Genomic DNA, 55,919 nt, shown 5'->3' with positions numbered 1-55,919 from the left:
GAACCGGGCGGCTACGACAAGGTCGTCTTCCGTGGGCGGAAGGACACCCGCGAGTTCATCGCCTTCTGGCTCGCCGAGGGCCGGGTGCTGGCCGGCATGAACGTCAACGTCTGGGACGTCACCGACCCGATCCGCGCCCTCGTGACCTCCCGGCGACCGGTCGACGCGGCGAGGCTCGCCGACCCCGACATCCCGCTGGGCGACCTCCTCGACCACCCTGCCACGGCCGGGTGAGTTTCCCGGGGAAGGCGGTTCGAAGGTGACAGCCAGGCATCCCGTATCCGGCCGTACACCTGAGGTCGTCCCGGACGCGACGCAGCCGGTACGGGCGGACGGGTACGCGCAGTTGCGGGACTATGCCGTGATCGGGGACGGGCGATGCGCCGCGCTCGTCGCCCGCGACGGCTCCGTGGACTGGCTGGCCTGGCCGGACCTGGACTCGCCGAGCCTGTTCGCCGCCGTGCTCGACCCGGTCCGCGGCGGCCGGTTCCTTCTCCGGCCCGACGTGCCGTACACCGCGAGCCGCCGCTACCTCCCCGGCACCAACGTGCTGGAGACGACGTTCACCACCGCGCACGGCACCGTCCGGCTGACCGATGCGCGTCCCTCCCCGACGGCACTTCCCTGGCACCCGGACGGGAACTGGTCCGGCGGATCGAGGGCCTCGCCGGCAGTGTCCCCATGCGCTGGAAGGTCGAGCCGCGCTTCGGCTACGGCGCCCGGGCGCCACACCTGACCCACCGTGCCGGCGTCCCCGTGGCCACATCCGGCCCCGATGCCGTCGCCGTCTGCGCCTGGAACGCGGGAAAGCCGCAGCTCACCGGCGATGCCGTCGCATCCGGCTTCCGTACCGAGGCCGGTACCCGCGCCGTCATCGCCCTGGCCTACGCGCATCAGGAACCCCTGGTCCTGCCCCCGCGCGGAGTGCGAGGCCCGCCTCGACCGCACCACCGCCACCTGGCGCCGCTGGAGCGAGGACCGCACCTACGCCGGACCCTGGCGCGAGGCGGTCCTGCGCAGTGCCCTTGCCCTCAGGCTGCTGGTGTTCGCCCCCTCGGGCGCGGTCGCCGCGACCGTGACCACCTCGCTGCCCGAGGAGCTGGGCGGGGAGCGGAATTGGGACTACCGCTTCAGCTGGATCCGGGATTCCGCCTTCACGCTGGACGCCTTCCTCCGGCTGGGCTGTGTGCCGGAGGCCACCAGCTACTTCTGGTGGCTCATGCACGCCTCCCAACTCACCCACCCCCGTCTCCATGTGCTGTACCGCCTCAACGGCGGCACCCGCGCACCTGAGCACATCGTGCCCCTGTCGGGCTACCGGAGCTCGGTGCCCGTGCGGGCAGGCAACGCCGCCGCCGGCCAACTCCAGCTCGACACCTACGGGGAACTGCTGCAGACCGCCTGGCTGTACACCACGGCAGGCAACCGGCTCGACGCCGACATCGCTCGCCGGCTGGCCGAGACCGCCGACTTCGTCTGCAGCACATCGCAGCTGCCGGACGCGGGCATCTGGGAGGTGCGCAGCACACCCGAGCACTTCACCCAGTCCAAGATGATGTGCTGGATCGCCCTCGACCGCGCTCTTCGCCTCGCGGCACGCCATCTGATCCCCGACCGGCACGCGTCCCGCTGGCGGCGCGAACGACAGGCCGTCGCCGACTTCGTCGACAACCGCTGCTTCGACCCGCGCCGGAACAACTATGTGCGTTCCACGGACGACCCTCGCACGTATGCGACTGTCGCCGCCGTCCAGAATTCCCTGCGGGACGGCCCCTACGTCAGCCCGCATCGACCTGCCGTTCCTGCTCGGCACCGCCTTCAGCAGCAACCGGACCCGCGCCAAGGCCCTCGGGTACGGCGCGCACTTCGTCAACGGCCAGATCTTCGCCCTGATCTACTACGCGGTCTTCGTCGCCATCGGCCACGCCAGTTGGTGGCTGGGATGTCTCCTCGGCCTCGTCCACGGTCTGTTCGCCGCGACCGCCCTGGTCAACATCCTTCTGCCCCTCGTCCACCCGCGCATGGGGACACCCGAAACCAGCGCTCCCCGCGTCGCGCTGCTGGAGCCACCCGGCTTCCTCATGCTCAACTACGGCCGCGGCACGCCCACCGTCACCCTCGCCGCGCACCTCGGCTACGGCGCCATCGTGGGAGGCTTCCTCACCTGACCACGCCGAGCGCCCGAGCCGGCACGGGGCAGGGCCCGTGGCCCCCGGGCAGGGTCCGGTCAGGTCGCGGTCAGTCCGAGCTCCTCGGCGAGCCGGCCCCGGTGCCACGACGGTGACCCGAACAGCTGGGCCGAACCGTGGGCGCGCTTGAAGTAGCGGTGGGCGTCGTGCTCCCAGGTGATGCCGATGCCGCCGTGCAACTGGATCGTCTCGCCCGCCACCGCAGAAAACGCCTCGGAGCAGGCGGATTTGGCGACGGCCGCGCAACGCGTCAGCTCCGACGAGCCGGCGTCGGCGGCGAAAGCCGCCCGGAGGGCGGCCGACCGTGCCGCTTCCACCAGCACGTACGCGTCCGCCAGCCGGTGCTTGAGCGCCTGGAAGGAGCCGATCGGCCGGCCGAACTGGACGCGTTCCCGGGCGTAGGCCACCGTGAGCTCCAGGCAGCGTTCGGCCGCGCCGGTCTGCTCCGCGGCGAGCGCCGTGCAGGCCAGGTCCAGTACGCGCCCCAGTATCCGGCCGCCGTCGCCCTCCGCGCCGATGAGCCTGCCCTCGGCCCCGTCGAGCACGATGCGTGCCTGCGCCCGGGTCCGGTCCATGGTGACCGCCGCTTCACGGCGCAGACCCGCGTCGTCGACGGGCACCTGGAACAGGGAGACCCCGACCGCCGTCCGCGCCGCCACGAGCAGCACATCGGCCTCGGTGCCGTGCAGCACGAACTCCTTGGCCCCGGTGAGCCGCCAGGCGCCGCCCGCGCCACGGGCGGCTTCGGCCCGGACGGCCGCCGGGTTCCAGGAACCGCGCTCCGCCCAGGCGAGGGCCCCCACCGTCCGGCCCTCGGCGAGTCCCGGCAGCAGCCGCGCGCATGCCTCCGCGTCCCCGGAGGCGAGCAGCGCCTGCACCGTGAGCACCACGGAGCCGAGGTAGGGGACGGGGCTGAGGTTCCGGCCCAACTCCTCCATGACGACGTGGACCTCACGTGCACCGCAGCCCGCTCCGCCGTACTCCTCGGGGACGGAGAGCCCGGCGACGCCGATCTGCCCGGTCAACGGCAGCCAGGCCGCCGCGCCCTCGTGCCGCGCGAGCGACGCCCGCACGGCGTCCCGCAGTTCGTTCTGTTCTTCCGTCGGCCTCACCCTGCGGGCTCCCTTCTGTGCCGCTCGGTCCGGGCCGGGTTCAAGGGGCCAGCACGCGGGCGCGGCAGGCGGCCGGTGTGCCCCAGGCGGACCGCAGCGGGCGGGCCTTGCGGATCCACAGGGAGAGGTCGAGCTCCTCCGTGTAGCCGAGGGCGCCGTGGATCTGCAGGGCGGTACGGGCAGCGGAGTAGGCCGCCTCGCACGCCGTGACCTTCGCCGCCGCGACCTCGCGGCCGGACGCCGGATCGTGCGCGGCCAGGGCCACGGCCGCGGCATGGATCAGCGGCTGGGCGAACTCCAGAGCGATCAACGTGTCGGCCAGCCGGTGCTTGACCGCCTGGAACGAGCCGATCGCCACCCCGAACTGGGTGCGCGTCCGGGCGTGTTCGACGGTTCGTGCGAGCAGGGTGCGGCCCAGACCGAGGGCCTGGGCAGCCGTCACCAGAGCGGCGACGTCGGCGGCGTGCGCGGCCGCGGCGGCCACTTCAGGGCCCCGCGCCAGGACGGTTCCGCCGAGCGGGCGGGCCGGCTTGCGCGCCGGGTCGGCGGACGGCTGGACGGGCCCGGCCGCTGCTGCCAGGCGTACCGCGTCGCCTTCTACGACGAAGACGGCGTCGGCGGCGTGGGCGTCCAGGGCGTACGGGCTGCTCTCGGAGAGCAGACACAGCGAGGCGGCCGTCTTGCCGGAAGCGATGGCAGGCAGCCACGCGGCGGCTGCCGCGTCGTCTCCCAGGCGGTCGAGGAATGCCGCCACGGCCACCGTCTCCACCAGCGGGCCCGGCACCGCGTGGCGGCCCAGTTCCGTGAAGGCGACGGCGAGTTCGACGGGCAGTGGACCGAGGCCGTCGTGCTGCTCCGGCACGGCGAGGGCGAAGACGCCGGCCTCCGCGAGCCGGGACCAGAGCGCGCGGCCGGGTGCGGTGTCCCCGACGGCCCAGGCCCGTACGACGGCTGGGGTGCCGGCCGCCGTGAGCATGCCGTCCAGGGAGCGGGCGAACGCCTGCTGCTCGCCGTCGAGCAGGAACCGCATCACCGGCGTCCCTTCGGCAGGCCGAGCAGCCGCTCGGCGATGATGTCGCGCTGGATCTCGTTGGTGCCGGCGTAGACGGGGCCGGCGAGGGAGAAGGTGTACCCCTCGGCCCAGCTCCCGTGCGCGGGCGCTTCCCCTGCCGTGTCCGACAGTTCGCCGTACGGGCCCAGCAGGTCCAGCGCGGTCTCGTGGAGGGCGATGTCCAGCTCCGACCAGAAGACCTTGTTGAGGCTCGACTCGGCGCCGATCGCCCCTCCGGCCGCGAGCCGCGAGGCAGCCGCGTAGGTGTACAGCCGGTACGCGCGGGCGCCGACGACCGCGTCCGCGACCCGGTCGCGCAGGGCGGTGTCGCCCGGGTCCGCGCCCGAGCGCCACAGCGCCACCAGGCGGTCGGCCGCCGCGGTGAACCGTCCGGGGCTGCGCAGTGTCAGCCCGCGTTCGTTGCCCGCGGTGCTCATGGCGACCCGCCACCCCTGGCCCGGCTCGCCGATCACGTCCCGGTCCGGGACGAAGACGTTGTCGAGGAAGAGTTCGGCGAACGCGGGCTTGCCGTCGAGCCGGCCGATGGGGCGCACGGTCACCCCTTCCGCGTCCAGCGGGAACATGAGGTACGTCAGGCCGTGGTGCGGCCGGGTCGCCGCCTTCGTGCCGCCGTGGTCGCCGCGGAAGAGGCCGAACGCGCGGTCGGCGAAGGCAGCCCGCGACGACCAGGTCTTCTGGCCGCTCAAGAGCCAGCCGCCGTCGGCCCGTACGGCCGTGGAGCGCAGGCTTGCGAGGTCCGAGCCGGAGTCCGGCTCGGACCAGGCCTGGGCCCAGATCACCTCGCCGCTCGCCATCGGCGGCAGGATCCGTGCCAGTTGCTCGGCCGTGCCGTGCTCGAAGAGGGTGGGGGCGAGGAGATTGATGCCGTTCTGGCTGACCCGGCCGGGTGCGCCGGCGGCGTAGTACTCCTCCTCGAAGATCAGCCACTCGAGGATCGAGGCGCCCCGGCCGCCGTACTCTTCGGGCCAGGAGACCACCGACCAGCGGTCCGCGGACAGTGTCCGCTCCCATTCCCGGTGGGCCGAGAAACCCGCGGCGGTCTCCAGGGAGGGCAGCGGTGCGGCCGGGACACGGGCGGCGAGCCATGCGCGAGCCTCGGCGCGGAACGCCTCCTCCTCCGCGGTGAGATCGAGGTCCATCAGGAGGAGGCCTCCTTCATCGCGCGGACGTCCATGCCGGCGAGCGGGTCGTTCGCGGTCTCGGCGTTGTGCGCGTGTGCCAGGTGGTGCAGCCCGAAGACCGAGTCCAGTCCGGCGTGCAACCCCTGAAGATCCTCGGCCTGGTTGACGGCCCGCTTGGCCAGCGCCAGCCCCAGGCGCGGCATGTCGGCGATCCGCGTCGCCAACTCCATGGTGCGGTCGGCCAGTTCGGCGCGGGGCACGACCCGGTTGACCATCCCGACCTCGTACGCTCGCTGCGCGCTCATCCGGTCGCCGGTGTAGAGGAACTCCTTGGCGACGCGCGGCGGCATCACCCATGGGTGGGCGAAGTACTCCACGCCGGGTATGCCCATTCGCACCACCGGGTCGGCGAAGAAGGCGTCCTCCGAGGCGATGATCAGGTCACAGACCCAGGCCAGCATCAGGCCGCCCGCGACGCACGCGCCCTGCACGGAGGCGATCAACGGCTTGGGCAGTTCGCGCCAGCGGCGGCACATGCCCAGGTAGACCTCGGACTCGCGGGCGTAGCGGCTCTCCGCTCCCTGCTTGTCCGAGTGGTCCCACCAAAGACCCGCCTTACGGTCGAACGGCAGGTGCGCGTCCCGCTCCGGGGTGCCGATGTCATGGCCGGCCGAGAAGTGCTTCCCCGCTCCCGCGAGGACCACGACCTTCACCTCGTTGTCGTCGGCCGCGCGGTAGAGGGCGCGGTCCAGGGCGTAGGTCATCGCGGAGTTCTGGGCGTTCCGGTAATCGGGCCGGTCCATGGTGACCACGACGACGGCGCCGTGGCGTTCGTACCGGACGGGCTCAGCGGGTTCGGTGCGGGCAGCGGACATCCGCCCCCTCCTTCCCTAACAAGTGTTTGGTAGGTTAACGTACGAGCCATCGGCCGTCGAGAAGTCGGGCCGCCCCTTCGCCGCGAGCCGTCCGGAGCCGCCCATGAGCAGCGTCGAGGAGTTCCGCACCGCTTTCCGCGACTGGCTGCGAGCCGACCTCACGGGGGAGTTCGCGCGCCTGCGGGGGCGCGGCGGCCCAGGCCGGGAGCACGAGGCATTCGACGAACGCCGCGCCTGGGAGCGGCACATGGCCGCCGCGGGCTGGACCTGCGTCGGCTGGCCGAAGGAGTACGGCGGCCGGGGCGCCACCCTCGAGCAGCAGGTCGCCTTCCACGAGGAGTACGCCCTCGCGGACGCCCCCGCCCGCGTGGGCCACATCGGGGAGCAACTGCTCGGCCCGACCCTGATCGCCTTCGGTACGCCCGGGCAGCGCGAGCGTTTCCTTCCCCGGATCGTCGCGGTCGAGGAGTTGTGGTGCCAGGGGTACAGCGAGCCGGAGGCCGGGTCGGACCTGGGAGGCGTGCGGACGCGGGCCGAGCTCGACGGCGAGGAGTGGACGGTCACCGGCCAGAAGACCTGGACCTCACTCGCGCACCGGTCCGACTGGTGCTTCGTCGTCGCCCGCACCGAACCCGGCTCCACCCGCCACCAGGGCCTGTCCTACCTGCTGGTGCCGCTGGACCAGCCGGGAGTGGAGGTGCGGCCGATCACGCAACTGACCGGCACCTGCGAGTTCAACGAGGTCTTCTTCGACAGTGCCCGCACACCCGCGGCGAACATCGTCGGAACCCCTGGCGAGGGCTGGAAGGTCGCCGTGGCCACGCTCGGCTTCGAACGCGGTGTGTCCACCCTCGGCCAGCAGGTCGGCTTCCGCCGGGAACTGGAGGCCGTCATCGACCTGGCCAGGCGCAACGGCGCGGCGGAGGACCCGCTGATCCGCGACCGGATCGCCCGGGCCTGGATCGGCCTGGAGATCATCCGGGGCAACGCACTCCGGATGCTCGACGGCGTATCGGCCGGCGCACCGGGCCCCGAGGCGTCCGTCGGCAAGATCTTCTGGGCGACCTGGCACCGGGAACTGGGCGAGCTCGCCATGGACGTCCACGGAGCCGAGGGAATGCTGGCGGCCGGCGAGCCGTACGACCTCGACGACTTCCAGCGGCTGTTCCTCTTCTCCCGCGCCGACACCATCTACGCCGGATCGAACGAGATCCAGCGCAACATCATCGCCGAGCGGGTGCTCGGCCTGCCCAAGGAGGCTCGCCCATGACCTCGGCCCCGCCGCCGTACGTGCCGGGCCACCATCTGCTCGCCGGGCGTACCGCCGTCGTCACCGCCGCAGCGGGCGCCGGCATCGGCGGCGCGACCGTCAGGCGGCTCCTGGAGGAGGGGGCGAGCGTCGTCGTCTCCGACGCGCACGCCCGCAGGCTGAAGGAGTCCGCGGCGGAGCTGACCGCCCGATTCGGTGCGGACCGCGTGACGTCACTGCCCTGCGACGTGACCGACGAGGCCCAGGTCACGGCACTCTTCGACCTCGCGGAGGAGCGGCACGGTCGCCTCGACATCGTGGTCAACAACGCCGGGCTCGGTGGCACGGCCGATCTCGTCGACATGCCCGACGAGCAGTGGGAGGGGATCCTCGACGTCACCTTGAACGGCACCTTCCGTTGCACCCGCGCCGCTCTGCGCCGCATGAAGGCCGCGGGCAGCGGAGGCGTCATCGTCAACAACGCCTCGGTGATCGGCTGGCGGGCGCAGAAGGGCCAGTCGCACTACGCCGCTGCCAAGGCCGGCGTCATGGCGCTCACCCGCTGCGCCGCGCTGGAGGCCGCCGAGTACGGCGTACGCGTCAACGCCGTCTCGCCCAGCCTCGCCATGCATCCGCACCTGGTGAGGGTCACAACCCCCGGACTGCTGGAGGCACTGACCTCCCGCGAGGCGTTCGGCCGCCACGCCGAGCCGTGGGAAGTGGCCAACGTCATCGTGTTCCTGGCAAGCGGCTACTCCTCGTACATGACCGGGGAGATCCTGGCCGTCAGCAGCCAGCACCCATGAGGCGAGAATGGCCGTGTGCCGAAAAGCAGCAGTAGGAAGACCACCATGAGCCCGTCGCCCGACCGGCGCGAGGAGCTCCTCGCCACCGCGGCCGAGGTGTTCGCCGCACAGGGGTACAACGCCACCACGGTCCGCAAGATCGCGGACGCGGCGGGGATGCTCGCGGGCAGCCTCTACTACCACTTCGACTCCAAGGAGTCGATGCTCGACGAGATCCTCTCCACCTTCCTGGACGACCTGTGGGCCCGGTACGACGCCGTCCTCGCGGCCGGACTCGGACCCAGGGAGACGATCGAGGCCCTCGTCACCGAGTCCTTCCGGGAGATCGACCGGCACCGTGCCGCGGTCGCCATCTACCAGAAGGAGTCCAAGCACCTCCGGACCCAGCCGCGCTTCGGCTATCTCACCGAATCGCAGCAGAAGTTCGAGAAGGCGTGGCTCGGGACGCTGGAGCGCGGCGTCGCCGACCGTGTCTTCCGCGCCGACCTCGACGTCCGGCTCACCTACCGCTTCGTGCGCGACACCGTATGGGTCGCCGCGTCCTGGTACCGGCCGGAGGGACAGCACAGCCCGGAGGAGATCGCCCGCCAGTACCTGTCGATGGTGCTGGAGGGGATCGCCCTCCGCGCATGACACCGCAGACATCGGAGAAGGAGTGGCCATGGCCGAGGCATACATCGTCGAAGCGGTCCGTACCCCCGTCGGGAGGCGGAACGGCGGGCTGTCCGCCGTCCACCCGGCGGACCTCGGCGCACACGTCCTCAAGGCGCTGATGGCACGCTCGGGCGCCGATCCGGCGGCCGTCGAGGACGTCGTCCTCGGCTGCCTGGACACCGTCGGCCCCCAGGCCGGCGACATAGCCCGCACCTGCTGGCTGGCCGCCGGACTGCCGGAGGAGGTGCCCGGTGTGACGGTGGACCGGCAGTGCGGCTCCTCGCAGCAGGCCGTGCACTTCGCGGCCCAGGCGGTGCTGTCGGGCACCCAGGACCTGGTGGTCGCGGGCGGCGTGCAGAACATGTCGATGATCCCGATCGCCTTCGCGACCCGCCAGGCCGCCGAGCCGCTCGGCCTGACCCAGGGCCCCTTCGCCGGCTCCGAGGGCTGGCGGGCCCGCTACGGCGACCGGCCGGTCAACCAGTTCGCGGGCGCCGAGACGATCGCCGCCAAGTGGGGCATCTCCCGTCGGGACATGGAGGAGTTCGCGCTGCGCTCCCACCAGCGGGCGATCCGCGCCATCGACGAGGGCCGCTTCGAGCGCGAGCTCGTCCCGTACGGCGATGTCACCACGGACGAGGGTCCGCGCCGCGACACCGGCCTGGAGAAGATGGCCGGCCTGAAGCCGGTGATCGTCGGCGGCAGCATCACCGCGGCCTGCTCCTCCCAGGTCTCCGACGGCGCGTCCGCCATGCTGCTCGCGAGCGAGCGTGCCGTACGGGAGCACGGGCTGACCCCGCGCGCCCGCATCCACCACCTCTCGGTGCGCGGCGAGGACCCGATCCGCATGCTGACCGCGCCGATCCCGGCCACGGCGTACGCACTGAAGAAGGCCGGGATGACCCTCGACGACATCGACCTGGTCGAGATCAACGAGGCGTTCGCGTCCGTGGTGCTGGCGTGGCTGAAGGAGACCGGGGCCGACCCATCGCGCGTCAACGTCAACGGCGGGGCCATCGCCCTCGGCCACCCGCTCGGCGCCACCGGCACCAAGCTGATGACCACCCTGCTGCACGAACTGGAGCGCACGGGCGGCCGCTACGGCCTCCAGACGATGTGCGAGGGCGGCGGCCAGGCGAACGTCACGATCATCGAACGGCTGTAGCGCAGAGACCGAAGTACGAGGGCGGGGACCAGGACGACGTCGCCGTCATCGAGCGCTTCCGACGCGCGACGTCCTCGCAACCCGGCCTCCGCTGCTAGGCTGTGAGTGACGTAGATCGTCTATCGAGGAGTAGCAGACGTGGCGGGTGAAGACGACATCTCCGGGTGAGATCCGGATCTGACGGCCACCGGCCGGCGCTCAGAAGCGCTGCCGACGTGGTCCGTTTCGTCGTTCCCTTTTTCCCACGTCTGCCCAGGGCAGAGGTCCAAGCTCTGCCCTCAGTTCCCTCGAGGTCGCTTCCATGTCCGACGCAGCCATCGTCTGCTCGAACCTCTCCTTCGCCTGGCCCGACGACACCCCGGTCTTCCACGACCTGTCCTTCACCGTCACCACCGGCCGCACGGGCCTGGTCGCCCCCAACGGCTCCGGAAAGAGCACCCTGCTCCGACTGATCGCCGGCGAACTGAAACCCACCACCGGCTCGGTGTCCGTCGGCGGCACACTCGGCCACCTCCCGCAGAGCCTCCCTCTGACCGGCAACCTCACGGTCGCCGAGGTGCTCGGCGTGGCCGCCGTGATCCGTGCCCTGGACGCCGTGGAGTCCGGGGACGTCAGCGAGGAGCACTTCACCACCATCGGCGACGACTGGGACATCGAGGAACGCACCCGCGCCCAACTCGACCGCCTGGGCCTCGCCGAGCTCACGCTGGACCGCAGCCTGAGCACGCTCAGCGGCGGCCAGGTCGTCTCGCTCGGCCTCGCCGCCCAGCTGCTGAGGCGCCCCGACGTGCTGCTGCTCGACGAGCCCACCAACAACCTCGACCTGCACGCCCGGCACAAGCTCTACGACGTGCTGTCCGACTTCAACGGGTGCCTGCTGCTGGTCAGTCACGACCGCGCACTGCTCGACCGAATGGAACGCATCGCCGAGCTCGGCAGCCACGAACTGCGTTCCTACGGCGGCAACTTCACCGCGTACGAGGAGGCCGTACGCGCCGAGCAGGAGGTCGCGGAGAAGAACGTCCGCAACGCCGAACAGGAGCTGAAGCGGGAGAAGCGGGAGATGCAGCAGGCCCGCGAGCGTGCCGAGCGCCGCTTGAGTAACGCCTCCCGGAACCTCAAGAACGCCGGCCTGCCCAAGATCTTCGCCGGCAACATGAAGCGGGGCGCGCAGGAGTCCGCGGGCCGGGCCGGTCAAATGCACGCCTCACGGGTCGGCGAGGCCAGGGCCCGCCTCGACGAGGCCGGACGCGCACTGCGCGACGAGCAGCGCATCACCCTGGACCTGCCCGACACCCGGGTACCCGCCGGCCGCAACCTCTTCCTCGGCGAGGGGATGCAGGTGCGCCTCGGGGACAAGGCCGTGTTCGCCGCGGGCGGTGTCGACCTGACCGTCCGGGGCCCCGAGCGCATCGCACTGACCGGCCCCAACGGCGCCGGAAAGACCACCCTGATGCGGCTGATCAGTGGCGAACTCGCCCCGTACAGCGGGGAGATCAAGCGCAACGACGGCCGGATCGCCTATCTCTCGCAGCGCCTGGACCTGCTGGACCCGGACCGCACCGTGGCGGAGAACTTCGCCGCGTTCGCCCCCGAGCGGCCCGAGGCGGAGCGGATGAACCTGCTCGCCCGCTTCCTGTTCCGGGGCACGCGGGCGCACCTGCCCGCCGGCGTACTCTCCGGCGGCGAACGGCTGCGCGCCACCCTGGCCTGCGTCCTGTGCGCCGAACCGGCCCCGCATCTGCTGCTGCTGGACGAGCCGACCAACAACCTCGACCTGGTCAGCGTGGGCCAGCTGGAGAGCGCCCTCAACTCCTACAAGGGCGCCTTCATGGTGGTCAGCCACGACGAGCGGTTCCTCGCCGAGATCGGCGTGAACCGCCGGCTGCGGCTGGCGGACGGAATGCTCACGGAGACGGGAGTTCCGGCGGTGTGATCCACCGCCGTGTGCACCGGCCCGCGTCCGAGGCTGCGCCCCGCGGGCCGAAACACCGATCACGCCGGACGGTTCCCCATGCCCCAACACGCTCTGCTCGCCCACAACGTCGTCCGTAACCTGGGCGGCCGTCGCGTCCTCGACGGAATCTCCCTGACCGCCGCCCCGGGCCGCCGCATCGGCCTGATCGGGGAGAACGGCGTCGGCAAGTCCACGCTGCTGCGCGTGCTCGCCGGCGTCGACGAACCCGACGCGGGAAGCGTCACCCGCCTGCCCGGCCTCGGCTTCCTCCACCAGGAGATGCCGTACGACGCCGACTCGACCATCGCCGCGGTGCTGGACGAGGCGCTGCGCGAAGCCCGCGAGGACCTCGCCGAGCTGGACCGGCTCGGCGAGGAGCTCGCCCGTGTCCCTGAGGACGACCCCGGCCATCAGGAGCTCCTCGACGCATACGGACGGCGACTGGAGCAGGCCCAGGACCGGGAGGCCTGGGACGCCGACCGCCGTGCGGCCCTGGTGCTGGACGGCCTGGGCCTCGGCGCGTTCGGGCACGACCGCACGCTCGGTTCGCTCTCCGGCGGGCAGCGCGGACGGCTGGCCCTGACCGCCCTGCTCGTCCGGCGGCCCCCGGCGCTGCTGCTGGACGAGCCGACCAACCACCTCGACGACGGGGCCGCCGCCTTCCTCGAGGACCAGATCCGCGGCCTGCCGGGAACCGTGGTCGTCGCCGCCCACGACCGGGCGTTCCTCGACGCCGTCTGCACGGACCTGATCGATCTCGACCCGGCGGTGGACGGACCGGTCCGCTACGGCGGCAACTACAGCGCCTACCTGGCGGAGAAGCGCGCCGAGCAGGAGCGCTGGCAGCGCCGGTACGCGGAGGAACAGGAGGAACTGGCGGAGCTGCGGCACGCGGCGCGGGTGACCACACACCGGGTCGCACCGGACCGGGGCCGCACCGACAACGAGAAGATGGGCTACGGCCACCGGGCCGGCCGGGTGCAGAACCAGATCTCCCGCCGGGTCCGCAACGCCGGCCGGCGGCTGGAGGAACTGGAGCGCATGCAGGTCGCCGAGCCACCGCGCCCGCTGCGGTTCGCGGTCGCGGCACCGGCCACGCCCGCCGAGGAAGGCCCGGAGCCCCTGGTGTCCCTGCTCGACGTGCGGGTGCCCGGCCGGCTCGCGCTGGACGGCCTGGAGGTGTCGGCGACGGAAAGGCTGCTGATCACGGGCGGCAACGGGGCGGGCAAGTCGACGCTGCTCGCCGTGCTCGCCGGACGTCTCCCGGCCGAGGGCGAGGTGCACCGGCGGCGCAGGCTGACGACGGGGCTCCTCACCCAGGACACCGTGTTCGAGCGGCCCGACCGCACGGTCCGGGACACCTACGAGCTGGCGCTGGGCGCGCGGCGGGCCGAGAAGGTGCCGCTGGGCTCGCTCGGCCTGATGCGCGAGGCGGACCTCGACAAGCCGGTCGGGCAGCTGTCGGTGGGGCAGCGCCGACGGCTCGCGCTGGCCCTCCTGGTGGCCCGCCCGCCGCAGCTGCTGCTGCTCGACGAGCCGACCAACCACCTCTCCCCACGGCTGTGCGACGAACTGCAGGCCGCCCTGGGTCCGGGCCCCGGCGCGATCGTCGTGGCGAGCCACGACCGCTGGCTGCGGCGACGGTGGCAGGGCCGCGAACTCCGCCTGGAACCGGCACCCGCCGCCGCGGACACGGTCCAGGGCGGCGCTGTCGCTCCGGGCCGGAGACGCGGAGGACAGCGTGGCCCGGTCGGCGAATCGGCGTGAGAAGAACCCGTTCATGGGCGGTCGGAAGGGGCTGTCCGTCCCGGTCCCGTCAGCCGCGCTCCGTCCGCCCCACACCCGCGCCCGTGCCCGCGAGCGGCAGGGAGCGGAGGACGGCGTGCGCCTCGGCCATCACGGACTCCACGAGCTCGGCGCAGGACGGCAGGTCGTCGATCAGCCCCGCGACCTGGCCGGCCGCCATCACACCGGCGTCGGCGCGACCTTCGACCATCGAGGCCTTCAGCATCATGGGGGTGTTGGCGGCCAGCAGTACCTGGCTCCAGGACAGCTCCTTGCCGTGTCTCATCGCCAGGCCGTCGCGCACCATGCGCGCCCAGCCCATGCCGCACTCGCGCCGGAAGGCCGCGGCGTGGCGGGCCGCCCGCAGCAGCGAGGCGGCCCGGCCCGATCGTTCCAGCGCGTCGACCAGTTCGGTGCGCAGCATCCGGTGGGGCAGGCCGTCCAACTTCGTGGTGACGGTGACGTCCTCGACGGTCGCGGCCAGGTACCTGGCCTTGACCGCGTCGGGGACGGTGCTGTCGGAGGTCAGCAGGAAACGGGTGCCCATGGCGATTCCGGCGGCGCCGAATGCCAGCGCCGCGACGAGACCGCGCCCGTCACGGAAGCCGCCGGCGGCGATCACCGGGATGTCGACGGCGTCCACGACCTGGGGGAGCAGAACGGTGGTGGCGACGTTTCCGGTGTGCCCGCCGCCCTCGCCGCCCTGCACCACCACCGCGTCGGCGCCCCACGCGGCGACCTTCTCGGCGTGCCGCCGGGCGCCGACGGACGGGATGACGACGACCCCCGCGTCCTTCAGCCGCGCGATCAGCTCCCGCGAGGGCGCGAGCGCGAACGAGGCGACCTTGACGCCCTCCTCGACGATGATCCGTACCCGCTCGGCCGCGTCCGCCGCGTCCGCCCGCAGGTTGACCCCGAACGGGGCGTCCGTACGGGACTTGACCTCGCGCACGGCCGAGCGGAGCCGGTCCGCGCTCATGGTGGCGGAGGCGAGGATCCCCAGTGCACCGGCGTCGGCGGCGGCCGAGACCAGACGGGGGCCGGCCACCCAGCCCATGCCCGTCTGCACGACGGGGTGCCGGACACCGGCCAGTTCGGTGAGCGCGGTTCTGATCGTGGCGTCGCTCATGCGGCCGGCACCTCCCGGTCGCGCAGCGCCGCCGGGTCGACGACCTCCCGGATCAGCCGCAGCTCCTCGGCGGTGGGCTCGCGCGTGTACGGAACGCCGTCGGGGACGGTGAGCGCGAAGCCGGTGGCCCGGGCGACCTGCTCGACCGTGACGCCGGGGTGCAGCGAACGCAGGCGCATCGTCCGGTCCGGGGTCTCGAAGTCGAACACACCCAGGTCGGTGATGACGTCAGGCACGCGGTGGAACCGGGTCGCGGAGGGGCCGGCCGCTGCGGCCCGGTCGTAGCCGACCCCGGACACCATGTCGACCCGCTCGACGAAGACCCGGGGGGAGTGCCGGGCCACCCAGTAACTCGTCGGGTTGTTCAGGGTGTTGACGGGGGCGCCCCGCACGCCCAGCAGCTGCCTCTTCGGCCGGGCCCAGTCGCCGATGCAGGAGATGTTCTGGTTGCCGTGCCGGTCGAGCTGGCTCGCGCCCATCATCACGTGCCGTCGCCCGGTGGCGACCAGGGCCAGGTGCTGCCGGTAGGGCAACCAGCCCTCCACCACCTGTGCTCCGGCGCCGACCGCCGGTACGTCGCCGATCAGCAGGGCTTCCCCGTCCGTCAGCAGCAGATCGGGGGAGAAGGTGAGCTTCGCGAGACGGGCGCCGATCGTGGGGACGGTGCCCATCGGGGCGGCCAGGACCTCGCCCGCGCTCCGCCATGCCTCGGCGCACGCCACCACGCAGTACTCGGCCCGCGTCGCCGTCGTGGTGCCCCCGCTCATGCTTCCTCCTCGTGGAACGCCGCCACCGCGGCCCGGTACGCGTCCTCGTCGCCCGACAGGAACCGCTCGCCGAAGGCACGCCAGGCCTCGGGGTCGCGCGCCGCCCCGGCGTAGGCGCGCTGGAACGCCTCGTCCCGGTCGTGGTCGGGGGCGCAGGAGGTGAAGTGCGCTCCGTTCGGGGCCTCGACGACGCCGTTCACGAACGCGCGCTTGACCAGCAGGGACTGCGGACCGGAGTCCTTGAGCAAGTCGGCCGTCTCCACGATGCGCTCGCAGGAGACGTACGCCGCGTCGGCGGCCTCGCAGAACAGATCGTCGAAGTACGGGTCCGGGCCCAGGTACTGGGCGTTGCCCTGCGCATCGGCCCGGTTGAGGTGGACGAGCGCGGCGTCCAGCCGCAGCGCCGGGACCGCGACCAGCTCCTCGCCGTCCTCGTACGGGGAGGTGACCGTGCGCAGCGACGGGTTGACGTTCATCACGTCGGAGGCGAGACCGGCCCGGACCGGCATGAAGGGCAGCCGCTGAGCGGCGGCGGTGAGGCCCCACATGACCATGGCCTCGTCCAGCTCCACCATCTCGAACGCGGCGCGCTGCCGGGCCGCCCCGAAGTGCGGTTCGAGGGGGATGGAGTCGAGAGTGGCGAATGCCGCGACCAGCTTGCGGATCTTCCCGGCTGCGGCGAGCAACCCGACGTCGGGGCCGCCGTAGGACACGACGGTCAGATCGGTGACGTCCGAGCGCAGCAGCGCGCGCACCAGAGCCATCGGCTTGCGCCGCGAGCCCCAGCCGCCGATGCCGATCGTCATCCCGCTCTCGAGACGGCCGGCCACCTCCTCGGCGGTCATCGTCTTGTCGCTCACCGTTCCTCCTCCTTGGACGAGACGAACGCTTCGCGGTGCCGGTCGGCGACGCCGCCGAGGTTGGCCTCGAAGGTGAAGCCCTGTTCGAAGCGGTAGCTGCGGCGGACGTCCACCGGATCGATCCCGTTGATCGCGGCCTTCGCGAGGCGGATCAAGGAGCCGTCCTTGGCGGCGATCTCCCGGGCCAGTTCGAGCACGGCGTGGTGGAGACGCTCGCGCGGGACGACCCGCCACACCGAGCCGTGCCGGTGCAGCTCCTGGGCGGTGACGGTGCGCGAGGTGTAGTACAGCGCCCGCATCAGGTGCTGGGGGACCAGCCGGGCGAGGTGGGTCGCCGCGCCGAGCGCGCCCCGGTCCAGTTCGGGCAGTCCGAACGTCGCGTCGTCGGCGGCGACGATGGCGTCGGCGTTGCCGACGAGGCCGATGCCGCCGCCCAGGCAGAACCCGTGCACGGCGGCGACGACCGGTACCTCGCAGTCGTAGACCGCGGCGAATGCCTCGTAGCAGCCGCGGTTGGCGCCGATCAGGGCGTCGTACCCGGCCGAACGCTGCATCTCCTTGATGTCCACGCCCGCGTTGAAACCGCGGCCCGCGGCCGTCAGCACCACGCAGCGCACCGTGGGGTCGGCCCCGGCGGCGCGCACCTCGGCGGCCAGGTCGTACCAGCCCTGTACGGGAAGGGCGTTGACCGGGGGGAAGTCCACGGTGATGACGGCGACGCCCTCTTGCGCGGCGGAGGTGGAGACACCCATGGGCACATCAGCTACCTTCCCACCAAACGTTTGTTAGGCGAAGGTAGCAGTGGATCCCTCGCTATGGGAGGTCTCAATTGGCAGCCATCACCGACCTGTCCGGTTCCGTCGCCGTCGTCACCGGCGGAACCCGGGGCGTCGGCGCGGGCATCACGCGCGCCCTGCTCGAAGCCGGCGCCCAGGTCGTGACCTGCGCACGACGGGCTCCGGAGAGACCTGTCGAGGCAGCCGGGCGCACCGCCCGCTTCCTCCCGGTCGACCTCCGCGACCCGGAGGGAATCGGCAGATTCTTCGAACGGGTGCGGAGCGACTACGGGCGGCTGGACACCCTGGTCAACAACGCCGGGGGGACGCCGTTCCGGATGCTCGACGAAAGCGGAGCCGAACACCACGCCCGGATCGTCGAGTTGAACCTCGTCGCGCCGCTGACCGCCTCACTCGCCGCCTACAAGTTGATGCACCGTCAGAGTGGTGGCGGGTCGATCGTGATGGTCGGCAGCGTCAGCGGCACCCGACCGTCCCCGGGGACCGCCGCGTACGGAGCCGCCAAAGCGGGCCTGGAGAACCTCGCCCGCTCCATGGCCGTCGAATGGGCGCCCCGGGTCCGGGTCAACACGCTCGTCCTCGGCATGGTCCGCACCGAACGGGCCCATCTGCACTACGGGGACGAGGCCGGCATCGCCGCCGTCGGCCGCACCGTGCCGCTCGGCCGGCTCGCCGACCCCGCCGAGATCGGCGACGCCTGCGTCTTCCTCGCCTCCGACCGCGCCGCCTACATCAGCGGCGCCGCCCTGCACGTCCACGGCGGAGGGGAACGCCCCGCGTTCCTCGACGCCGCCACAGTCAACAACTGACGCCGGCCAGGGGCGAGGCGTGCGTCGCGCGACCGCGGTCGCCGTCGTCGCTGTCGCTGTCGTGGAGCCCGGGCACCTGGCCCGGGCGGCCGCAGCTGGACAAGCTCACCGAAAGGACACAGCCATGACCACCGGAATCTGCGCGGGGCGCGTCGCCGTCGTCACGGGAGCCGGCCGCGGGCTCGGCCGTGCGCACGCCCTCGCCTTCGCCGCCGAGGGGGCGAAAGTCGTCGTCAACGACCTCGGCGTCGGCCTCGACGGCACGGGACGGGCCTCCGGCCCCGCCCAGCACGTCGTCGACGAGATCCGCGCACTCGGCGGGGAGGCGGTCGCCCATGACGGGGACATCGCCACCTCCGACGGCGCGGCCTCGCTCATCGCCACTGCTCTGGACGCCTTCGGCCGCCTCGACACCCTCGTCAACAACGCCGGGTTCCTGCGCGACCGCATGCTCGTCAACCTGGACGAGGACGACTGGGACGCCGTCATGCGCGTCCACCTCAAGGGCCACTTCCTGCCGCTCAAGCACGCCGCGGCGCACTGGCGCGCCGAGACGAAGGCCGGCCGCACACCCGAGGCCCGCGTGATCAACACCAGCTCCGGGGCCGGCCTGCTCGGCAGCGTCGGCCAGGGCAACTATGCCGCCGCCAAGGCCGGGATCGTCGGCCTGACGCTCGTCGCCTCGGCGGAGACGGCGCGCTACGGCGTCCAGGTCAACGCGATCGCCCCGGCCGCCCGCACCCGGATGACCGAGCAGACCTTCGCCGACACCATGGCCGCCCCCGAGGACGGCACGTTCGACGCCATGGCCCCGGAGAACGTCTCCCCGCTCGTCGTCTGGCTGGGCTCCTCCGCCTCCGCGGGGGTGACCGGCCGGGTCTTCGAGGCCGAGGCCGGCCGGATCACCGTCATGGAGGGCTGGCGGCCGGGTCCCACCGCGGACAACGGCGCCCGCCGGACCCCGGCCGAGGCGGGCCGGACCGCCCTGAAACTGCTGGCCGCCGCCGTGGCCCCCCAACCGGTGTACGGGGCGCGGTAGCCGCCGCCGTACCCGCCGGGTGTGCCGTACGCGGCTGCCCGCCGTACTCCGGGGCCTTCCGCCCCCGACTACGCCGTTTCGTTTGGATCAACGGGCAGACCAGAGGAAGATGCCCGCGACGTGCAGCCCGGCCAGGTAGGTACGGGCGTCTCCTGCCCGATCGGCGTGGCGAAAGCCGACGGCTGACACTCCAAGCCCCCGGGCTGACGCCCGGTCCCTCGCTCCGGCCGCGTTCCTCATGTGCGGGGGACGCAGTGGTACGTGCAGGTGCCGAGGGCGTCGAATTCCGCCTGCTCGCCGGGCAGACAGCAGATGCCGTGGTCGCAGTGGGTCCCCTGAGGGCAGGGGACGCCGTTCTCGCAGCACTTGCCAGGGGGGCAGCAGGCCTCGGACGCGCACGACCAGCCCGCCGGGCAGCACTTCTCCACGTACACGACCGTCGGCTCGCCCCCGGGCTCGCCACCCGGCTCACCGCCCGGGGGGCCCTCGGTCCGAACCTTGCACGCGACCTGGCCCTCCGGGCAGCAGCCGGTGGACAGCACGCGGTCGGCCGGGCAGCATCGCTGCTGCCTGCACAGCTCATCGCCGCTGCAGCAGTGTTCACCGCACACACGGGGGCCGGGCGCACAGCACCCTTCCCACTTACACACCTCGTTGCCGCGGCAGCAGCCCCCGCGGCACAGCCGGGTCACCAGACACGGCCCGTCGTTGCTGCAGGCCATTCCCGACGGCAGTGTGAGGCACTGGCCACCGCAGCACGTCTGTCCGGGCGGGCAGCACGCGTTCTCGTAGTGGTGCGTCTGCGGGTTGATCCGTCGGCAGCACTCATGCGTTTCTGGGCAGCAGACGGCGCGCAGGCCGACGTGGAAGCACAGCTTCTCCCCCGACGGACAATATTCGTGGATCGGGATGACCTCGCAGGTGACATTGCACGTCGGCCGGCACTCGATCTTCGCCAGCGCGGCCGAGAGGCCCGCTTCGATACTCGCCGCGACGCAGTCCCTCATGCATCTGTCGATGCACGAGGCAGCCTGCCGGACCACATCCGGCGAACTCTCCGCTCCACCGCCCACGGACCGGTACGACCGACTTGTCTCGTACAGCGAGAACGCCGCCGTGGCGGTGGGTCCTGGCATCTCGCCTCACTCCTCAACGCGGCTTTCTTCTCCCGTAGAAGACCAGTCGACGATTCAGCGCGGCAGCGCGCTGTTCACACCCTCGGCAGGGCCGAGGCATCGCCATGTGAGTGACCCGCTTGACCATGTCACCCAGACCGACCTCGTCATCGACGAACCCTGGCAGACGTACTCGCAGTGGCTTCTGTGCCGCGTCACGCGGGCGCGTTTCATCGTCAGTCACTTCCTGCCTCCGGAGAGGTGGGGTGCCTTTTTCTCAGAATATCGCTCCGCGACCTGCCCGGCGAGGCATACAACTCCCTGTGAACAGTCAACAATTGACAGTTCACTCGAAATTCGGGAGGTTGCGATTACCTTCCCGCCGCAGGACCATATAAACGAGATGGACCTCCGACGCAAGAAGGGCAGCGGACATGGCGACGCTGACTATAAATCACGTGCACTGCCTCGAAACGACCGATGGCTCGGGCGCCGATGACCTGTACATCAACATCGACGGCAACCGTGTCTTCGGCGTTCAGCAGATCGACTCGGACGAAGACCCTGACGTCAACGTCTCGCGGAACTTCGCCACCAAGACGAAGGTCAGTCTGTGGGAGTACGACAGCGTCTCCGCCGACGACCTCATCGGCAGCTTCTTCGCCCATTCGAGCCAGGCCGGCGAGGGAGAACACGCGCAGGCCCTGACAGGAGACGGCTCGCGCTACGACGTCTATTACACGGTCACCTCGTGACTGGAATCTATTACACGGTCACCTCGTGACTGGAAGGGGTGGGGCCCACGAGGTTCGGTCAAGCGAACGGCTCCGGACGGACGGTCCGGAGCCGTTCGCTTGACCATCCCTCACACCCTCACACGCACTCGATCTTGCCGGACTGGGCGTTGAACTTGGCCCGCTGGCCGTACGAGCAGCAGAGACCCTCGTCGCAGTACTTCCCCTGCTGGCAGTCGGCTGTCGTCTTGCAGCACTGGCCCGGCGGGCAGCAGTCCTCGGTGGAGGAGGAACACGACCATCCTGGAGGACAGCACTTCTCCACGACGTACGACTCGGGCTCGAAGTCCGGCTGGGGCGGAGGAAAGACACGCACCTTGCACGCGACCGTTCCTTCGGGACAGCAACCCGTCGACATGTACCTGCTCTTGGGACAGCATTTATGGCCCACACACTCATCGCCGGAGCAGCAACGCATCCCACCGCACATCACACCCGGAGCGCAGCACGCCCCGTTCACGCACGGATACCCTGGCGGACAGCATCCTCCGTTGCAGACGCGGTCAGGTGGACACGTGCCGTCATCGGTGCACACCACCCCGTGCCCGGGCGTGAAGCACTCGCCGTCGCAGCAGGACTGACCCATCGGACAGCACTTGCCGTTGCAGCAGGCCATTCCGGGTGGACAGCAATTGATGATCTGGCGGTAGGACGGATACTCGTAACCGTTGCAGCACGTATGACTTGACGGGCAGCATCGCCGCTGCGGACCGAACAGGCATACCTGCTCGCCCGCGCAAGGGTCCGGCCCGTGGCAGTCCTGTTCACAGCCCGGCCTGCATTCCCGATCAAGGAGCTCACCCGGAACGTTTCCGCCTTCCGCCTTGCACTTACGCACGCATTCCTCGACGCAGTCGTCGGCCAGGGTGACCTCGCGGGCCGGACCGCCGCGACCGACGACCGAACGGTAGAACTGGCGCGTCCCGTACAGCGAAGCCTCTGCCGTGGCGCTTGGCACTGGCATCACGCCCACACCTCCCGGCCTTGTCACCGGTCGTAGTACGGAGACAGCTTGGTCACCAGGAACGGGAACTCCTCCGTGACATCGACCCGGACGAAGAACTTCTCCGTCACGTCGGTCGTCCGGTTGGTGTAGGAGAACAGCACGTCCTGGATGTTCCGGCTGCCGCTGAGGCGTGAGAGGCGCGTTTCGATTCCCGTGAGCGACAGTCCCGAGACGAAGGAGTCCGCGGTCTTCGCATAGATCGCCGCGTATCTCACAGCCACGTAGTTGAGGGCGCGGTGCGCGTCGGACGCGCCGGCGTTGTCGGCGATCTGCATGACGCTTTCGAAGAGTTCCCGGGAGGCCGACCGGAACGCATCGTCATCGATCGCGTCCGGCTTGGGCAGGCCGTTGATGAGCGATTCCGCGTCGAAGGCGTAGATCTGATCGAAGGCCACCACAGGAAGCATCAGACCGTTGCACAGGTCGGGCGGAGCGAAAGGCCCGCGCAGGCCGATCACCACATGGAGATCGCTCGCCCTGGGTGCCGCCCCCAAGGCATCCACGAGCAGGCTGTAGTCCACGGGGTCGCGCGGCCGCACGATGTAGGTCTCGATCCCCTGAATCACCAGCACGAAGCACAGCTGCTTCGCCAGATAGCGGTTCTGGGGTTCCGACAGGACAGCGTGCAGAGCCTGTCTGTCCGTCATGTTGGTCGTCTCGGCCCGCCCCGTCGCCTGGGCGAACTCCTTCTCCACTCCAAGGCTCGGCAGACGTGGGTCGATCCGGCCGACCGCATAGACGAACGGCGGGTACGGCTCGGTGCCATGGCCCGCCGCCGCGTCGACCGGGGAGACCCCGTGCCCGCAGCCACCGCCGCACCCACAGGACGGTTTTCCCACGGGCGGCGCCTGCTGTGCAGGGGCCGACGCCGTGATGACCTCACCGCGAGCAGGAGGGTCGGCCGCGGGTACGGGCTCGATGACTTCCGACTCCTGAGGGGACACCGTGGGCTCTTCCATGAGATCACCGTTCCTTCCCTGATCAGCGCCGTGCTGTGAGCAACAACTCGAACGCCCGCCAGGCGTTCATCACCGGTGGCAGGACAGAGGTCCTGCGGGACGAGAAAGCCGTCACCGCGCGAGCCAGTTCTCCGGGCGCGGTGTCCGGCAGTTCGGACCAGAGGAGGGCGATCGCCCCCGTGACGATCGCCGCCGCGGCACTGGTTCCGCCGAACGGCCGCAGATCCCCGTGCGCTCCCAGACTGACCAGGCCGTCCGCCACCGCCCCCACCCCACCCCTGCCGATCGACGGACCGATGGTGGACATCCACCCCGGCTGTCCGTGCCGGTTGTAGGCCACGACCGGAATGACCGCGCGATGTCGGGTGACGACGTTGCCGTCCACCGCACCCTCGTTGCCGGCTGCGGCCACCACGATCACACCCCTGCGGGATGCGTGGTCGAGGGCCTGCTGTACGGCCCGATGACCGTCATGCCGGCCCGATGCCAGGGACAGGCTCATGTTCACCAGGCGCACGCCCGCATCTGTGAGGTCCACGAGGGCTTCTGCCAGGTCCTCCGGTGCCGCACCGCCCGAGGAGCGAGCCGCCGGAGAGGAGAATACGGAACGGGTCACGAGCGTGACACCGGGGCAGATGCCCGGCGCGCGCGACGCGCGATGCGCGACGAGAACTCCGGCCGTGGACGTGGCATGGAGCGCGGCAGCATCGTCCGCGTCCATGTCCGCCACATCCTGTTCGCGGAGAGACTCGATGTGCGCACCGGCGAATTCCTGGTGATCGACGATGACCGGACCATCGACGAGGCCGACCAGCAGGTCCGTTCTTCCCGCAGTTCTGGCCATCAGGCCGGAAAGACCCGTCAAAAAGAGAGGAGATTTCGAGGATGGATGAGCGTCAGGAATCACAGGGTCCACCACCCGCCCGTATGCCCAGCTCTCGCCACCAGAATACTCCGCACGGACACGGCCTGCGCGCCATCGAAAGGCACCGATTGTTGGCAATTCACCTTTGTCGCGTCAGTGCGTCGATCCGCATCGAGGGCGCGTGGCAAGGAATTTCAGCACGTGCAGATTCGTGAGCATGCATCAACTCCGTGTGCCCCGGCCCCGACGACGGGCGCGCTCGGGCCCCGTCCTTGCTGATCTGGGCGGGACCCGCACCGGGTTCTTCGTGCCCCGGGGCACGGCGGAGCGCTGGGTCGGCACCGGAACACGCCCGGCCGGCCCGGGAACATGGATCGTCGTCCCCTGTCCCGGACGTGCAGCAGGCGGAATGCGGTGGCTCGTACCGCCCGACGGTACGGGGACCCTCAACGACCCCGTCCTGCTCGAACTGGTCCTGCACGAGGCCGCTGCCCGCCTGGCGGAGAGAAACCCCCGATCCTGAACCGCTTCCGCTCGTCCGCCGGCGCCGTCACGCCTCGGGCTGCGCGTCCGGTCAGGGCGCGCGCGACGCCGGCACCGACTCAGAACCCGGCGCGCCGGGTGCGGCCGTCACGATCGAGCGCCGGACGGATCCCTACCGAAAGAAGCCAACCTCCCAGAACGGGTAAAATTATCCTAAAGGGCCAAAGTTGATTGGAGTGCCGCTCGCTTCCCCGCCATGACGCGGCCAAGGGGCAACGGATCGTCCATTTGCACACCCGCAATCGTCAGGAGGGCTGCTGATGGAGCTGTGGCTCATCTGGTTGATCATCGCAGCGGTGTTGGCGGTGGCGGAGATCTTCACACTCACCGCAGCCCTCGGAATGCTGGGTGGAGCGGCCCTGGCCACGGCGGGATTCGCTGCCGTCGGACTTCCGCTGCCGTGGCAGTTCCTGGTGTTCACCGCTGTCGCCACGGTCAGCCTGCTGTTCGTGCGCCCCCTCGCGTTGCGTCACGTGCGTCGGCCGCAGGCGGCTCGGTTCGGCGTGGATGCCCTGGTCGGTAGTGCCGCTTATGTGGTCTCGGAGGTGACGGCCCTGGGCGGCAGGGTGCGCATCGGCGGCGAGGAGTGGACGGCCCGCCCCTATGACGAGACGCTGGTGATCCCTTCCGGAACGACCGTCGACGTCATCGAGATCAGCGGCGCTACCGCGCTCGTCCACCCCCGGGAGTGAACCATGGAAGTCTCGGCGCTCCTCGTCGCCGGCCTGCTCGTCGCGCTCTTCGCCGTCTTCACCGTGGTGCGGGCGGTGCGCATCGTGCCCCAGGCGCGCGCACGCAATGTCGAACGGCTCGGCCGCTACCACCGCACCCTGCAACCCGGTCTCAACGTCGTCGTCCCCTACATCGACCGCGTCCATCCACCGATCGACCTGCGGGAACAGGTGGTGTCCTTCAGACCGCAACCGGTGATCACCGAGGACAACCTGGTCGTCGAGATCGACACCGTCATCTACTTCCAGGTCACCGACCCACGGGCGGCTGCCTATGAGATCGCCAACTTCCTTCAGGCGGTCGAGCAGCTCACCGTCACCACTCTGCGCAACGTGGTCGGGTCGATGGACCTGGAGAAGACCCTCACCTCGCGTGACACCATCAACAGCCAGCTTCGTGGCGTGCTGGACGAGGCCACCGGCAAGTGGGGGCTGAGGGTCAACCGGGTGGAGATCAAGGCCATCGACCCCCCGCAGTCCATCAAGGACGCCATGGAGAAGCAGATGCGCGCCGAGCGCGACAAGCGGGCCGCGATCCTCGGCGCAGAAGGACAGCGCCAGGCACAGATCCTCACCGCTGAGGGCGACAAGCAGTCCGCCGTCCTTCGCGCGGAGGGCAACCGTACCGCCGAGATCCTCAAGGCCGAGGGCCAGTCGCGAGCCATCGACGAGGTGTTCCAGGCTGTGCATCGCAACGATCCCGACCCCAAACTGCTGGCCTACCAGTACCTCCAGACGCTGCCCCAGCTCGCCCAGGGCCAGGGCAGCACCTTCTGGATGATTCCCAGCGAGGTCACCTCCGCGCTCCACGGTGTGTCCCGTGCTTTCGGCGAAGCGCTGCCCCAGTCGCCGGCGACCCGGGAGAAGACGTCCGACGACGAGGCCGCCGGCGATGCCGCCGCCGACGACGCGGCACGGGCAGCGGAGGCTGCTGCCGAGGCCCTCGCCGACGCGGCGAAGGCGGATGGCGCTTCCGAAGGCCTCCGCCCACCCGGCCCTCGCTGACGGCCGGCAGCACCCGCTCGAACGGGTCCGCGATCAGGGCCCCCGGGCCGTCCACGCGTGGCCGGCCTTCGGCAGTCGGTCCACGGCGTCACGGCCGAGGCGGCCGCCAGTCCGGGCAGCCGCAGGAGAGCGCTCGCCCGACGTGCGGTGCGTCCGTCAGCCGCCGTCATGGTCGCGGGCGCGCTCGTAGATGTCGGGAATGGCGTTGGCGTTCTCGTCCCGGTTCTCCGCCTCCCAGAGACTGCGGTAGGTGCCGTTGCGGCGTTTGAGGAACAGCCCGCACTGCCGGCGGCGATCAACGAACCGACGAGGACGGCAGCCTTGATGTGATCGGTGACCGCCGGTTCGTCGAAGGCGAGATCACTGATCAGCAGGGCGACGGTGAAGCCGATGCCGGCCAGGACCGCGAGCGCGAATGCGTCGGCCCAGGCCAGGTCCGGGTCGAGACGGACCCGTGTGAAGCGCGCCGCCCGGTAGGTACCGGCCAAGACGCCGACCGTCTTGCCCACGACCAGACCGAGCAGCACACCGAGCCGCTCAGGACTCGCGCGTCATGCGCGGAGAGCCACAGCCTCTCGGCACCGCCTGCGTATCAGTCGGGGGGACGGCATCGGCACATCGCCGAGCTGCACGTCCAAGCTCCCGCTCATGAGCGATGATCACGACGCAGAGCCGGTCTTTGTCCGCTCCAAGTGGGGGACGAGTCGCTATGTCTACAACGCGAACAATCCCGTCGGGATGGCGCTCATCATCGCGTCACTGCTCTTCGCAGCCGGCGGAATGTATGCGCTCCACGACAGTTCGTCCTGGAGCGAAGGGGAACTCCACGACGCGGTCCACGCGGGCATGTACCGCATCGCCGAGGGCTTTGCACCGGCCCACGGGCGACTGCCCCCGCCGTGGCAGGTCCTTCGGCGGAGCCCGTGGTTCGGCACGGACGGAACGCTCTGAACCTCCACACCACAGCCCGGGCGGCCGCCCACGCTCCGTCACCGTCACCGTCCACCGCACGCGCTGACCAGCCTGCGGAGACCGAGTCGGTGGGGGAGGACCGGGCGCGTTGCGCTTCCACGGGACTTCAGAACCAAGTGCCTTGCTTCCAGAGCGACTTCCCTACGCGTCGACCGCCGGTACGACGAACGGCTCGACCCCACCGGCGCCGCACAGTACGCCACCGGGCCGGCGAAGTCGCCCGTCGACCCGACGGGCGCTGCCCGAACGCCGGTGCAGGCGCGGCGGGTTGCGGTGGCGCTCAACCGCGACCGCAACGTCCCGACCGGCACCTGCCGCCGGCCGTTGCCGCGCCTTCGGAACCGCCCAGGGCACACCGCCGGCGAGCAGCCCCCGGAACAACTCCAGGAGGCCCCACCCGTAAGCGCCGGAGTGCCCATGAGAACCCGGAACTCGATGCGACCGGCCTCTGAAGAGCGCGGCTCCCTCTTTCGGGCCACGCCGGAAGGCCGACGCGGACAGCAAGTGATCGGCTGACTCCAGCGCCAGTGCACCGAACGAGTGCTCCCCGGCGCAGACGGAGGAGTACCCGATGTTCAGGCTGTGTTTCCGAGACAAAGATCCCGCTCCGGGCCGCGGGCGGACGCGTGTCCTCCAGGTGGGTGCGCTGCTGCTGGCGGCACTGGCGCCCGCCCTTCCGGCTTCCGCTGCCCAAACCTCTCCCGCCGCCTCCCTGTCCGGCCAAGCTCCCCACGCCGTCGTGAGCACGCCGCCGGGCGAGGCCGAGGACCGGCTCGGCACCCCCGTGGCCACGCCTCTCGGGGAGTTCGGTGGAATCCGCTACGTCCAGTACGACGGTGTGTTCGAGGGCGAGACCTCGACCGGGCGGTTCCGCGTGCCCTACCGGATCAGCGCTCCGGCCGACCCCCACCACAACAACGGCACCGCTCTCGTCGAGCCGCCGCACTTCGTGGTCGGACTCGGCATGCTCGACGTCTACCTGCGCAGGGACTTCCTCTTCCGGCAGGGATTCGTGCACGCCGGCGTCGGCTGGAGCACACTCGGCAACCGCATCCTCGACCCGTCGGTGCCCGGCACATTCATCGACGGCGGATTCGAAGAGGAGGGCGCGAGGGTCGACGACGAGATCATCGCGGACTTCTCGAAGGCGCTCTCCTCCCGCGCCTCCGACGCGCGCCCGCTGGTCGGAACAGTGCACCGGCGCTACGGCACCGGCTTCTCCGACAGCTCGTACCCGCTCCTTCGCCTCGTCGGTTCCGGTGACGCCACGGGCGCGTTCGACATGGTGCTGCCCGTCACCACGGAAGGCTTCGACCCCCAGGCCGACATCGCCGCGGGCCGCTACAAAGGCAAGGTCCTCATCGTGAACTCGGAGGCCGACGATTCGACGAACCTGACCGACCGCGGCGTCGCCTCCAAGCGGTACCGCTTCTACGTCGTCGCGGGGAGCCCGCACATTCCGGATCCGCTGGACGCGCCGCTGAACGTGCCGTTCCCGGTCAGGGGATCGACACCGGCCGGCTTCGTGCCCGCGCTGCGCGCACACTTCCTCCAGGGCCACGCCTGGGTACGCAAGGGATCACCGCCGCCGACGAGCACCCAGCTGCGCACGGAGGGCGGCAGCATCGTCCGGGACGCCAACGGCAACGCCATCACCGAGGACCGCACCGGCCGGCGCGTGCCCCGGCTGCCGTTCGTCGAACTCGGCGAAGCCCGCTACATCGCCGGCTTCATCGGCAGCTACGACAACGTGCGCACGGTGCAGCAACTCGGCTTCAGCAGCCACCGCGCCTACCTCAGAGCCTTCGCCGACAAACTCCGTGACTACCGGAGAGCCGGCTTCATCCTGCCGGAGGACGCCGACGACATGCGCCGCCGTGCACAGCTGTGCCCTCCGTCGACGTTCACCGAGACCTACCGCGACCACTACGCCCGGTTCATGGCGATCCAACCCTGCACCGCCCGCTGAACCCCACCGGCCCTCACCCGGCCGTCAACACGGTGCGGACACCGGCTGCCCGCCCGGTGCCGAGAACCGTCACAGGAAGCCACAGGCCGGATCTCGCGTGGATGCGCGATCCGGCCTGCCGGTGTCCACGCGCCGAACCCGCCGCCGGCCCGGGAGCCGGTGAGGCAAGGAGAAGCCTCAGCGGCCTGGTCCCGGGGCCTGCCCTGTCCCCGTTCCGGCGTCCCGCTATAACGTGTCAGGCCCTGCTGCCGGACCTGTTGCCAATCGGGACAGGAGAGTCCGGCGCGTATGTCGTTCGCGGATTGTGAGGGTGAGACCGGATGAGGGCTTCGACCAGGGCGTGGGGTGCTCTGCTGGCGTTAGCGTGTCTTGTCGGTACGACGGCCTGCTCGCAGGAAGCACCTTCCGACGGCGGGGGCGCCGACGCCCGCGAGAGCGGAACCGACGGCGGGAAGCCGAAAGGCGTCGGGGACGAGTTCCCGGACAAGAACGTCATCATCAGCGCCGGCTGCACGCCGGGCACGAAGGGTGAGGACGCCTGGTACGGCGGGGTCGTCACGGTCGACGCCTGGGAGCCCGGCAGCTGGAAGCACGTGGCCCACACCGAGTTCCGGCTGCCGGACACGGCTCTGGTCGGCATGACGGACAACACCGCCGTCGAAGGTCTGTGCCTTCCTGCGGAGACCGGCGAGGTGCCCAGCATGAGGTCGCTGTTCGACCGGGACTTCACGAAGATCGCGGTGGTGACCGAGGATCCGCAGACCGGGGAGACCCACGTCGGATACGTCGACCGGGCGGGAAGGTTCACCGACCTGACGGGAGAGGCGGATTTCGGTGAGGACCCGACCGAGCGGAGCGCGGCCTTCTCGCCGGAGGGGGACCACGTCTGGCTGACCTACGAGGGCGACAGCGGAAGCGTCGTCGCGAGCCGGTCGGTCGACGGCGACCACGAGCTGGTCGACCACGGGCGGACCAAGGATGCCATTGCCAGGGATCTCACCCTGGTGGGCACGCCGAGCAAGGTGGTCGTGGGCGGTCACGTCACGCTCTCCCCGGACGGAAAGCACATGACGACCGGCAGCGCCGTCGTACGGGTGCCCCAAGAGGACGTGATCGACGCGGTCGCGGCTGCGGAGGGGGGCGACGTCATCGCCGGCAGCGGCTGCCAGGCAGTGGGCTGGATCGACAACGACACCGTGCTGTGCGACGAGGCGACCAACTACAGCACGGCGCAGCTGGGGCCCGAGGCGCGGCACGGAAAGCCCATCCTGCCCGAAAGCTCCACCAACCTCTTCACGATGGCTTCCTCCCCCGACGGCAAGCAGATCAGCTTCATCTCCGAGGACGGCGACCGCTACGAGCACTGGATCGCCGCCACCACGCAGGGCTCCACCCCCCAGAAGGTCGAGCCGGGCGGTGACTTCGCCGCGCTCGGGAGCACGCCAGTCTTCATCGACTGGCGCTGATCCCGTCCACCGACGGCGCTCGGCTCCGCCCGGTTCCCCACTCGGGACCGGGGGCTCAGCAGCCGACGCGATGAACGGCGTGTCGTCGCGCGGTGCCTCGAAGAACGGATAATCGGTTGCCTGCTGGCGATGGCGGTGGATGCAATGTCCGGCATGATCAGGAAGGTGGGCCCGCGACGGCGGGATGAGACGGACCCGTACCACCGGGCCCCGCCGGCCGGCGGTCCGGGCAACCTGCGACCGAGTCGTCACGCGGGAGACGCCCACGCATGAACACGTCACCATGGTCCAACGGCGCGGCCCGGACCGACGGTTCACCAGTGCGGATCGGCGTTCTCGTCCCGCTGACCCGGCCCGGCTGGGTCGAGGCAGGCCGGCACCTGCTGACCGGACTCGAGCTGGCCGTACGCGACGTCAATGACGCCGGCGGGATCCTCGGGAGACCACTCGAGCCGGTGGTCCGTGACACCGCGGCCGATCCACGGAGGGCCGCGGCGGCCGTGGACGAACTGGCGCGCCTGGGCGTCGCGGCCGTGGCGGGGGAGTACCACAGCGTCGCCGCTCGCGCCGCTGCCGCAAGGGCCGACGCCCTCGGCCTGCCGTTCCTCTGCTCGTCAGCGGTTCTCGACACTCTCACCGAACAGCCGACGGAATGGGTCGCGCGCCTCTGCCCTGCGCAGTCCCACGGCTGGCAGATCTACGCGGACTTCCTCCTCGGCGCGGGCCACAGCCGAATCGCCGTAGCAGCTCAACCGAATGTCTACTGGGCATCCGGGGCCCGTATTCTCCGGGACCACCTCGCTCCGCGCGGCGGCACCGTCGTCGAACTCGACATGGGCACGCTCTCCCCGACCGCCATCTGCGACGAACTCGTCGACACCGGCGCGACAGCCCTCCTTCTCCTTGTCGGCCATCCCGAGCCTGCGGTGTCGATCGTCAAGTCGGTCCGCAGCGACCAGCGTCTCGCCGAGATCATGATCGGTGCTCCGGCCGGACAACCGGAGTTCGCGGAATGGGTGGCCTTGCTGGGCGACGACAGCGCCGGGATCCCGTTCTTGCGTTACCTACCCGAGCGTCTTGGCCCCCTCGGCGCACGAGTCGGGGCGGCCCTCCGTGAGCGGCTGGGCGCAGCGCCCTCCTTCGTCGCGTTCGAGGGCTACGACACGGTCGCCGTCCTCGCGGACGTGATGCGTTCGCACGGCGTGGACCGGGCGCGCATCGCCGAATCCTGGCCGCGCGTTGCCGTCGAGGGCACCCGCGGGCGGATCCGGTTCTCCCGCACGCAGGGCGTCACCGTTTGGCAATGGGCTTGGCCGCCGGTCCAGGTCGTCGACCGGGATCCGGCGGCACCCGATCGCCTTCGGATCCTTCACGCCGGCTGAGAGAGCGCGGAGCCCGACTGCTCGGATCCGTCCGGTGTGAAGCGGTCGACCTGTCCACGTGTCGACACGGGCACTCGGCGTCGCGGCGGAACTCCTGGCCGCGTCTCGGTCGAGGCGTCGGCGAAGGGGTGGTCGCGGCTTGCCCGCCGGTCTCTTTCCCGGCGACGGTCCGGCTCGCTGGTCCCGGCGGCGGCTCGGTACTGCCGCCACCGGAGAGTGAGCGAGCCCGCCCGGCTCGTCCCTTGTGGCTGGGCGTTCGTGTGGCGTCCGGAGAAATTGCATACCAAAGAGAGGGGGATGTGAAGGGCTGAGGCACCCTCCCTTGTGAGAGCTGGCAGATTTGGTATACAAAATTGGCTGGTTGCACTCACTCGACCTGCGGAGCTGTCATGTGTCTTGAGCCTGCCCCTCCACCCCCCACTCGTCTCACGCGGCGCGGCGTGCTCGCCGGTGCCGCGGCTCTCGCGGGAGCAGCGGCAGTTCTCTCCACGGCGTCACCTGCCGCTGCGCGCCAGAAGGACCAGGCGCACGGGACGACCCCGAACGGCGACCTGGTGATCGAGGGCGGCACGCTGCTCGACCCGGCCACGGGCGAGGTCACCGAGGACGCGGTCGTCCTGATCCGCTCGGGCAAGGTGGACCGGGCGGGCCCGCGCCGCAAGGTAGCCGTCCCCGCAGGGCTGCCCCGACTGAGCGCCGAAGGTCACTGGGTGCTGCCCGGTCTGGTCGACGCCCACATCCACCTGAGCACCGTCGCCGAGGCGCGTGAGGCGGTGACCAAGGGAGCCACCAGCGCGCGGAGTGGGTCCACCACCTTTTACCAGGACATCGCCGTCCGCGATCTCGCCTCTCGACTGCCGTCCCAGGCACCCCGGCTGAGGGCCGCCGGGCTGTTCGTGACACCCGACATGGGCGACTCGGTGCTCGCCGACCCCGATCTGGCCCCTCTCGTCGGCCTCAAGGACGGAGTGCGTACCGCCGAGGCTCTCAGGCGTGTGGTCGAGGTGAACGTCGTCCGGGGCGCCGATGTGATCAAGACGCGTGTCAACGAGCGCGCCGGGCTGCCCGACCAGGACCCGCTGACCCAGGTGTACTCCTACGAGCAACTGGCCGAGGTCGTGAGGGCAGCCCGCCGCCGCGGCAAGGGCGTGCTCTGCCACAGCTACAGCGAGCAGGGCTGCCACGACGCGGTCCGGGCCGGAGTCCGGTCGCTCGAGCACGGGGTCTTCGTCCAGGAGCGCACCCTGCACGAGATGCGGAGCAGGGGAACGTACTTCACGCCCACCCTGACCGCCATCGCTGGGCTGGCCGAGTCGGCCGACCCGGTACTGGCCGAGAGGGGCCGCACCTATCTGCCCGTCCTCATGGACGCCGTCCGGGCCGCGCACGAGACGGGAGTTCCCCTGGCCGCGGGTACGGATTCGTCCGGCGGCGAGGTGACTCCCGTCGGACGTGAGATCGAACTCATGCACGCCGCCGGGCTGTCGCCGCTGGACGCGATCCGCACGGCCACCGTCAACGCGGCACGGTTGCTCGGAGTCTCCGGCCTCGTGGGCCGGTTGGCCCCAGGCTGCGCGGGCGACGTCCTCGTCGTCGACTCCGATCCACTGAGCGATCTGTCGGCGCTGTCCCGGCCGGTCGGCGTCGTACGGGCCGGCCGGATCTGCTGAACGGTCCGGCAGCACCCACGGCGCAGCGCGGTCCGCGCCCCAGCGGGCCCCTTCCCCTTCCCCATGAAGGAGTACCCATGACAACCGCCCCCTCTTCGCCGTCCCGGCGCGCCATGCTCGCGGCCGCCGCCACCGTGGCCGCCACCGGCACGGTGCTGTCCGCGGCGGGCGCTGCACCGGCCGCAGCCGACGCCGGGAAGCGTCCCCGCAAGGCAGTGGTCTTCCGGAACGTGCGGCCCTTCGGGGCCCGCCGGCCCGTGGACCTCACGGTCGTCGACGGCCGTATCAGCGGCGGTTCCGCCCCGAGTGGCGCCCAAGTGATCGACGGTGGCGGCCGCATCGCCCTGCCGTCCCTCGTCGACGCGCACATCCACCCGGACAAGACGTCATGGGGCGGCCCCTGGGTGTCGCGCAGGCCCGCGAACACCATCGCGGACTTCGTCGTGCAGGACGTCGAGCTGTTCAACAGTCAGAGCCGGAGCATCGGTGAACGGGCCTACGGGCTCATGGCGCACGCCGTGACGCGGGGGACCCGCGCGATGCGCGCGCACGCCGACGTCGCTCCCGCCTACGGACTGGCCGGCCTGGAGGGCATCGCCGCCGCGCGCGAGCGGCTCAAGCACGCGCTCGACGTGCAGATCGTCGCCTTCCCGCAGCACGGTGTCGCCCGCACGCCCGGAACGGCCACCTTGTTGGAAGAGGCCGCGCGCAGCGGCGCCGCGGACTTCATCGGCGGCATCGACCCGATCAGTTTCGACCACGCCCTGAAGGAACAGCTCGACCTGGTCTTCGGGCTGGCGGACCGTTACGGCGTGGGCGTGGACATCCACCTTCACGACACCGACGACAAGGGCGTCACGGTGCTGCGTGGCATCATCGAACGCACGAGGACCCTGTCCCTCCAGGGCAGAGTCACCGTCAGCCATGTCTTCTGCCTGCCGGGGCTGCCCGACGCCGAACTGGCGTCACTGGCCGAGGAGTTGGGAGACCTCGACATCTCCCTGACCACCGTGGCGCCCAGCCGCGACCTCGTCCTGCCCATCGCCCGGCTGCGCGAGCACGGCGTCAAGGTGGGGCTGGGTTCGGACGGAGTCCGCGACGCCTGGAGTCCCTTCGGTAACGCGGACATGATGCATCGCGCGCACATCCTCGGCTGGGTGACGGACATGCGTCTCGATGAGGAGCTGTCCTCCTGCTACGACGCCGCCACCCACGGGGGCTCCGACGTCATGGGCCTGGCCCGGGCCGGCCTCACGCCCGGCAGCCCGGCCGACTTCGTCCTCGTGCAGGGCGAGTGCGTGCCGCAGGTCGTGGTCGACATGCCGCAGCGGGACATGGTGGTGCACGGCGGGACCGTCGTGGCCCGCGAGGGCCGGCTCGTCTAGACGACAACCGTCCCGTATCCACCCGTGCGGGAGGGCCCGTCAGCGGTCGTGGAGAGCGCCGTCCGGCCGGAGCGCCCGGGCCGGACGATGCTTCCGCATGCCCGCGTCAGGGCCCGTCCCGAACCGCTGAAGTCCCCGCAGGCCGACTGACAAGGGCCTGTCGTCCCCGGCCGGGCGCACCATCCGGTCCCCGCCGTGCCGCTGCCGCGCGTGCCGAAGGCACCGTTCGCTAAGGTCACTGTGCCGCGGATCCCGTGGCCAGCGGTGACGGATTCAGGTGCACCGCGGGAGTCGACCAGTGAAGAAGGACGGGGATGACCGCGTCAGGGGACTTCGCACCCGAGTCGAAGCGGGTGACGCAGCAGTTGCGGGACGAGATCCTCGACGGAGTGCGGCGACCGGGCAGCCGGCTGGTCGAGAGGGAGTTGGCCGAGGCCCTGGGCGTGAGCCGTCTTCCCGTGCGGGAGGCCCTGCAGGCGCTCGTGGCCGAGGGCCTGGTGACGCCGCGGCCACGGTCCTGGGCGGTCGTACGGGAGTTCACCCCCAGCGACATCGCCGACCTCGACGAGGTGCGGTCGGCTCTGGAGGGCCTGTCGTTCCGGCTGGCCGCCCAACGGCACACGCGCGCCGGCCTGCAGAAGCTGCGGGCCGACCTGGACGCGGAACTCGAAGCCGCTCGCGCCGGTGACGCGGTGCGCGCCCGGCGCGCGGCGGCGGACTTCCACCAGACGGTCGCCTCGCTGGCCGCCAACGAACTGCTGACCGAACTCGAACGCGGCCTGCGCAGCAGGTTGCGTTGGCTGCTGGGCCAGCACGACGACCTGCTGGCCATCGCGCGGGAACACGAGGAGCTCTACGACGCCATCGCCGAACGCGACGTGCCGCGGGTCGAGGCCCTGGTGGCGCAGCACCTGGTGAGCAGCCGGACCGCGGCCATGGAACACCGGAAGCAGAACAGGTCCGGATAGGACCCACCGCACTCGTCCGTTGCCGGGGCCCCGCTAGGCAGGCCTCCTGACCAGCCCCGTCAACAGGGCCCGGCGAGGAGTCCGGCCAACCGGTCGCGCGCGTGCCCGCCCGGGTCGGTTCTCTGCCGGGCATGGTGTCGCCGCCCCCGTCGGGCCTCGCAGGGTCAACCGATCGGATGACCCGGACATCCGCCGCTCGGCGCGCCGCCTCCAGCCGGTCCGTCGAGGGGCGGGACCGGTCCAGGGCCCAGGATCGATGCAGAGCGGGACGGCGGGACGGCAGCCCGCCCCGGGCGGGCCGCCGTCCCGAAACGCGCACCGTCACCTGGAAGGACCGTCGCCGTGCCACTGCCCCCCGCCGTCAACGTCGCCGCCGCCCGGATGCACGCGACCCGGATCCACCTCGCCGCGGTCACCGCGGCCGGGATGTCCAGGACCCGATCGACCCTGGCCGGACTGCCCCTGACGGGGGTGCCGACCGCCACCCGGAGAGCCGCCATGAACCCGCACAACCGCGCCCTGCTCGACGCCGCCGCGTTCGGTGACGTCGACGCCGTACGGGCCGCCCTCGCCGCAGGCGCCGAGACCGAGGCCCGCGACCCGCACCAGCGCACGCCGCTGCTGCTCGCCGCGCTGCATGACCACGTCGCCGCCGCCGAGGCACTCGTCGCCGCGGGCGCCGACCCGGACGCCCAGGACGACCGCGACGACAGCCCGTGGCTGGTCACCGGCGTCACCGGCAGCGTCGCCATGATGCGGGCGCTGCTCCCGGCCCATCCCGACCTGAAGGTCACCAACCGCTTCGGCGGCATCTCTCTCATCCCCGCCGCCGAGCGCGGCCACGTCGACTACGTACGGGTGCTGCTGCGCGAGACCGACATCGACGTCGACCACGTCAACCGGCTCGGCTGGACCGCCCTCCTCGAGGCCGTGATCCTCGGCGACGGCGGCCGCGCGCACCAGGAGATCGTGGAACTGCTCATCACGGCCGGCGCCACCCCAAATCTGCCCGACGGCGACGGCAGCACCGCCCTGGAGCACGCGGAGCGCCGCGGTTTCCAGGACATCGCGGGTCTGCTGAGGGCCGTACGGTGAGGCGCCCCACGGCCCTGGGGCGTCGCGCCACGGGACGCGCCGCCCGCGGCGGCGCCCTGGCGCTCGCATCCGCCGCCCTGCTCGCCGGCTGTGCGACCGCCACAGAGCCCCCGGCCGGGGCGGCCACGCAGAAGAGTTCGGCGTCGGCGCCCGCGACGCCCGGTCCCGAGCCGACCGGCAGAACCCCCGAAGGCACCCTGCTGGTCGCCGACTACGGTGCCGACACCGTCACGTTCGTCGACCCGGACCAGGGCCCGGTCGACTCGGTGAAGGTCGGCGAGGCACCCTATGGCCTGGTCGTCGGCGAGGACGGCCGCGCCTGGGTCGCCACCGCCGAGGGCGTCGCCGTCGTCGACACGCACCGGCGCGAGCGCCTGGACCTGATCCCGTACGAGACGAAGAACCTCGGCCCGGTCACCGACGGCGAATACCGCGGCGGCGGCATGGGCATCGCCCTCGCCCCCGACGGCAAGCACGTCTACGTCGGTGTCAACGTGCCCTCCGGCAACGGCACTCTGGAGACCATCGACACCAGCACCCGTGAAGTCACGGACACGACCGAGGTGGGCCGGCGCCCGTTCGACGTGGACGTCTCACGCGACGGCCGCGAGGTCTACGCGACCGGCCACGACTCCTTCGACGTCACGGTCGTCGACGCGCGCTCGCACGACACCCGCCGCATCGAGGTCGCCCCGTACGGCACCGAGGGCGGGCTCGGCTCCTGGCTGAAGCCGCACTACGCGGCCGTGCGCCCTTCGGACGGCAAGCTGCTGCTGCCGTTCGAAGGCGAGAGGCTCGTCGTGCTCGACCCGGAAACCGGCCGCTCGACCATCGAACCGATGACGGCCAACACCCACCAGCACGGCGTCACCGTCACGGCCAGCGGCACGCTCCTGGCCGTCGGCACGGGTCCGATCGACCCCTCCGAGGACGGGGGCCCGTCACTGACCGTCCGTACGAAGGACGACAAGGAGAAGGTGATTCCACTGGAGGGTCCGCACGAGTACGTCGCCGTGTCCGCGGACGAGCGCACCGCCTACGTCACCGGCGGCTTCACCCGCGACGGCTACTGGAACGGCATGACCGTCGTCGACCTCGACACCGGCGACACCCGCCGACTGGCCGCCGGGGAAAGGCCGTTGGGCATCGTCGTTCTCTAGTGCCGTCACCGGAGGGGATTCCGGTGGCCGGGTTCGCCCCTGCCCGGCGGCGCGCAGGGAGCCCCCACCCCGGCCGGGTGACCGTGCACCGTGTCAGCAGCGTCGACAGCCTTCCGGGCCTAAGCTGCAGGCATGTTGTTGGAGCATCGCGGCAAGAGTCCTGTGGTTCCCGAGTCCGCCTATGTCGCCCCCTCGGCAGTGCTCTGCGGTGCGGTCGTCCTGGGCGAGCACACACGTGTTCTGCACGGTGCGGTGCTCACTGCCGAGGACGGTGAAGTGCGCACGGGGGCGAACGTGGTCGTCATGGAGAACGCCCTCGTCCGTGGCCGCGAAAAGCATCCGGCGGTTCTGGGCGACGCGGTACTGATCGGACCCCACGCACACATCAACGGGGCGACCGTCGAGGACGAGGTCTTCGTGGCGACCGGCGTGTCGATGTTCCCCGGCGCTGTGGCAGGGGCCCGCTCCGAGCTGCGGATCAACAGTGTGCTGCACGTCAACTCGAGGCTGCGCCCCGGCACCGTCGTGCCGATCGGCTGGATCGCCGTCGGGGATCCGGCCGAGTCGTTCTCACCCGACCGGCACGCCGAGATCTGGGAGATCCAGCGCGACCTCGACTTCGAGGGCACCGTGTACGGCGTCCCGAGCGACACTCCGATGCGCACCATCATGGCCCGTCAGGCGGCCTACTACGCGGCTCACACGAACGACCGGCTCCTCGAGAACTGACTTGGTCCTCACGACTCCCCGTTGGTTGTCCGCCGACGCCGCCGGCGGACAACCAAGGTCAAGAGGCACGACGTCGCCGCCCGTTCCCCGAAGCAGGGTGCGCTACTGGTCCGTGAGGGCAGAGAAGGGCCCGCGGACTCCCTCGCGGAGGCCGAGCGGGCAACGCGCGTCTGCGTCCTGCCTGGTACCGCTTCTACAGTGCTCCCTATGCCGATATCCGTTCACGCCCTCGCCCACCGGCCGTTGACCGCAGCGGCGGTCGCCGAACTCGTCGCCCTACCGGCCGTGCCGACACCCGCCGACGACGAAGCACTCGACGCCGAGATGCGGCAGCGAGGGTGGAGCTGGGAGCACGAGCTGGTCTGCGACTCCATCCGCACCAGTCACGCACACGTCCTGTGCACCGACACCTACGTCCCGTTCGGCCATCCAGACGCCCGGCACTTCCTCGTCTTCGGCGAGCTCTACCCGGTGGACGCCGAAGACGAGAACATGACCAACGGCCCATGGCTGTACCGCCTCATGGACCGCTGGCAGCAGTTGCCCGGCTGGAACGGCCGCCGACCTTGCACGACCGAGGACTGCGAGGCAATCCTGGCTCAGGCGACGCAGGCGGTGACCGAACACGTCGGCACAGCCCCTGAGCGGACGATCCTGTCAGCCGCGGCCGTGCTGGAGTCCGCGCCCGCACTCACCCACCGCGTCTGGCGTACACCTACCCACGCTCTGGTTCTGGGGCCGGCGTCCGACAACGGGCCCTACGGCTACCTCACCCACCTCCAGCTGTCCTACACCCCTCTCACCTGTGCGTCCGAGCTGCCCCCTGAAGGGGACGACGACGGCTTGGCCAAATGGATCAGCGCGCACGTCGACTGGTAGGTGCCGGAGACGAGAGGGGTAGCGTCTGACCGCCGGCCAGGGCAACTCCTTTCGGGAGCACACCGGTTCGCCGCGGGCACGGGGAGGTTCGGAACAGTCGTTGCTGATCAGCCCGCATTCGTGGATGGGGGCTGTGCGGGGCGGGACGGCTGATCAAAACAGGGCCATCTCGTCGTCGGGCGCCGGTGCGGGCACGTCGATCTCGATCTCGAGCTGCACGCTGGGAAGCGGCAGATCCACGATGGTCAGCGAATCGGCGCAGGACACCAGGACACCTTCAGCGTCGCGGCGCGCGCCGGGTGCGTCATGCCGCCACAACCGGCCTTTCGACATCCGGCCGGCGACGGGCCCGGCCGCGATCGCACGGCCGCAACGCGGGCACTCCACACGGGGCAACTTCTTCACGAGGCCAGTGTGGTCGAACCCTGCCACGCGTGCACAGCCGACCGCTTCGTGAACTCCACGACGGCACCGGCCCGGTCGGCACCCGCGACGGCGAGAAAGCAGGTATCAGCGGGCCGCGTGGCAGCTCGTCGAGGCGCTCGCCAAGGGCGTGGGCCGGAGCCGCCCGGTCGGCCGTGGCCCCGCCCGCCGTCCACCGGACAGGTTTCGGCAGTCGCCTGATCACGCGCGCTCCACCAACCGCGCGGCCACGGACCGCGCCGTGTCCAGCGCAGTGCCGCGGTCCGCGCCGTGCTGGCCGAGGACGACGCGTGTGCTCAACCCGTCCAGCAGGGCGAGGAGTTCGGACGCCCTGGCCGCCGCATCGAGGCCCGTGGCGAAGCGGCCCTGCCGTACCCCCTTGGCGAGGAGCGATTCGAGGTCCTCCTGCCAGCTCCGGTCGATCTCGGCCTGGGCCTCGCGCAGCTGCTCGTTCGACGCCGTACGCGCCCACAGCTCGATCCACAGGGTCCAGCGAGGATCGCGCGGCCCGCGGGGGAGATACAGCTCCAGGAAGAGGTCGAGCTTGCGCTCGGCGGTGACCCGCCGGGCGAGGAGTGCCCGGCGCTCCTCCGTGAGTGCGTTCTCGCTCCAGCGCAGTGCCTCCAGGAGCAGACGGTCCTTGCTTCCGAAGTAGTACAGGATGTGGCCGCCGCTGGTGCCGAGCCGCTTGGCGAGCCCCGACATGGTGAGTGCGGCCAGGCCGTCCTCGGCGATCGCCGCCATGGCTTCCTCCAGCATCCGCTCCCGGGCGAAGTGCCCGTCGCGCCGTCGCGCCGTCGCTGCCACGCCGCGCCTCCTCCTCCGTTTGCCTGGTGACGACCTTAGAGCCTCGATCCGCCGCCGGTTTCCCCGGAGGTCTTGACGGCCGCGCCCGCAAGAAGCATCTTGAATGCCGTTCTAACTTATTGAACGCCGTTCAAGGTATCGGGTTCTTCCTGACCGCACATGATGAGGGGCGGGTCGCATGACTCAGCACGAAACGAGGACGGGCTCTCCCAGCAGCACGATCGCCGCCGACCAGGTGTTTCAGGTCGAGAAGCACGGCATCGACCCGATCCCCGACGAGGAACGCCACGGCAGCGCCAAGGACCTGTTCTGGCTGTGGTTCGGCTCCAACCTCACGTTCACCTATGTCATCAACGGAGCCCTGGCCGTCGCCTTCGGCCTGTCCTTCTGGCAGGCGACCGCCGTCGTCGTCCTCGGCGGTCTGTCGTTCTTCGCCATCAGCGCCGCCGGACTGAGCGGGGTCCGCACCGGCACCGCCACCCTGGTCATCTCCCGCGCTGCGTTCGGAGTGCGCGGCAACTGGCCCGCCGGGATGCTCAACTGGGTGGTCAGCATCGGCTACACCATCGTCAACACCGTCGTGGGCACGCTCGCCCTGGAGGCATTGTTCACCGACCTGGGGTGGCGCTCGGGGGACGCGGGGCGGGCCGTCGCCCTGCTCGTCACGCTCGCCCTGACCTTCGCCGTCGCGCTGTGGGGCCATGCCACCGTGCAGTTCGCCGAGCGCTGGATCGCGTACGTCCTCGCCTTCGGCTTCGGCGTGCTCCTCGTGTTCCTGCTGCCCGGCGCCGACACGGGAGCCGCCGCTGCCGCGCCCGGCGTCTCCGGGTGGAGCCTGGCGTTCGTCGTCATGCTGGCCGGGCCCTTCAGCTACGTCCCGATGCCCGCCGACTACACCCGCTACCTGCCGAGGACGACCTCGCTGCGCTCGCTCACCTGGTACGGCGCGCTGGGTGGATCCGTCTCCTCGATGGCCCTGGGCGTCGCGGGGGTGGCCGCGGCGACACAGACCGACATGACCGACGCCGTGGCGGGCACGGAAGGGCTGCTGCCGGGCTGGTTCCAGCCGCTCTTCCTGGCCCTCGTCCTCGGCGGTTCGGTCACCAACTCGATCATCACGCTCTACTCGTCGAGCCTGAACCTGCAGGTACTGGGCGTCCCGTGGAGCCGGTCCAAGGCCATCGTCATCAGCGCGGCCGTCACCGCGGTCGGCTCGCTCTACGCCCTCTTCCTCACCGATTTCACCACCTCCCTCCTCTCCTTCCTCTCTCTGCTGATCATCGTGTTCGCACCGTGGGCCGGAGTGTTCCTCACCGACATGCTCATGCGCCGCTGCCGCTACGACGCACCGGCTCTGCACGCCGGACGGGAAAGCGGCTACTGGCACCGGTTCGGCTACCACCCCGCCGGAATGACCGCCCTGCTCGCCGGCATGGCCTTCGCCGCGCTCACCTGCGACTCCGAGCTGTGGACCGGCCCGCTGGTGGCCCCACTGGGCGGCGCCGACCTGACTCTGCTCGGCTCCGTCGTCTCGGCACTCGTCTACCTGCTGCTCGCCCGATCCACCGTCGCACCGCACACCCCGGACTCGTGAACGGCACCCCGCGGCGCCCACCGGCCCCGCACGCCGCCCGCAGCACCCGAACCAACGGCACCACTCCAGGAGTTCCCGCACATGTCCCTCGCCGACCGCCCCGCCGACCTCGTCCTGCGCAACGCCCGCATCCACACCGTCGACCCGGCGCTCCCCGAGGCCGGGGCCATGGCCGTGGCCGACGGCCGGATCGTCCGGCTCGGCGCCGACGACGACGCGCACGCGTGGACGGGGCCGGACACCCGGGTGATCGATGCGGCGGGGAAGCTGGTCCTTCCCGGGTTCATCGACGCCCACAACCACGTCCGGCTCGGGTCCGACGACGCCTGCGTACAGCTTTCCGGCGCCCGTACGCTCGACGAGGTCCATGCCCGCATCCGCACTTGGCACACGGCCCGCCCCGACGCCGAGTGGATCGAGGCGGAGGCCTTCGACTACTCGGCGATCCCGGACGGACGCATGCCGACCGCCGCCGACCTCGACCCCATCACCGGGAACGTGCCGGCCTTCGTCCTCAGCTACGACGTACACACCGCCTGGGTGAACACCGCGGCCATGCGCAGACTGGGCATCGACCGGGACCACACCAGCCTGCCGTTCGGCGAAGCCGCGACCGACCCCGCCACCGGTGAACCCACCGGCTTCATCCGGGACTTCGCCGTCAAGGGACTCTCCCGGGACGGGCACCGCGCCCTGCAACGGCTCGGACTGCCGTGGGCCTCGCCCGACCGTCAGTACGCACGGCTCACCCGGTCACTCGACGACGCCATCCGCTTCGGCATCACCACCGTGGTCGAACCGCAGAACTCGCTCGACGACATCACCCTGTTCGCCCGCGCCCGTGCCGAAGGCCGGCTCAGGTCACGGATCGTCGCGGCCCTGTTCCACCCGCGTGGCACCACGGAAGCCGACCTCGACGACTTCGCCGCCGCCGCCGGCCGGTACGCCGACGACCGGCTGCGCGTCGGACCGCTCAAGCTCTACATCGACGACGTCGTAGAACCCCGTACGGCAGCCCTCCTCGAACCGTACGCGGGCTGTCGCCACCACCGCGGTGACACCTTCTACCCGCCGGAGGAGTTCGCCGACCTGCTGGCCGGGCTGGACGCCCGCGGCTTCCAGTGCTTCGTCCACGCGACCGGCGATCGTGGCATCCGCACCGTCCTCGACGCCGTCGAGCACGCCCGCGCGGTCAACGGGCCACGCGACGCCCGCCACCAGGTCGTCCACGTCGAGTGCCTCGACCCCGACGACACTCCGCGTTTCGCCGCGCTGGGCGTGGTCGCCTGCATGCAGCCCCGCCACTGCGCCCCCGAGGTCGCGGGCCCCGGCAAGGACTGGGCCGAGAACGTCGGCCACGACCGGTGGCACAAGGCCTGGCCGATGCGCAGCCTGCACGAGGCCGGGGCCGTACTCGCTCTGTCCAGCGACTGGAACGTGGCCGAGATGGACCCGATGATCGGCATCTACACCGCCGTCACGCGGCGCTCCCTGGACGGCGGCGAACCCTGGATGCCGCAGGAGACGATCAGCGTGGAGGCCGCGGTCCACGGATACTCGATGGGCTCCGCGTACGCCAACTTCCTCGAGGCCGACCGAGGTTCGCTGACGATCGGCAAGGCAGCCGACTTCGTGGTCCTGTCCCGGGACATCCTGCGCTCGGCACCGGAGGACATTCCCGGCACCGTCGCGGAGACGGTCGTGGTCGGGGGCCGCATCGAGCACGGCGGCTGAAGCTCGGCGGGGCGGCGCGTCCCGGGCCGGGCGAGACGTGGTCCGGAGCCGGAACAACGACCTGCGGACGAGGCCCGTGAATAGGGCGGCGACCGCACTGTCCTGGGGAGCCGCTGTCCGCGCGTGCCGCACGCGCGGGAGCTCCCGTCAAGCGGAAGACGGTCAGGGCACCCGCCGCCGTGTGCGCACTGCCGCTGCAGGGCCGGCCGGGCACGTCGTAGGCTCGCGATCATGTGGACACGAATCGACGGACTGCGGGTGCTCGATCTCGGCACGCCCGGCGAAATGCGCGACCGGCTCAACGCGTTGGTGCTCTCCGGGGCGAAGCGGGCGACGGCGGGACTCCTGGAGCCCGACTACCGTGCGGAGGGCGAGGAGCCGGAGTACGCGGGCGAGCGTCTGGTGCTCATCGGCAACGCCGAGGAGCGCATCGCGGAAGTGGTCGTCGAGTCGGTCGAGATCGTCCCGTTCCGTTCGGTGACATGGGACTTCGCGCAGGCCGAGGGCGAAGGCTTCACGAGCCTCGCGCACTGGCGCGAGGCGCACGCCGACTTCTGGCAGAGCGCGGCGCACACGGTGACCGACGACACGCAGGTCGTCTGCGTCCGCTTCGCCCTCGCGCCCTCGGCTCTCTGAGCCGGGGGTCCCCGGCGCCGGGACCAGCCGTGGAGTGCCATGCGCGCACTCCTCGGCGATGCGGACGGCGGGAAGCGTGTGCCCGGTGCCGTCCGGCCGTGCCGGTCCGGCGCGCAGACGTATGCCGCGGGACGTGGTGTCGTTGCCGGTGCGGCGGGGAGGCTCGTGCTTATCTATGGGGGACACAAGCGGTGACCCAGCCTGGCGGGCCACCACGATGCGGTCCTGGGTCCTCTTCTCCCCAGGACCGTTCGTCGTTTCAGGCACGCGCGGTTGTGGTCGCTGCGGGCACTGGACCCGGCCGGAGGTGAGACCCGTTCCGCTCGTGCAGTCCGCCCGGCAGCAGTGGCGGGCCGTGCACGCACGCCACCCCGTCACCCCCGTCCGCGCCGGAGCCCGCGTCGAACGCGGTCGGCTCGTCGAACGCTCCGAAGCGGGCGGCGCGAACGGTTGCCCATCGGCCCGCTGCGAAATCCGCTGGCGGGCCCTGCGGCCGGTGGCGAAGATCGCGGTATGCATGTCTTCCTGGAAACCGAACGGCTCGTGCTGCGCGCGTTCACCGACGACGACGGCGATCACCTCTTCGCGCTGGACAACGACCCCGAGGTCGTGCGCTTCATCACCGGCGGCAAGCCGACCAGCCGGGAGACGATCCGGACGCGAACCCTGCCACGGCTCATGCACGACTACCCGTGCTCCGGTACCCGCGGCTACTGGGCCGCTGAGGAGAAGACCACCGGATTCTTTCTGGGCTGGTTCGAGTTCCGGCCGCTGGACGAGCACAGCGCCGCCGTGGTCGAGCTCGGCTACCGGCTGAACAAGGCCGCCTGGGGCAAGGGATACGCCACAGAGGGAGCGCGGGCCCTGATCAGCAAGGGGTTCACCGATCTCGGGGTGGAACGGGTCACCGCGAACACCATGGCGGTCAACACCCGGTCCCGTCGGGTGATGGAGAAGGCAGGCCTGACATTCCTGCGGCACTTCACCGGGGACTGGCCCGAGGCGATCGAAGGATCCGAGCACGGCGAAGTCGAGTACGACCTCACCCGGACCTGCTGGGAGCAGCGCCGGTAGCACTCAACTGCCGTACTGGACGTCACATTCCGGCAGGGGCCCGGCTCCAGGGTTTCGTTTCGCTGAGCAACGCGTCGACGACGTCTGCCAGTTGCCTGGTGCGATTCAGCACCGCGCACTGGCGACGGGCCGACGTTCCATGGCGCTGCGCCTGTTCCAAGAGCGCCACCACTTCATCCCAGTCGCCCGATTCCTCGAGGGCGTCACGCAGGTATTCGAGCAGTCGCGTCAACAGCACCGCCGACGGCACGCTCTCCCCTCGGGTCGCGTCGACCAGTTTGCCTTCGAGCCCACTGCGCGCCGCCCGCCATGCCGCGGCACGCAGCAACTCGGGATGCAGAGAAGGCAGCGGCTGACCGCGTTTTATCTCACTGATGCACGTGAGCACCAACGCCCGGCACAATCCCGCCTGCAGGACCGTCTCGTCAACAGTGGTGCAGGCATCCGCTATCCGGAACTCCAGCGTCTTGTATCTGACGCCCAGACGGGCGTCCCAATACACGTGGCCTTCGTCAAGGATCGCCCCTGTGTCAATAAGCCGCCGAACTGTGGCCGTGTACTCTTCGTAAGATTCGTGAACCACAGGAGAGCCCGCCACCGGAAATCCTCCCCACAGCAGACTTCGAGAACTGTGATAGCCCGTATCAGCTCGCTCGTAGAAGGGCGAACTGGCCGATAGCGCGAGCAGGACCGACAGCCACGGCCGGACCCGATTCAGCACCTGGACGGCGAGGTCCCGGTCCTCGATGCCGATGTGGACGTGACAGCCGCAGGTGATCCGCCTTTGCACCACCTCGCGATAGTGCTCGGAGATTTCCTTGTAACGAGGCTTGGCGACGATACGAGCAGTACGCCAGTCGGCAAGCGGCATGGTCCCGGAGGAAAGGACGGCCAGCCCGTGATGCGATGCCGCCCGGGTCAGTGTGCATCGCAGTTCGTTCAACTCGGTGCGCAGCTTTCCCAGACTGTCGCAGACCCCGGTCCGGCTCTCCACGACAGCTGACTGAAACTCGTGATCGAACCCCTGAATTACACCGTCTTCGTGTGAGCTGTTCTGCTGCGGCGAGAAATCGGGAAGACCGTCAGGGGCAAGGTCTCGCCCTACAGGATCAACAACGAAGAATTCTTCTTCGACCCCAATTGTCAGCATCCCTCTACTCTACCGGTGGGGGCAACAGCGCAATTGAGCCATGCATGGCAGCCGATTGTGCCGGCGATCCCGGACACACCGGCCCGGGCTCGGGATCAGGCGTTCACGCGCTCCAGCGGCACACTTCGAGGAGCAGGGGGCGCATGCGAACACCACACGCGTGGCGCGATTGCTGCCGCGTGAGTCTCCAACTCGTCATGAAGTACTGGACAGTTGTCGCACGGACTCACATGATCCAGAGCGGTCGAGCACAACATGTCCAGGACACCAATCTCGCCTCCATCGGAAGGTGGCGCCCGTGAAGTTCAGCTACGCCATGCTCCCCGACCACCCGCTCACCGAGTCACTGGAGTCCATCCGGCTCGCCGATGAACTCGGCTTCCACGCCTGTTACGCCGCCGACGAGACCTGGCACAAGGACCTGTGGCTGCTGTTCGCCGCCGCAGCCGGGCAGACCAGCCGAATCCGGCTCGGCCCGAGCGTCTCCCCGGTGACGCTGCGCGAGCCGACGCTGATCGCGCAGGCCCTCGCGACACTGGACGAACTGACCGACGGACGCGCCGAAGGCGTCCTGTCCAGCGGCAACTTCGGCCTCCTCGCCCAGTACCGCATCGACTGGGCCCGCACCAAGCCCCTGTCCCGCGTCAAGGAAGCGCTTCATGTGATGCGCACCTTCCTCGACGAGGGCGCCATCACCTACGACGGCGAGTTCTTCTCCTACGACGGCCTGTTCACGTTCGCCCGTCCCGTGCAGGAGCGCCTGCCGCTCAAGCTCGGCACGATGCGCGGCCCGAAGTCCTTCGAAGCGGCCGGCGAGCTGTCCGCCGGCTGCCACCACGCCCTTAGCTACACCCGCGAGGCCTACGACTACGCCGTACGGCACATCCGGGCCGGCGCGGAACGCGCGGGCAAGGACTGGCGCACCCTGGACATCGGCGCCTGGGTGGTCTTCGCGACGGGTCCGGACCCGGCGGTCGCCAAGGAGGCCGCACGCAGCATGGTCGGCATCTACGCCTCCTCCATGCCGGAGGAGCAGTTGCGCCGCAACGGCGTGGACCCGGCGGAGCTGAAGCCGGTGATCGACGCGATCGCCGCGGGTGACCTGGCCCGTGGCATCGAGCTGACGTCGCCGGAGGTCGCCGAGCGGTTGTCCGTGTCGGGGACGCCCGAGGAGTGCCTGGAGAGGATCCGGCGGGACATCGCGCCGAGCGGTGTGAACCACATGATCTGCGCGATCACGGACCGCGCTCTGGTGAAGTCGTTCACGGGCCGCGACCTCACGGGCGCGGCGGACGTGAACACGCAGCTGCGCCTGATCAGCGAGCGCATCATGCCGGCGTTCGCCTGACCCGGTCCGCTCACTGGTCCTGGCCGGTCCGTCCTCGGCCAGGGGAGGAATCGTACGAGCTGTGCGGGGAGCTTCGCCGCGTGGGCCCGGGAGGCCTGATGGCCGTCGAATCGTCGCTCGCCGGCTTCGCCAGGGACAGAGGTTTCCCACCGTAGTTGGGGAGACCGGCGCATGGTCCGACCTGGCGCGCTGCCTGCGTCGTAGTCCGGTGAGGGAGGAGAATGAGCGGCATGACCATGGTGAAAGACATCGATCTCCGCGGCATGCAGCACTGTGAGACGACGGCGCTGGGCGTTCTGCTGCGGCACGAGGGAATCGACCTGTCCGAGCCCATGCTGTTCGGGCTCGGCTCCGGGCTGTCCTTCATCTACTGGGACAGCAAAGGCATGGACTTTCCCTTCCTGGGAGGCCGGGTGAAGCCGTTCGAGCTCACCAGGAACCTCGCCGCCGTACTCGGGCTCGAACTGCTGCTCGAGGAGACCACCTCCCCGCGCAAGGCGTGGCGGAACGTGACGGCGCCCATCGACGCCGGCCGGCCGGTCGGCCTTCAGCTGGACAGCTACCACCTGGACTACTTCAGCACCAAGGTGCACTTCGGCGGGCACGTCGTGGCCATGTACGGCTACGACGAGCAGGACGCCTACCTGGTGGACACCGCCCCGCAGGGCGGAGCCGTCTCTACCAGCCTCGACGCCCTGGCCAGGGCCCGGGCCGAACGCGGCCCCATGACCGCCAAGCACCGCTCGTTCACCGTCACAGCGGCCGGCAGCCTGACGCCACCGCGGGACCGGATCATCCCCGCGATCAGGTCCTGCGCCGACGCCTTCCTGAACCCGCCCATCGCGAACCTGGGCCACCGGGGCATCGAGAAGACCGCCAAGCAGGTGCCGAAGTGGCTGGAGCGCAGCGGCAATCCGCGGGAGGATCTGCCACGCGCTGCCGTCCTCATGGAGAGGGCGGGCACCGGCGGCGCCCTGTTCCGCAATCTCTACCGGGACTTCCTCGCCGAGTGTGCCCACCTGATCGACAGCGACCATCTGCGCACCGGCCACAGCCTGTACACCGAGGCCGCTGCCCTCTGGACCCAGGTGGCCGCGCTCGTCACGGCAGCAGGCGAATCCGGCGACGCGAAGAACCTCGTGCAGGCCGGCGCAATCCTCCACGAGCTCTCGCGCATCGAACGCGATGCGATGCGGGCACTCAGCATGCTCTAGGGGGCTAAGTCGCTGAGCACGAGGAACGTGTGCAGCCGAGTTGGGAGAGCATCGGTTCACCGTGGAGGCGCCGGATGGCGGCGAGTCTTGAGAACGCCCCGTCGGCGTGTCGGGAACGCCCGGCGTTCGAGCATGTCCGTCAGGTGAAATGGAGGGGCGTTTGGCGTCTCAGGACGGACATCAGGGTGGGGGTGTGTGGGGTGGGGACGATCCTCAAAGGCGTGGGCCGCGTTCGGTGGCACGAGCTGAAGCATGCGTACGGGTCAGCAGAAGACGTTCCGGGCCGACTGTCGCGGGTGGCGTGGGGTGACACCCGGACGAGTGCTTCAGCCTTGAGTGACCTTGGTCTGTGGCTCGGTGAGCTGGCTGTCTTCGACGCGACGGTCGAGGCCGTGCCGTTTCTGTGGGATCTGGCGGTGACCGACACCGTCACCAGCAGGACCGGCGTGATCGAGCTACTGCAGACGATCCTCGAACACGCCAATCCACCCCAGATCGAAGTCCAGCAGGCCGCTCACCGAGCCGTTCTGGGCGGCAGGAACCTGGCGGACGCGCTGGTCCGTGATGAGGATCCCGGCGTGCGGGCAGCGGCTCGCGAGCTGGTGGCCGCGATCGACAGCCACGTCTGTGAGTCCTGTCGTCCGGTGTGACAGGGAGCCTGCCGTGGCCGAGGCATACCTCAGCATCGCGGCCTCGGCGCGAGTGGCCTGCTCGGTGAGTCCTCGCCGGCGGGGAAGAGACATGGAGTTCTGGTTCTCAAGACTCAGCGACAGCGGTCTCCCGTGGAACCGGGCGTTCTCACCGCTGAGCGACAGGCGGTCTCCAAACTCATCTACAAAGCCAACCCGCCCGCCGGCACGTGGCGTTGAGACGTCAAAAAACCGGTGGAGCAACGCCGTTGTGCGCCACTACCGTGCTGCCGGACCGAGTCGCCCGAGCAAGGACGTGCCGTTGTACACCGTGTGAGACCTCCCGAGAGCTGATTTGTCGCGCGTCGCGCATCTGCGCCGCGCTCCTTTTTGCTGCGGACTTCTCACTGGAAACGGTGTACCTCTGTGCTCAACAACTGGGTGGTCATGCCCACCTGCCTGCCGCTCGTTCTCCGCCGCTGCCACGCGTGCGCGTCCGAGCGCTTCAGGACGACCGGTAAATTTCGCGTCAATGCAAACCACAAGCTCATCGACGCCTGGCTCCTCGCGCTCTGTACCGGGTGCGGGGAAACTTCCAAACTGACCGTCCTGGAGCGGATGAACGTACGCTCCGTCCGGCCTGAGCTACTGGACCGGCTGCATGACAACGACCCTGGCCTGGCAGCTGAGCTGCTCCAGGATCCGTTCATGCGGCGCCGTAATCGCATCGCCCTCGACTGGGACAACGCCTGGCGCCTCGACACCGGCGGGTCGGATCACCTGGACCGCGAGGTGATCGACGTCTCGGTCCGTTTCACGGCGCGGATCCCTGTCCGGCCGGTGCGACTGATCGCTGAAGGCTGTGGCCTTTCGCGGGCCGAGGTCGAGAGACTGATCACGGACGGGAAGTGCGTTTCCGCGGTCCGGCTGAGCGGCAAGCTCTCCGGCGACTTCACCTTCACGCTCAAGCGCTGAGCCCTGCTCAGGCCCGGGGGCCTGTCCGGCGGTCTCAGCCGGACAGGCCCTGGTGCGGAAGCGGTGGCGACGCTGGTTGCCAGGTTCGTTCGAGTTCCGTCCGACGGAAGGCACAGGTGACAGCGGGGCCTTCTGTCTATTCGTGATCCGGATTCGGTTCGGCAGTGCCGGCTGAGGGTGTTGTGGGTTTGGTGTGGAGCACTTCGCGGGCCTGTTCCGCGGCGCGGATGGTGCTCTCGGAGACGAAGTCGAGGAAGCGGGCGATGTTCTCGAGGCGGACACCGGCCGGGGTGTGGGGGCCGAGGATGCCGGCGCCCTGTTGTGCGGTGCGGACTATCTGGTTCATGGACCGGGCGCTGGCGAGCATCGACTGGTACATGATGTCGTCGTCGATGACATAGCGTTCGCGGCGGCGTTCGTCGCGCTCCCTTCGGACCATGCCCTGGCTATCGAGGAACGCGATCGCCTTGGAGACGGACGCGGGGCTGACGTCGAGGCGTCGGACGAGTTCGGATGCGGTGAGGCTGCCGGTGTCGGTGAGGCTGAGGGCGGTCATGACCCGGGCCATCATCTTGGGCATGCCCGACTGCATCATGACGGTGGTGAACGTCTCCTCGTAGGCGCGGACCGCTTCGGCGTCGCGTCCGTGGGCCTGCGGGGGAGCCTCCGCGCCTCGGGGAGCGGCCTGCCGGCGGCGGTGGGCGCGGTGTTCGGTGGCGCGGTGGGCGAGGTCGGCGCGGTAGGCGGTTGGGCCGCCGTTCCGCATGACTTCACGTGTGATCGTCGAGGTCGGGCGGTCGAGACGTCTGGCGATCTCCGCGTAGGCGAGGCCGTCGGCCAGCCCCAGCGCGATCTGCTGACGTTCCTGCTGGGTGAGCCTGCCTCCCGGCATTGCGGCCTCCTTCGTGCTCATCAGGCCCACAGCATAGCGTTCATCGCCAATCCATTGCAACGACCGACTGGCTGACGTTGCGTTACTTTCAGGGCCGTTGCAACGATTAATCGTCTCTCACCTGCAGTAATAGCTCTCGCGTGCAACGAATCTGTTGCCGGAGCTGTGAATGCAACGTAGCTTTCTGGCATCGGAAACAACGAGTCCAAGGAGAGCACGATGCAGAAGTTCGACACCCCCGCCCCGGTCTCCGCCGTCCTCGACATCCCCGCGGGACGCATCCGGTTCATCGCCGCCGACCGCGCCGACACCACCGTCGAGGTACTGCCGGCCAACGCCTCGAACAGCCGCGACGTGAAGGCGGCACAGCGGGTCACCGTCTCCTACGGCGACGGCGTCCTGCGCATCGAGGCCCCTGAGCCGAAGAACCGGATCCTCGGCAGCAGCTCCGGATCCGTCGAGGTGACCGTCCAACTGCCCGCCGACTCCCGCATCGAGGCCAAGGCGGCCAGCGCCGAGTTCCGCGGCGTCGGCCGGCTCGGCGACGTCACCTTCGACGGTGCCCAGGCCTCGGTCAAGCTCGACGAGGCCGGCAGCGCCCGCCTCACCACCCTCGACGGCGACATCTCCGTCGGCCGCCTGGGCGGCCCTGCCGAGATCAGCACCATGAAGGGCAACCTCCGCATCACCGAGGCCACGCACGGCACCCTCGTGCTGCGCACCGAGTCCGGCGACGTGACCGTCGGCGCCGCCCGCGGAGTCTCCGCCTCCCTGGACGCCGGCACCTCCCACGGCCGGATCCACAACGCGCTCAAGAACACCGAAGGCGCAGCCGGCCTGAACATCCACGCCACCACCGCCTACGGCGACATCACCGCCCGCAGCCTCTGACCCACAGCCTCTGACCCAAATCCTCTGAGGAGCACGCAACATGACCAGCTTGGCCATCGCGGCGAACGGGCTGCGCAAGTCCTACGGCGACAAGGTCGTCCTCGACGGTGTCGACCTGACCGTCCCCGAAGGAACGGTCTTCTCCCTGCTGGGCCCGAACGGTGCCGGCAAGACCACCGCCGTGAAGATCCTGTCCACCCTGATCACCGCGGACGCCGGCGAGATCCGCGTCGGCGGCCACGACCTCGCCACCGACCCGCAGGCCATCCGTGCCAAGATCGGCGTCACCGGCCAGTTCTCCGCCGTCGACGGCCTGATCACCGGCGAGGAGAACATGCTCCTCATGGCGGACCTGCACCACCTGCCCAAGCGTGAGGGGCGGCGGGTCGCGGCCGAACTGCTGGAACGCTTCGACCTGGTCGACGCCGCGAAGAAGCCCGCCTCCACCTACTCCGGCGGCATGAAGCGCCGCCTCGACATCGCCATGACCCTCGTCGGCGACCCGCGAATCATCTTCCTCGACGAGCCCACCACCGGCCTCGACCCCCGCAGCCGCCACAACATGTGGCAGATCATCCGCGAGCTCGTCACAGACGGCGTCACCGTCTTCCTCACCACCCAGTACCTCGAGGAGGCCGACCAACTCGCCGACCGCATCGCGGTACTCAACGACGGGAAGATCGCCGCCGACGGCACCGCCGAGGAGCTCAAGCGGCTCATCCCCGGCGGCCACGTGCGGCTTCGGTTCTCCGACCCGTCCGCGTACCGGAACGCCGCCTCCGCGCTGGGCGAGGTCGCCCGGGACGACGAGGCCCTGGCGCTGCAGATACCCAGCGACGGCACCCAGCGCGAACTGCGATCCATCCTCGAGCGGCTGCACTCCGCCGGCATCGAGGCCGACGAGCTGACCGTGCACACCCCCGACCTCGACGACGTGTTCTTCGCCCTGACCGGCAGCGCCACCGTCCCCGCCCAGCCCAAGGAGGCTGTCCGATGAGCTCCCTCTCCCTCGCCGCACGCGACACGAGCACCATGCTGCGCCGCAACCTCCTGCACGCGCGCCGCTACCCGTCCCTCACCCTGAACCTGCTGCTCACGCCGATCATGCTGCTGCTGCTCTTCGTCTACATATTCGGCGACACCATGAGCGCCGGCATCGGTGGCGGCGACCGCTCGGCGTACATCGCCTACCTCGTCCCGGGCCTCCTGCTGATGACCGTCGGCAGCACCGTGATCGGGGCTGCCGTAGCCGTCTCCACCGACATGAACGAGGGCATCATCGCCCGCTTCCGCACGATGGCGATCCACCGCGGATCGGTGATCATCGGACATGTCGTCGGCAGCGTGCTCCAGTCGATCGCCAGCGTCGTCCTCGTCGGTGCCGTCGCCGTGGCCATCGGCTTCCGCTCCACCGACGCCACCGCCCTGGAGTGGCTCGCGGCGTTCGGACTCCTCACCCTGTTCGCCCTGGCGCTCACCTGGATCGCGGTCGGCATGGGAATGGCCAGCCCCAACGCCGAAGCGGCCGCCAACAGCGCGCAGCCGCTGATCCTGCTCCCGCTCATCTCCAGCGCGTTCGTCCCGGTCGACTCGATGCCGGGATGGTTCCGGCCGATCGCCGAGTACCAGCCCTTCACCCCCGCCATCGAAACCCTCCGCGGCCTGCTCCTCGGCACCGAGATCGGCCACAACGGATGGCTCGCCATCGCCTGGTGCCTGGGTCTCGCGGTCCTCGGCTACTTCTGGTCGGCCTCCAAGTTCAACAGCGACCCGAAGTAGCGGCCATGACAGCGCGGGCCTCTCCCGCGACTCGCCCCGCCACAGGGCGGCGTACACCGACACCGCGTCGGTCCACGCCGCCCTGTCCGCGTCATCGACTGTTGCGCCGGGCGCGGTTCGTGGGCATCGTCGGCGGGCGGAACTCCCGTAGCCCTTCGACCTCCGGCGCCGGAGCGGGTGCCGAGGCACGCCGGATGCCGCGGCCCGGCCGGGGCCGCGGCGGCCGGATCCTGTGCGGGGTTGTCCCTCATGACGCCGGCACGCCAAGATCCCTGTGCAGAGAATCGAACTCGTCCGTGCCCCCCTTGGGCAGTGGGTTCCCGAACAGTCAGGAAAAGCCATGGCTCTGGAGATGCGCGACCGCTGCGAACGATGCGAAAGCACGATGCTGCCGCCGGACTCGTCCGCCGCCCGCATCTGCTCGTACGAGTGCACGTTCTGCGTCTCTTGCAGCCGCACCATTCAGGACACCTGCCCCAACTGCGGCGGCGAACTCGTGGCACGCCCCCGCCGCAGCACCCCTGCCACATAGGCAAGGGCTCGGTCGGCCCCGCCTGCCCAAGCCGATCTCCGCAAGGGGCTCGTGGGGAGTCTCGTGCTGTCGCGTAATCGCCCGCCCCCGCCGAGACCACCACAATCCAGACCGATCGACGCTCTGCGGCGTAGGGTCGGCGCGTGGAGCGATCGAATCGAC

General features: G+C 70.4%; 53 protein-coding genes and 3 pseudogenes (2 of these 56 cut by a window edge). 40 read left to right on the top strand and 16 right to left on the bottom strand.

Going from position 1 to position 55,919, the window contains the following annotated elements; translation table 11 throughout:
• From ACTMTU_RS18460 to ACTMTU_RS18445, 4 genes and pseudogenes are all read left to right on the top strand, one after another.
• A protein-coding gene (locus ACTMTU_RS18460; protein WP_441264570.1) for an NAD(P)/FAD-dependent oxidoreductase crosses the window boundary here: on the top strand, positions 1-234 show its final stretch. Its footprint begins 1,017 nt before the window's first position; 234 of the gene's 1,251 nt are visible here — the last part of the coding sequence; its start codon lies off the left edge, out of view; its stop codon occupies positions 232-234.
• Positions 235-259: 25 nt separating this feature from the next.
• Positions 260-736, top strand: coding sequence for a trehalase-like domain-containing protein (locus ACTMTU_RS18455; protein ID WP_441264569.1), 477 nt, complete (start codon positions 260-262; stop codon positions 734-736).
• A gap of 39 nt (positions 737-775) precedes the next feature.
• Positions 776-1,672 (top strand): annotated as a pseudogene (locus ACTMTU_RS18450) (glycoside hydrolase family 15 protein); the annotation flags it as partial.
• A gap of 58 nt (positions 1,673-1,730) precedes the next feature.
• Positions 1,731-2,168 (top strand): hypothetical protein, encoded by a 438-nt coding sequence (locus ACTMTU_RS18445; protein WP_441264568.1) that lies wholly within the window; start codon positions 1,731-1,733, stop codon positions 2,166-2,168.
• A 59-nt stretch (positions 2,169-2,227) separates the two neighbouring features.
• On the opposite strand, the gene ACTMTU_RS18440 is transcribed toward ACTMTU_RS18445, so the two are convergent.
• Genes ACTMTU_RS18440 through ACTMTU_RS18425 form a run of 4 tightly spaced genes read right to left on the bottom strand, consistent with a single transcriptional unit; the run spans position 2,228 to position 6,369 of the window.
• Positions 2,228-3,301 (bottom strand): acyl-CoA dehydrogenase family protein, encoded by a 1,074-nt coding sequence (locus ACTMTU_RS18440; protein ID WP_441264567.1) that lies wholly within the window; start codon positions 3,299-3,301, stop codon positions 2,228-2,230.
• 40 nt (positions 3,302-3,341) lie between these two features.
• Positions 3,342-4,331: an acyl-CoA dehydrogenase family protein gene (locus tag ACTMTU_RS18435; protein ID WP_441264566.1), complete on the bottom strand. Its 990-nt coding sequence runs from the start codon at positions 4,329-4,331 to the stop codon at positions 3,342-3,344.
• A complete protein-coding gene (locus ACTMTU_RS18430; protein WP_441264565.1) occupies positions 4,331-5,512 on the bottom strand; it encodes an acyl-CoA dehydrogenase family protein in 1,182 nt (393 codons plus the stop codon). Before ACTMTU_RS18430 ends, ACTMTU_RS18435 begins: the two co-directional genes overlap by 1 nt.
• Complete coding sequence (locus ACTMTU_RS18425) at positions 5,512-6,369, bottom strand: enoyl-CoA hydratase (protein WP_441264564.1); 858 nt, start codon at positions 6,367-6,369, stop codon at positions 5,512-5,514. Before ACTMTU_RS18425 ends, ACTMTU_RS18430 begins: the two co-directional genes overlap by 1 nt.
• Positions 6,370-6,472: 103 nt before the next feature.
• Here ACTMTU_RS18425 and ACTMTU_RS18420 point away from each other — a divergent pair, with 103 nt between their 5' ends.
• The 6 genes from ACTMTU_RS18420 to ACTMTU_RS18395 all read left to right on the top strand — a co-directional run bounded on the left by ACTMTU_RS18420 (position 6,473) and on the right by ACTMTU_RS18395 (position 13,967).
• The gene (locus tag ACTMTU_RS18420) at positions 6,473-7,639 is read left to right on the top strand and encodes an acyl-CoA dehydrogenase family protein (protein WP_441264563.1); all 1,167 of its coding nucleotides are present in this window, start codon (positions 6,473-6,475) and stop codon (positions 7,637-7,639) included.
• Positions 7,636-8,424, top strand: a complete 789-nt coding sequence (locus tag ACTMTU_RS18415; RefSeq protein ID WP_441264562.1) for an SDR family oxidoreductase — start codon at positions 7,636-7,638, stop codon at positions 8,422-8,424. Before ACTMTU_RS18420 ends, ACTMTU_RS18415 begins: the two co-directional genes overlap by 4 nt.
• 45 nt (positions 8,425-8,469) lie before the next feature.
• Positions 8,470-9,057, top strand: a complete 588-nt coding sequence (locus ACTMTU_RS18410) for a TetR/AcrR family transcriptional regulator (protein WP_441264561.1) — start codon at positions 8,470-8,472, stop codon at positions 9,055-9,057.
• A gap of 28 nt (positions 9,058-9,085) precedes the next feature.
• Positions 9,086-10,243, top strand: coding sequence for an acetyl-CoA C-acetyltransferase (locus ACTMTU_RS18405; protein ID WP_441264560.1), 1,158 nt, complete (start codon positions 9,086-9,088; stop codon positions 10,241-10,243).
• Positions 10,244-10,544: 301 nt separating this feature from the next.
• Complete coding sequence (abc-f, locus tag ACTMTU_RS18400) at positions 10,545-12,179, top strand: ribosomal protection-like ABC-F family protein (RefSeq protein WP_441264559.1); 1,635 nt, start codon at positions 10,545-10,547, stop codon at positions 12,177-12,179.
• A gap of 78 nt (positions 12,180-12,257) precedes the next feature.
• A complete protein-coding gene (locus tag ACTMTU_RS18395) occupies positions 12,258-13,967 on the top strand; it encodes an ABC-F family ATP-binding cassette domain-containing protein (RefSeq protein WP_441264558.1) in 1,710 nt (569 codons plus the stop codon).
• 49 nt (positions 13,968-14,016) lie between these two features.
• Here ACTMTU_RS18395 and ACTMTU_RS18390 read toward each other — a convergent pair whose 3' ends face one another.
• Genes ACTMTU_RS18390 through ACTMTU_RS18375 form a run of 4 tightly spaced genes read right to left on the bottom strand, consistent with a single transcriptional unit; the run spans position 14,017 to position 17,493 of the window.
• Positions 14,017-15,114 (bottom strand): NAD(P)H-dependent flavin oxidoreductase, encoded by a 1,098-nt coding sequence (locus ACTMTU_RS18390; RefSeq protein ID WP_441264557.1) that lies wholly within the window; start codon positions 15,112-15,114, stop codon positions 14,017-14,019.
• Complete coding sequence (locus tag ACTMTU_RS18385; protein WP_441264556.1) at positions 15,111-15,881, bottom strand: CoA-transferase subunit beta; 771 nt, start codon at positions 15,879-15,881, stop codon at positions 15,111-15,113. The genes ACTMTU_RS18390 and ACTMTU_RS18385 overlap by 4 nt, the downstream gene beginning before the upstream one ends.
• The gene (locus ACTMTU_RS18380) at positions 15,878-16,741 is read right to left on the bottom strand and encodes a CoA transferase subunit A (protein ID WP_441264555.1); all 864 of its coding nucleotides are present in this window, start codon (positions 16,739-16,741) and stop codon (positions 15,878-15,880) included. The genes ACTMTU_RS18385 and ACTMTU_RS18380 overlap by 4 nt, the downstream gene beginning before the upstream one ends.
• Entirely contained in the window at positions 16,738-17,493 is a 756-nt protein-coding gene (locus ACTMTU_RS18375) for an enoyl-CoA hydratase family protein (RefSeq protein WP_441264554.1), read from the bottom strand. Before ACTMTU_RS18375 ends, ACTMTU_RS18380 begins: the two co-directional genes overlap by 4 nt.
• A gap of 77 nt (positions 17,494-17,570) precedes the next feature.
• Between ACTMTU_RS18375 and ACTMTU_RS18370 the strand changes: the two genes are divergently transcribed.
• The 3 genes from ACTMTU_RS18370 (at position 17,571) to ACTMTU_RS18360 (ending at position 21,256) form a co-directional block, all read left to right on the top strand.
• Positions 17,571-18,347, top strand: a complete 777-nt coding sequence (locus ACTMTU_RS18370; protein WP_441264553.1) for an SDR family oxidoreductase — start codon at positions 17,571-17,573, stop codon at positions 18,345-18,347.
• Between the two features lie 124 nt (positions 18,348-18,471).
• Entirely contained in the window at positions 18,472-19,386 is a 915-nt protein-coding gene (locus tag ACTMTU_RS18365; protein ID WP_441264552.1) for an SDR family oxidoreductase, read from the top strand.
• Positions 19,387-20,935: 1,549 nt separating this feature from the next.
• Complete coding sequence (locus tag ACTMTU_RS18360; RefSeq protein WP_441264551.1) at positions 20,936-21,256, top strand: hypothetical protein; 321 nt, start codon at positions 20,936-20,938, stop codon at positions 21,254-21,256.
• A 118-nt stretch (positions 21,257-21,374) separates the two neighbouring features.
• Here ACTMTU_RS18360 and ACTMTU_RS18355 read toward each other — a convergent pair whose 3' ends face one another.
• The 3 genes from ACTMTU_RS18355 to ACTMTU_RS18345 all read right to left on the bottom strand — a co-directional run bounded on the left by ACTMTU_RS18355 (position 21,375) and on the right by ACTMTU_RS18345 (position 24,167).
• The gene (locus ACTMTU_RS18355; protein WP_441264550.1) at positions 21,375-21,611 is read right to left on the bottom strand and encodes a hypothetical protein; all 237 of its coding nucleotides are present in this window, start codon (positions 21,609-21,611) and stop codon (positions 21,375-21,377) included.
• Positions 21,612-22,282: 671 nt separating this feature from the next.
• Complete coding sequence (locus ACTMTU_RS18350) at positions 22,283-23,260, bottom strand: hypothetical protein (protein WP_441264549.1); 978 nt, start codon at positions 23,258-23,260, stop codon at positions 22,283-22,285.
• Between the two features lie 22 nt (positions 23,261-23,282).
• Positions 23,283-24,167: a S8 family peptidase gene (locus ACTMTU_RS18345; RefSeq protein ID WP_441264548.1), complete on the bottom strand. Its 885-nt coding sequence runs from the start codon at positions 24,165-24,167 to the stop codon at positions 23,283-23,285.
• A 214-nt stretch (positions 24,168-24,381) separates the two neighbouring features.
• Between ACTMTU_RS18345 and ACTMTU_RS18340 the strand changes: the two are divergent.
• From ACTMTU_RS18340 to ACTMTU_RS18330, 3 genes and pseudogenes are all read left to right on the top strand, one after another.
• Positions 24,382-24,648, top strand: a pseudogene (locus ACTMTU_RS18340) (hypothetical protein); the annotation flags it as partial.
• A 280-nt stretch (positions 24,649-24,928) separates the two neighbouring features.
• On the top strand, positions 24,929-25,360 hold the full coding sequence (locus tag ACTMTU_RS18335) for an NfeD family protein (protein ID WP_441264547.1): 432 nt from the start codon (positions 24,929-24,931) through the stop codon (positions 25,358-25,360).
• A 3-nt stretch (positions 25,361-25,363) separates the two neighbouring features.
• Entirely contained in the window at positions 25,364-26,404 is a 1,041-nt protein-coding gene (locus ACTMTU_RS18330; protein ID WP_441264546.1) for an SPFH domain-containing protein, read from the top strand.
• 156 nt (positions 26,405-26,560) lie between these two features.
• Here ACTMTU_RS18330 and ACTMTU_RS18325 read toward each other — a convergent pair.
• A pseudogene (locus ACTMTU_RS18325) lies at positions 26,561-26,946 on the bottom strand (Na+/H+ antiporter NhaA); the annotation flags it as partial.
• A gap of 106 nt (positions 26,947-27,052) precedes the next feature.
• Here ACTMTU_RS18325 and ACTMTU_RS18320 point away from each other — a divergent pair.
• The 11 genes from ACTMTU_RS18320 (at position 27,053) to ACTMTU_RS18270 (ending at position 40,079) form a co-directional block, all read left to right on the top strand.
• Entirely contained in the window at positions 27,053-27,355 is a 303-nt protein-coding gene (locus ACTMTU_RS18320; RefSeq protein ID WP_441264545.1) for a hypothetical protein, read from the top strand.
• Positions 27,356-28,115: 760 nt separating this feature from the next.
• A complete protein-coding gene (locus tag ACTMTU_RS18315; protein ID WP_441264544.1) occupies positions 28,116-29,345 on the top strand; it encodes an alpha/beta hydrolase domain-containing protein in 1,230 nt (409 codons plus the stop codon).
• A 320-nt stretch (positions 29,346-29,665) separates the two neighbouring features.
• Entirely contained in the window at positions 29,666-30,811 is a 1,146-nt protein-coding gene (locus ACTMTU_RS18310) for a hypothetical protein (RefSeq protein WP_441264543.1), read from the top strand.
• A gap of 269 nt (positions 30,812-31,080) precedes the next feature.
• Positions 31,081-32,193 carry an ABC transporter substrate-binding protein gene (locus tag ACTMTU_RS18305; RefSeq protein ID WP_441264542.1) on the top strand — a complete coding sequence of 371 codons (1,113 nt, stop codon included), beginning with the start codon at positions 31,081-31,083 and terminating at the stop codon, positions 32,191-32,193.
• 389 nt (positions 32,194-32,582) lie between these two features.
• A complete protein-coding gene (locus ACTMTU_RS18300; protein ID WP_441264541.1) occupies positions 32,583-33,863 on the top strand; it encodes an amidohydrolase family protein in 1,281 nt (426 codons plus the stop codon).
• Positions 33,864-33,940: 77 nt separating this feature from the next.
• On the top strand, positions 33,941-35,248 hold the full coding sequence (locus ACTMTU_RS18295; protein ID WP_441264540.1) for an amidohydrolase family protein: 1,308 nt from the start codon (positions 33,941-33,943) through the stop codon (positions 35,246-35,248).
• 314 nt (positions 35,249-35,562) lie between these two features.
• Positions 35,563-36,216: a GntR family transcriptional regulator gene (locus ACTMTU_RS18290; protein WP_441264539.1), complete on the top strand. Its 654-nt coding sequence runs from the start codon at positions 35,563-35,565 to the stop codon at positions 36,214-36,216.
• Between the two features lie 498 nt (positions 36,217-36,714).
• Positions 36,715-37,311 carry an ankyrin repeat domain-containing protein gene (locus tag ACTMTU_RS18285; protein ID WP_441264713.1) on the top strand — a complete coding sequence of 199 codons (597 nt, stop codon included), beginning with the start codon at positions 36,715-36,717 and terminating at the stop codon, positions 37,309-37,311.
• Positions 37,308-38,471, top strand: coding sequence for a YncE family protein (locus ACTMTU_RS18280; RefSeq protein ID WP_441264538.1), 1,164 nt, complete (start codon positions 37,308-37,310; stop codon positions 38,469-38,471). Before ACTMTU_RS18285 ends, ACTMTU_RS18280 begins: the two co-directional genes overlap by 4 nt.
• Positions 38,472-38,603: 132 nt before the next feature.
• Entirely contained in the window at positions 38,604-39,200 is a 597-nt protein-coding gene (locus ACTMTU_RS18275; RefSeq protein WP_441264537.1) for a gamma carbonic anhydrase family protein, read from the top strand.
• A gap of 207 nt (positions 39,201-39,407) precedes the next feature.
• The gene (locus ACTMTU_RS18270; RefSeq protein ID WP_441264536.1) at positions 39,408-40,079 is read left to right on the top strand and encodes a hypothetical protein; all 672 of its coding nucleotides are present in this window, start codon (positions 39,408-39,410) and stop codon (positions 40,077-40,079) included.
• Between the two features lie 153 nt (positions 40,080-40,232).
• On the opposite strand, the gene ACTMTU_RS18265 is transcribed toward ACTMTU_RS18270, so the two are convergent.
• The gene (locus ACTMTU_RS18265; RefSeq protein ID WP_441264535.1) at positions 40,233-40,484 is read right to left on the bottom strand and encodes a hypothetical protein; all 252 of its coding nucleotides are present in this window, start codon (positions 40,482-40,484) and stop codon (positions 40,233-40,235) included.
• A gap of 219 nt (positions 40,485-40,703) precedes the next feature.
• The gene (locus ACTMTU_RS18260) at positions 40,704-41,309 is read right to left on the bottom strand and encodes a TetR/AcrR family transcriptional regulator (protein ID WP_441264534.1); all 606 of its coding nucleotides are present in this window, start codon (positions 41,307-41,309) and stop codon (positions 40,704-40,706) included.
• A 178-nt stretch (positions 41,310-41,487) separates the two neighbouring features.
• On the opposite strand from ACTMTU_RS18260, the gene ACTMTU_RS18255 reads away from it, so the two are divergent.
• The 4 genes from ACTMTU_RS18255 (at position 41,488) to ACTMTU_RS18240 (ending at position 46,347) form a co-directional block, all read left to right on the top strand.
• On the top strand, positions 41,488-42,903 hold the full coding sequence (locus ACTMTU_RS18255) for a purine-cytosine permease family protein (RefSeq protein WP_441264533.1): 1,416 nt from the start codon (positions 41,488-41,490) through the stop codon (positions 42,901-42,903).
• A gap of 81 nt (positions 42,904-42,984) precedes the next feature.
• On the top strand, positions 42,985-44,637 hold the full coding sequence (locus ACTMTU_RS18250) for an amidohydrolase (RefSeq protein WP_441264532.1): 1,653 nt from the start codon (positions 42,985-42,987) through the stop codon (positions 44,635-44,637).
• 231 nt (positions 44,638-44,868) lie between these two features.
• Positions 44,869-45,273 (top strand): ASCH domain-containing protein, encoded by a 405-nt coding sequence (locus ACTMTU_RS18245; RefSeq protein WP_441264531.1) that lies wholly within the window; start codon positions 44,869-44,871, stop codon positions 45,271-45,273.
• A 513-nt stretch (positions 45,274-45,786) separates the two neighbouring features.
• On the top strand, positions 45,787-46,347 hold the full coding sequence (locus ACTMTU_RS18240) for a GNAT family N-acetyltransferase (protein ID WP_441264530.1): 561 nt from the start codon (positions 45,787-45,789) through the stop codon (positions 46,345-46,347).
• Between the two features lie 22 nt (positions 46,348-46,369).
• Here the strand turns inward: ACTMTU_RS18240 and ACTMTU_RS18235 are convergent, their stop codons facing one another.
• The gene (locus tag ACTMTU_RS18235) at positions 46,370-47,497 is read right to left on the bottom strand and encodes a carboxylate-amine ligase (protein WP_441264529.1); all 1,128 of its coding nucleotides are present in this window, start codon (positions 47,495-47,497) and stop codon (positions 46,370-46,372) included.
• 298 nt (positions 47,498-47,795) lie between these two features.
• Between ACTMTU_RS18235 and ACTMTU_RS18230 the strand changes: the two genes are divergently transcribed.
• The 4 genes from ACTMTU_RS18230 (at position 47,796) to ACTMTU_RS18215 (ending at position 51,663) form a co-directional block, all read left to right on the top strand.
• Positions 47,796-48,845: an LLM class flavin-dependent oxidoreductase gene (locus ACTMTU_RS18230; RefSeq protein WP_441264528.1), complete on the top strand. Its 1,050-nt coding sequence runs from the start codon at positions 47,796-47,798 to the stop codon at positions 48,843-48,845.
• A 230-nt stretch (positions 48,846-49,075) separates the two neighbouring features.
• Complete coding sequence (locus ACTMTU_RS18225) at positions 49,076-50,059, top strand: BtrH N-terminal domain-containing protein (RefSeq protein ID WP_441264527.1); 984 nt, start codon at positions 49,076-49,078, stop codon at positions 50,057-50,059.
• A 200-nt stretch (positions 50,060-50,259) separates the two neighbouring features.
• Positions 50,260-50,709 (top strand): hypothetical protein, encoded by a 450-nt coding sequence (locus ACTMTU_RS18220; protein WP_441264526.1) that lies wholly within the window; start codon positions 50,260-50,262, stop codon positions 50,707-50,709.
• Between the two features lie 405 nt (positions 50,710-51,114).
• Entirely contained in the window at positions 51,115-51,663 is a 549-nt protein-coding gene (locus tag ACTMTU_RS18215; protein WP_441264525.1) for a DUF1062 domain-containing protein, read from the top strand.
• A 136-nt stretch (positions 51,664-51,799) separates the two neighbouring features.
• On the opposite strand, the gene ACTMTU_RS18210 is transcribed toward ACTMTU_RS18215, so the two are convergent.
• Complete coding sequence (locus tag ACTMTU_RS18210; protein ID WP_441264712.1) at positions 51,800-52,555, bottom strand: helix-turn-helix domain-containing protein; 756 nt, start codon at positions 52,553-52,555, stop codon at positions 51,800-51,802.
• A 219-nt stretch (positions 52,556-52,774) separates the two neighbouring features.
• Between ACTMTU_RS18210 and ACTMTU_RS18205 the strand changes: the two genes are divergently transcribed.
• The 5 genes from ACTMTU_RS18205 to ACTMTU_RS18185 all read left to right on the top strand — a co-directional run.
• A complete protein-coding gene (locus tag ACTMTU_RS18205) occupies positions 52,775-53,446 on the top strand; it encodes a DUF4097 family beta strand repeat-containing protein (protein ID WP_441264524.1) in 672 nt (223 codons plus the stop codon).
• A 40-nt stretch (positions 53,447-53,486) separates the two neighbouring features.
• Positions 53,487-54,443, top strand: a complete 957-nt coding sequence (locus ACTMTU_RS18200; protein ID WP_441264523.1) for an ATP-binding cassette domain-containing protein — start codon at positions 53,487-53,489, stop codon at positions 54,441-54,443.
• Entirely contained in the window at positions 54,440-55,225 is a 786-nt protein-coding gene (locus tag ACTMTU_RS18195) for an ABC transporter permease (RefSeq protein WP_441264522.1), read from the top strand. Before ACTMTU_RS18200 ends, ACTMTU_RS18195 begins: the two co-directional genes overlap by 4 nt.
• Positions 55,226-55,565: 340 nt before the next feature.
• Entirely contained in the window at positions 55,566-55,757 is a 192-nt protein-coding gene (locus tag ACTMTU_RS18190; protein WP_441264521.1) for a DUF1272 domain-containing protein, read from the top strand.
• Positions 55,758-55,900: 143 nt separating this feature from the next.
• A protein-coding gene (locus tag ACTMTU_RS18185; protein WP_441264520.1) for a wax ester/triacylglycerol synthase domain-containing protein crosses the window boundary here: on the top strand, positions 55,901-55,919 show its start. 1,259 nt of this gene lie beyond the right edge of the window; only the first 19 of its 1,278 coding nucleotides appear in the window; its start codon is at positions 55,901-55,903; its stop codon lies beyond the right edge, outside the window.

Source organism: Streptomyces sp. OZ13 (genome assembly GCF_052068155.1).
Lineage (GTDB): Bacteria > Actinomycetota > Actinomycetes > Streptomycetales > Streptomycetaceae > Streptomyces.
The sequence above is the reverse complement of the archived record's forward strand: the minus strand, read 5'-3'. Positions and strand labels throughout refer to the sequence as shown.

What these genes read in the sequence shown, in the direction of transcription:
- ACTMTU_RS18445 (WP_441264568.1), top strand. Translation starts at nt 1,731, where the DNA reads ATGCGACTGTCGCCGCCGTCCAGAATTCCCTGCGGGACGGCCCCTACG.
- ACTMTU_RS18435 (WP_441264566.1), bottom strand. Translation starts at nt 4,331, where the DNA reads ATGCGGTTCCTGCTCGACGGCGAGCAGCAGGCGTTCGCCCGCTCCCTG.
- ACTMTU_RS18430 (WP_441264565.1), bottom strand. Translation starts at nt 5,512, where the DNA reads ATGGACCTCGATCTCACCGCGGAGGAGGAGGCGTTCCGCGCCGAGGCT.
- ACTMTU_RS18425 (WP_441264564.1), bottom strand. Translation starts at nt 6,369, where the DNA reads ATGTCCGCTGCCCGCACCGAACCCGCTGAGCCCGTCCGGTACGAACGC.
- ACTMTU_RS18420 (WP_441264563.1), top strand. Translation starts at nt 6,473, where the DNA reads ATGAGCAGCGTCGAGGAGTTCCGCACCGCTTTCCGCGACTGGCTGCGA.
- ACTMTU_RS18415 (WP_441264562.1), top strand. Translation starts at nt 7,636, where the DNA reads ATGACCTCGGCCCCGCCGCCGTACGTGCCGGGCCACCATCTGCTCGCC.
- ACTMTU_RS18410 (WP_441264561.1), top strand. Translation starts at nt 8,470, where the DNA reads ATGAGCCCGTCGCCCGACCGGCGCGAGGAGCTCCTCGCCACCGCGGCC.
- ACTMTU_RS18405 (WP_441264560.1), top strand. Translation starts at nt 9,086, where the DNA reads ATGGCCGAGGCATACATCGTCGAAGCGGTCCGTACCCCCGTCGGGAGG.
- abc-f (WP_441264559.1), top strand. Translation starts at nt 10,545, where the DNA reads ATGTCCGACGCAGCCATCGTCTGCTCGAACCTCTCCTTCGCCTGGCCC.
- ACTMTU_RS18395 (WP_441264558.1), top strand. Translation starts at nt 12,258, where the DNA reads ATGCCCCAACACGCTCTGCTCGCCCACAACGTCGTCCGTAACCTGGGC.
- ACTMTU_RS18390 (WP_441264557.1), bottom strand. Translation starts at nt 15,114, where the DNA reads ATGAGCGACGCCACGATCAGAACCGCGCTCACCGAACTGGCCGGTGTC.
- ACTMTU_RS18385 (WP_441264556.1), bottom strand. Translation starts at nt 15,881, where the DNA reads ATGAGCGGGGGCACCACGACGGCGACGCGGGCCGAGTACTGCGTGGTG.
- ACTMTU_RS18375 (WP_441264554.1), bottom strand. Translation starts at nt 17,493, where the DNA reads ATGGGTGTCTCCACCTCCGCCGCGCAAGAGGGCGTCGCCGTCATCACC.
- ACTMTU_RS18365 (WP_441264552.1), top strand. Translation starts at nt 18,472, where the DNA reads ATGACCACCGGAATCTGCGCGGGGCGCGTCGCCGTCGTCACGGGAGCC.
- ACTMTU_RS18360 (WP_441264551.1), top strand. Translation starts at nt 20,936, where the DNA reads ATGGCGACGCTGACTATAAATCACGTGCACTGCCTCGAAACGACCGAT.
- ACTMTU_RS18350 (WP_441264549.1), bottom strand. Translation starts at nt 23,260, where the DNA reads ATGGAAGAGCCCACGGTGTCCCCTCAGGAGTCGGAAGTCATCGAGCCC.
- ACTMTU_RS18335 (WP_441264547.1), top strand. Translation starts at nt 24,929, where the DNA reads ATGGAGCTGTGGCTCATCTGGTTGATCATCGCAGCGGTGTTGGCGGTG.
- ACTMTU_RS18330 (WP_441264546.1), top strand. Translation starts at nt 25,364, where the DNA reads ATGGAAGTCTCGGCGCTCCTCGTCGCCGGCCTGCTCGTCGCGCTCTTC.
- ACTMTU_RS18320 (WP_441264545.1), top strand. Translation starts at nt 27,053, where the DNA reads ATGAGCGATGATCACGACGCAGAGCCGGTCTTTGTCCGCTCCAAGTGG.
- ACTMTU_RS18310 (WP_441264543.1), top strand. Translation starts at nt 29,666, where the DNA reads ATGAGGGCTTCGACCAGGGCGTGGGGTGCTCTGCTGGCGTTAGCGTGT.
- ACTMTU_RS18305 (WP_441264542.1), top strand. Translation starts at nt 31,081, where the DNA reads ATGAACACGTCACCATGGTCCAACGGCGCGGCCCGGACCGACGGTTCA.
- ACTMTU_RS18300 (WP_441264541.1), top strand. Translation starts at nt 32,583, where the DNA reads ATGTGTCTTGAGCCTGCCCCTCCACCCCCCACTCGTCTCACGCGGCGC.
- ACTMTU_RS18295 (WP_441264540.1), top strand. Translation starts at nt 33,941, where the DNA reads ATGACAACCGCCCCCTCTTCGCCGTCCCGGCGCGCCATGCTCGCGGCC.
- ACTMTU_RS18290 (WP_441264539.1), top strand. Translation starts at nt 35,563, where the DNA reads ATGACCGCGTCAGGGGACTTCGCACCCGAGTCGAAGCGGGTGACGCAG.
- ACTMTU_RS18285 (WP_441264713.1), top strand. Translation starts at nt 36,715, where the DNA reads ATGAACCCGCACAACCGCGCCCTGCTCGACGCCGCCGCGTTCGGTGAC.
- ACTMTU_RS18275 (WP_441264537.1), top strand. Translation starts at nt 38,604, where the DNA reads ATGTTGTTGGAGCATCGCGGCAAGAGTCCTGTGGTTCCCGAGTCCGCC.
- ACTMTU_RS18270 (WP_441264536.1), top strand. Translation starts at nt 39,408, where the DNA reads ATGCCGATATCCGTTCACGCCCTCGCCCACCGGCCGTTGACCGCAGCG.
- ACTMTU_RS18255 (WP_441264533.1), top strand. Translation starts at nt 41,488, where the DNA reads ATGACTCAGCACGAAACGAGGACGGGCTCTCCCAGCAGCACGATCGCC.
- ACTMTU_RS18250 (WP_441264532.1), top strand. Translation starts at nt 42,985, where the DNA reads ATGTCCCTCGCCGACCGCCCCGCCGACCTCGTCCTGCGCAACGCCCGC.
- ACTMTU_RS18245 (WP_441264531.1), top strand. Translation starts at nt 44,869, where the DNA reads ATGTGGACACGAATCGACGGACTGCGGGTGCTCGATCTCGGCACGCCC.
- ACTMTU_RS18240 (WP_441264530.1), top strand. Translation starts at nt 45,787, where the DNA reads ATGCATGTCTTCCTGGAAACCGAACGGCTCGTGCTGCGCGCGTTCACC.
- ACTMTU_RS18235 (WP_441264529.1), bottom strand. Translation starts at nt 47,497, where the DNA reads ATGCTGACAATTGGGGTCGAAGAAGAATTCTTCGTTGTTGATCCTGTA.
- ACTMTU_RS18225 (WP_441264527.1), top strand. Translation starts at nt 49,076, where the DNA reads ATGACCATGGTGAAAGACATCGATCTCCGCGGCATGCAGCACTGTGAG.
- ACTMTU_RS18210 (WP_441264712.1), bottom strand. Translation starts at nt 52,555, where the DNA reads ATGCCGGGAGGCAGGCTCACCCAGCAGGAACGTCAGCAGATCGCGCTG.
- ACTMTU_RS18205 (WP_441264524.1), top strand. Translation starts at nt 52,775, where the DNA reads ATGCAGAAGTTCGACACCCCCGCCCCGGTCTCCGCCGTCCTCGACATC.
- ACTMTU_RS18200 (WP_441264523.1), top strand. Translation starts at nt 53,487, where the DNA reads ATGACCAGCTTGGCCATCGCGGCGAACGGGCTGCGCAAGTCCTACGGC.
- ACTMTU_RS18195 (WP_441264522.1), top strand. Translation starts at nt 54,440, where the DNA reads ATGAGCTCCCTCTCCCTCGCCGCACGCGACACGAGCACCATGCTGCGC.
- ACTMTU_RS18190 (WP_441264521.1), top strand. Translation starts at nt 55,566, where the DNA reads ATGGCTCTGGAGATGCGCGACCGCTGCGAACGATGCGAAAGCACGATG.